The organism is Lentzea nigeriaca, from assembly GCF_016907955.1.
GTDB lineage: Bacteria > Actinomycetota > Actinomycetes > Mycobacteriales > Pseudonocardiaceae > Lentzea > Lentzea nigeriaca.
This window is the reverse complement of sequence record NZ_JAFBCX010000011.1, coordinates 169,576-225,530: the sequence shown is the minus strand read 5'-3', so window position 1 is coordinate 225,530 and position 55,955 is coordinate 169,576. Positions and strand designations below refer to the sequence as shown.

Below are 55,955 nucleotides of genomic sequence, written 5' to 3'. Positions count from 1 at the left end.
GGCCACCTTGTCGCCGGAGCCGGTGCGCAGGATCGCCCTGTGCGTGGACGGGTCCGCGGCCAGGGCCAGTGCCTGGTTCAGCTCGTTGGTGCGGGCCTGGGAGGCCGCTACCTCGCTCGAGAGCTGGTTCACGCGCACGCCGAGGTAACCGCCGCCGGCCAGGACGGCCAGGGCCGCCGCGGCTGCCAGCAGCACGCGGCCGGTGCGGCGGCGGTGTTGCGGGCGCAGGGGGACAGGGGCCGCGTGGCGCGGGTGGTGCTGGGTGGGCGCCTCCTGCGGGATGTGCTCGATCTGTTCCATCAGCCTCGCGCGCAGGCGGGGCGGTGGCTGTTCCTGGCGGACCGAGCCGCCGATGCCCGCGAGGACTTCCTGCGTCGACCGCACCGTGCGCTGGCACGTGGCGCAGTTCGGCAGGTGGTCGCGGACCACTGCTTCTTCGTCCGGCTCCAAGGAGTGCATCGCCCAGCCGACCGCGAGCTCCTCGTGAGGGCACAACTCGCCGTTCACCGGTTTGCTCCTGTCGTCTCGCCGGTCTCGCCGGCCCACAAGTTCCCCAACGTGCCTCTCAGGCGTCTGATCGCCGCGAACGTGCGCGATTTCACAGTCCCGAGTGGCACGCCGGTCAGCTTCGCCACCTCGCACTGGGTGTAGCCGCCGAGGTAGGCCAGTGCGATGACCTGGCGCTGCTCTTCGGGCAACGTCCGCAGTGCCGCCCTGACCTCGGCACTCACCACGCTCACCAACGCCTCGTGGTCGGAGCCTTCTGCCGGCGGTGAGACGTCGTCGGTGAGGGGAACAGTCCGACGACGTTGCGTGTTCTCCTTGCGTACCGCATCCACTGCGCGGTGGTGGACCAAGGTCATCAGCCAGGTGCCGAAACTTCCGCGCGTGGGGTCGAACCTGGCCGGATGCCGCCAGAGTGCGAGGAAAGCTTCCTGGACGACGTCCTCGGCTAGCTCGGGGTCGACGCAGATGCGTCGGGCCAGCGAATATGCTGGTGTGCCGTACCTGTCGTACAGCGCACCGAACGCTGACCGATCGCCCTGTGCGAGCCTTTGGACGAGCTCGAAATCGGTCGGGCGGCCGTCGCGTGACGCGACGGGTGGACCGGGCGAGTCAGCCACCAGAGATGTCCTCACGTCCAACATTCGCGCAACAGCCGGTACCGGGTTCAGGTTAGACCCAGCAAGATGGGAGCCGCTGAACACAGGCTAACGAGCGAGGAGGACACGGAACGCGTGTAAACGGTCGCCGTGCGCAGTCAACCTGACCCGATGGGGTGATCTGCGTCCGAATCGCGAGCGTTCCTCGCCACATGCACGTCACAACTGAGGTGCTCGGTCGTTTCATTGACCGGGAAGGGAGAAGAGGGTAACGACGATGCGCAACGACCACGTGACGCTCCGCTCGACAGCGGTCTTCGACCTGCTGGCGCCGAGGACCCCCGCGGTTCCGGTCCAGGTGGAGCTGCGATACGACACGAAGGACCCGTACGCGGTCGTGGCCGCGTTCCGCACCGGCCGTGCCGGTTGGGTCGAGTGGGTGTTCGCCCGCGACCTGCTCGCCGACGGCCTCATCGCCGACGCCGGCGACGGCGATGTCCGGATCCGCCCTGCCGCCGACGACCCCGAGGTCGTCGTGATCGAGCTGAGCTCGCCGTCCGGGCACGCCATGTTCGAGGCGTCCGCGCAGGAACTCGCCGACTTCCTCGACCGGACCTACGACGTCGTCGTTCCGGGCAACGAGCACCTGTGGGTCAACGTCGACGAGGCGCTCACGCACCTCATCTCGAACGACCTGAGCTGAAAACCCGAGGTAGGGGGCCCGTGAAGGCGGTGCGGGTACCCCCGGTGAAACCCGGTTGAACCCCTCGTATAAGGTTTGTTTCAACATCACGAAGTCAGTGATGTACGCGGATGTAGCGCAGTTGGTAGCGCATCACCTTGCCAAGGTGAGGGTCGCGAGTTCGAGTCTCGTCATCCGCTCTGTGAGTCTCCAGTGGACAACCACTGTGGGCTCATGCTCCTGGCGGAGTGGCCGAGTGGCTTAGGCAAGGGCCTGCAAAGCCCTGTACACGGGTTCGATTCCCGTCTCCGCCTCGGACGATTAGCTCAGCGGGAGAGCACTACCTTGACACGGTAGGGGTCACTGGTTCAATCCCAGTATCGTCCACTTCGGATCACCAGTGGGGCCAGGCGCACATCGCGCCTGGCCCCACTGCCGTTTCGGCGGCTGGTGGCGGTCTTCCAGGCTCAAGATCAGCCGATTTGGAACTTCGGGGGACCGTCGGATAAAGTTCTCCTCGCACCACGGGAAACCCGCCAGGGAAACCCACGGCGCACGCGGATGTAGCGCAGTTGGTAGCGCATCACCTTGCCAAGGTGAGGGTCGCGAGTTCGAGTCTCGTCATCCGCTCGGACGATTAGCTCAGCGGGAGAGCACTACCTTGACACGGTAGGGGTCACTGGTTCAATCCCAGTATCGTCCACTCACCGGAGAAGCCCTCGATCGAACATGATCGGGGGCTTCTTGCTGTTCGCGGTCCGCCGCCGCAGCCTCCAACTTTTGTCCAGTTTTTGGACAGAACGCTCGAAAGCGACCACTTTTTTGTCTTTTATCGCGGGGTGACCGCATCTACGGTTGGTCGCTGTGTCCGGCTACAAGTACGATTTCTTCATCAGCTACAGCCGTAAAGGCAGCGTGCAGAAATGGTTGATCAACCACTTCCACGGAAAGCTGGTTGAGTACCTCGCTGACGAGTGTGCACCCACTCCCAAGGTGTACATGGACAAGGTGATGCCCCGAGCCGTGCAGTGGGCGCACAACTTGGAAAACGCGCTGCGTCACAGCAAGATCATGATCCAGCTGCTCACGCCGCACTACTTCGAGTCGAGTTGGTGCATGGCCGAGTTGGAGAGCATGCGAGCACGGGAGGCCATGCTCGGGCTGGCCGGCGCCGACATCTCGCAGGGGCTGATCTACCCGATCCTGTACTCGGACTCCGAGAACTTCCCGCTCGAGGAGCGGATGCGTTCCTGGCAGGACTTCAAGGACTACGCGTATTCAGAGCCGGTTTATCAGGACTCCGTTGACTACATCGCCTTTTGTCGGCAAGTCAGGGTTCTGGCGCGTGATCTGGTCCAACTGGTGAAGCAAGTGCCTGAATGGAGTCCGGATTGGCCGATTGTTGAGCGGCCCGACCCGGTGCTCATCCCGCCTCCTCCATTACCGAGGTTCGAGTGATGTCTGGAACCGTGATCACGTTCTACTCGTACAAGGGCGGCGTCGGACGCAGCTTCACCCTGGCGAACACCGCCGTGCTGCTCGCGCGCTGGGGGTACCGAGTGCTCGCGGTTGACTGGGATCTGGAGGCGCCGGGACTTCACCTCTACTTCGAGCCGCATCTCGCGCAGGAGCCGGAGAGCGGTGTGGTCGACATCGCACATGAATACCTCGCTGGAGTGAGGTCACCCGCTTCTCACGAGATACGAGTCCACGTCGATGGTGGCGTGCTCGACCTGATTGCGGCGGGCCGGGTGGAGGACGGGAAGCTCGAGTCGTCCTATTCACGTCGCATGCAGACGATCAACTGGGAGGACCTGTACAAGCGGGGGTTCGCCGCGCATCTCGAGGAGTACCGCGACCAGTGGACCGCCAAATACGACTTCGTGCTGATCGACAGCCGTACCGGCGTCTCGGACATCGCGGGTATCTGCACTGCTCAGCTACCAGACCGGCTGGTGGTGGTGTTCACGGCCAACGACCAGAACCTCAACGACGTCGTGGACATCGCCCACCTCGCGGACAAGGCGAGAGACCGCCTTCCGTACGACCGGCCGCGACACCAGGTGTTGCCGGTGTTGTCCCGGCTGGACAACCGCGTGGAGTACGAGCGCGCCGAGAACTGGCAGAAGAAGTGCGCCAAGGTCGTCGCACCGCTGTTCCGCAACTGGCTGGTCAAGAGCGTCACTCCCGAGCTGATGCTGCGGCATCTGACCGTGCCCTACGTCTCCTACTGGAGCTTCGGTGAGCAGCTGCCCGTTGTGGAGGAGCGCTTCCCGTCGCCGGACCAGATCTCGTTCGCGCTGGAGACAGTCGCCGCGGTGATCGCGCAGCAGTTCGACAGGACCGACCTGCTGGCCGACAACCGAGACGCCTACGTGTCGGCGGGACGCGCCCGCCGTCGCAAGTTCGACCAGGACCTGCTGGTGTCCAGTCCTCGATCGCTCTGGCGCACCGCGACGGAGCTGATCACGGAACTGCGACTGCTCGGCGTAAGCGTGGAGAGGTCGGTGTCAGGAGACCCCGAGATTCTCGACACGGCCAGCGATCCCGCAGAACACCTCTGCCTGGTGGTGGATGGCCAGCTCAGTCGATGGCAGCACACCGAGGCAGAGCGTTTCCTGCGGCGCACGTTGGCGCCTGACGGCGATCAGCGGCAGGTGTTCTGTCTGCTGGCCCCCGGTACTGACCGCGAGTTGCTGCCCGGCTTCTTGCGCAATCTCCGGCACTTGGAGTTCGAGCCGGGCGTGCGACCGGTGTGGGTGGCACGGGAACTGCACGACCTCATCAAGGCGACGCCCAGGGCGGAGACCGAGCCGGATCAGGAAGCACTAACGAGTGCCGAGGCGGCGCTGCGCGAACTGCCGGAGCAGCTGCCATATGCCGAAAGGATCGTCCTCGTTGAGGAAACGGTGCGCGGCATGGCCGGAGCCCTCGACGACGGCGACATGGATCTGCTGCGGGACCGGTCCGCTGATCTCCTGCTCCTCAACAGGCCGCACCGCAAGGGGACCGGGGTGGCCGTGCCATCACAAGTGCGCACCGAGGTGAGTGCACTACTCGCCCGGATCGAGCGACGAATCAACGCGTTCACAGACTGAAAGGGCGGCGTGATGCCGGAGACGTACGCACCCAGAGCGAGAGCCGCACTCATCCAGCTGTGGCTGGAGGGCCGTGCGATTCCCAACGTGGAGCTGACCGACCAGTACAAGATCTCGCTGTCCAAGGACGAGCGCATCGCCTTGAACAAGGATGGCCTGCTGGAAACGTCGAAGGAAGGCAGGAGGCTGGTTCATCAGATCACAGACAAGGGCATCGCCTGGTGTGCAGGCGATCTCATGGATGGCGAGGCGCCGTCGCGGATCGGCCCACTGGCTCGAGTGCATGCCTTGGTCCTGAGCAGGCTCGCGCGTTTCGCTTACCAACGGGGTGCCCTCGCTGAGGCGATCCAGTCCGGCGACCTGGAGGAGCTGATCCGGCAGGTGTACCTAGAGCTGGGCGACGGCTATCAGGATTGGGTCCGGCTGGCCAAGATCCGTCCGCGGCTCGGCGGTGCTGACCGCGATGAGGTGGACGAGACACTGCTGAGGATGGTGAAAGCCGGTACCACCCACCTGGTTCCCGACTCGAACCGCAAGGTGCTCACCGAGGACGACCACGCTGCCGCGATCCGTGTCGGCGGCGAGGACAAGCACCTCATGGCGATCGAGGAATCATGACCGAGCAACTGCGCGAGGCGCTGGCGGTCGTGCGCTTCAACTCCGCCGAGACCCCCGACGACGTCTGGCACGCCTCGCCGTTCCACATCGAAGGTCTGCACACCAGGGCCGAACATCGTCTTCGGGCGGGCATCGCGGACGCACGGGCCAGCGTCGGACCGAGCATCGGCGGTCTGGTGCTGCAGGGGGAGAAGGGTGTCGGCAAGACGCACCTGCTGGGTTCGGTTCGCCGCACGGTGCAGGGACAGGGTGGCTACTTCTTCCTCGTCGAGGTCACGTCGGGCAAGGCGTTCTGGGACGACGTCGCCGACGCCATGCGCAGTGAGCTGCGCCGGGCCAACGACGAGGGTGACATCCAGCTCACGGTGTTGCTGCGTCAGCTGTGCATGGGAGCTGACGTGCCCGATGACGTCGGCCGCGCCGTGGTGGGTGGGGCACCGCTCACACCGGAGCACCTGCAGACCTTCCTCGGCGGGCTCCGCACTGTGGACAGCAGGATCGCTGTGGAATGCGGCGACACGATCCGTGCACTCGTGCTGTACGCCTCGGAGCACTCGGACGTCGGCAAGTCCTACCTGAAGGGCGTGGACGAGTCGAGCGAGGAACGGCGTCGCTGGGGCCTTCCCGCCGAGGCCAACCCGTCACGGACGCTCGTTCGCGACATCTCCCGCGTGCTCGCGATGACCGGGCCGTGCGTCATCGCCGTCGACCAGCTCGACACGCTGGTCAACAAGGGACGGGACGTGACCGGCGAGGCGGTGACGAATCCCGAGCTGGTGCAGGAGATCGCCGACATCTCGGACGGCCTCATGCAGCTGCGCGAGACGACGCGCCGCACGATCACGGTGGTGGCCTGCCTGCCCAACACGTGGAAGATGCTGAAGTCGATCGCGAGCGACACCGTGGAGGACCGTTTCACCACGACCCCGATCCTCGCCTCGATCGCCGACCCCGCTCTCGGCAGGAAACTCGTCGAGAAGTGGCTCGGCGTGATGTACCAGCGCCACGGGATCGTGCCGCCGCACTCGACCTGGCCGGTGGCGCCGAGCGCGTTCGATCCGGCGAACTGGTCGGCTCGCACGCCACGCCAGCTGCTCAAGCGGGTGCATCAGCACGCGGAAGGCTGCTTGTACGGCGAGATCAGGGAATTGGCCTCGTTCGACGCGGCACCGCCGACCGAGATCGTGGCCCCGCCGGTCGTCACGGCACCTGAACCGGACTACATGGCGGAGTTCGACGCCAGGTTCGCGCACCTGAAGGAGACGGCCGCGGTCACCGCGATGGAGGTCAAGCCGGCCAACGAGGACGAGGTGCTGCCCGCGTTGCTTCTGGCCGGGCTGAAGTCCTGGATCACAGAGGTCGGCAACGACGACCTGAAGTGGCATCCGGAGCCGCACACGGACGACATGCGGCTGCACGCCGGGCTGCGCCTGACCGTCAACGAGGAACTGGACACTCAGGAGCGCTGGGGTTTTCGATTCATCGCGAGTAGCCACGGCAACCGGGTGCTGCGCAAGCTGCGCGATGCGCGCGACGCGGCAGAAGGAACCCGCGGAGCGCGAGGCAGGCATCTGATCATCATTCGCAACGGGTCCAAGGGCTGGACCGGTGCGGTGACCCGGCGGCTGGTCGCCGAGCTGGAGACCGCGGGCGGGCGGTGCGTCGACATCACGGACGACGACCTGAGGACGTTCAGCGCGCTCAAGGAGATCTGCTCGGTGCAGACCCACCAGCTGCTGGGGTGGCTGGTGGCCAGGAAACCCGCCAGCAGCACCATGTTCCTGCGGTCGGTGTTGCCGGATCAGGAGCGGACGGCGGCAAGCCACCAGGAGACCCGTCCTCCGCCGCAGCCGCAGCGACCGGATAGTCCTGACGAGATCGTGCTCGGGATGGACGGGGAGATCCGGATCGAGCTGGAGTCGTTGCGCAAGCACGCCATCGTCTTCGCCGGGTCCGGCAGTGGGAAGACGGTGCTGTTGCGCAGGATCGTCGAGGAGTGCGCGCTGCGCGGGGTCTCGGCGATCGTGCTGGACCCCAACAACGACCTGGCGCGGCTCGGGGACGCTTGGCCCGAGGTGCCTGCGGAGTGGCGGCCGGGGGACGAGGCGAAGGCTGCCGAGTACCTGGCCGGCACCGAGGTTGTGGTGTGGACGCCGGGGCGGGTCGGCGGCCGGCCGTTGAGTTTTCATCCGTTGCCCGACTTCGCCGAGGTGCGGGACGACGAGGACGAGTTCGCCGCGGCCGTGGAGGCTGCGGTGGCGCGGTTGGTGCCGCACGCGCGGATTGCCAACGACACCAAGTTCGCCGTTCGAGGCAGGGCTGTGCTCCGAGAGGCGCTCAGGCGTTATGCGCGGGGGGATCGGCGGGACTTGAACGGGCTCGTCGAGTTGCTGGCGGAGCTGCCGGAGGGTGTCAGCAAGTTGCACTCGGCGGCGGCTACGGCGGCTGATCTCGCGGAGACGTTGCGGGCCGCGATGGTCAACGATCCGTTGCTCGGTGGTGCGGGAGAGCCGACTGATCCCGGGGTGCTGCTCCAGCCGTCAGGCGGTAAGCGGGCTCGGGTTTCGGTGATCAGCTTTGTCGGGTTGCCGTCCGAGGAGCAGCGACAGGGGTTCATCAGTCAGCTGCAGCTCGAGGTGTTCGCGTGGATCAAGCGCAATCCGGCGGTGGACCGGCCGCTCGGCGGACTGATGGTGATGGACGAGGCACAGACGATCGCGCCTTCCGGTGGGGCCACTGCCAGCCTGCAGACCACGATCCTGCTGGCCTCGCAGGCTCGCAAGTACGGGCTCGGGCTGATGCTCGCCACGCAGGCGCCCAAGGGTGTGCACAACCAGGTGACGGGTAACGCCACCACGCAGTTCTTCGGGCGGTTGAACAGTCCTGCGCAGATCGCCGCGGCGACGGACATGGCGCGGGCCAAAGGGAGTTCGATCGCGGACATCTCGCGGTTGGAACGCGGGCAGTTCTACGTCACCGGGGACACGTTCGGGTTCCGGCGGATGCGGGCGCCGCTGTGCCTCAGCCATCACCCGCCCAGTCCGTTGCGGCTCGAGGAAGTGGTCGAGCGGGCCAGGAAGCAGTGAGAAAGGGCGGTGTCTCTGAACCGCTCCCCGGAAGTTGGACTGGGAATCCAGTTCCGACTCTCCGGGGAGCGGTTCGTTGCATCCACGAAGTTCGTTGTCTGAGCGGCAGCGGGAGACTGCTGTCGCCTTGTTCGAGGCCGGGTATGGCGAGAAGGCCGTGTCGACCCGGCTGGGGGTGTCGGAGACCGCGGTGCGACGCTTGCGTGAGCGTTGGAGTCTGCGAGGCGCGGGAGCGCTGATGATGAAACCGGGCAAGCGGTCGTTCACGTTCGAGTTCAAGCTCGAGGTCGTGCGCCGGTTCGTCGACGGTGAGGTGTCCGCGCTCGAGCTGGCGCGCGAGTACGACCTGTCCTCGCCCAAGCTGGTCGAGGGCTGAGCCCGGTCGAATACCGAGCCCAGGCCCTCCCGGCCTAACCTTCAGTTAGCCAGTCCAACTTCCGGGGACCAGTTCACTCCCGTGGAGGCACCGCCCTTTTCGCGTTACGCGGTCAGCATTTCCTCGATCCGCTGGTACAGCGTGGAGAGCGGCTCGGTCGAACCGCCGAGGACGACGAAGTTCACGGTCTCGCCGCGGACCTCCAAGGCGTAGACGGTGTCATCGGAACGTTCGACGCGCACGGCGATCGTGGTGTCGCCCAGGTGCATGGTGCCAGCGAGGTCGCGTCTGGACGATGCGGCGAGCTGCTCGGCCAGGGAACGCAGCGCGGACTTCTCGGGTCGCGGCGCCTTGACCGCTGCCGCCACGTCGGCGACTGACACCCGGTTCCTGCCCGCGGTTTCGGCCGCCTCGACCCGGCTCACCAGCGCGTCCACGAGGCCTTCGTCCGCGCGCAGGAACGGTGCCGGCGCGTGGGTGTCGCCGGTCAGCACCGGCAGCACGTGTTCGTCGCCGTCCAACATCAGATCGTCCACAGTGGACACGAACGGCACGAAGAAGCGCACCTGCGCCTGCGGCAGATCATTGCCCTCCAACACGGTCAGGCCACGCTGCCGACACGCTTCAACCACCTCGTCGACCAGGGTGCGCTGTTCCTCGGCGAACGACACGGCGATGTCGTAGGTCGCGGATTCGATCACTCCAACCTCCTCCTGCAGGACCGGCCTGCTGCCGGTTGCCCGCAGCATCCACGCCGGGTGTTGACCAGAAGTGGATGAGGAGTGGACGTGTTGACCACCCCGGTGGGCAACGGGCAACACCTGTTTTCATGGTTTCTGGAGATGAATCCTCGAAGTAGCCCGCAGAACGGCGGGCGAAATCCCGGAATCAATCGCGATTTCCTTCGGAGGATTCGTCATGTCCAAAATCGTGTCCACTTTCGTTGCCGGTGCGACCACGCTGGTGACCACGCTCGCCGTCGCCGCCGCTGTTTCCGGTGGTGCCACGGCCAACGCGGACGACAACCCGCCGCCTCCCGCCCCGACCACCACGACGACCACGGAAACCCAGGACGGCGGCGGCAACCCGTGGCACGGATGAGGTAACCGCCAATGCGCCCTGGCCATTTTTTGTCATGGCCAGGGTGATTGCGGCGAACAGATTCGGATGATGTACTCGGCTGACGGAGCGGGGAGGCAATCGTGGCCGGAACCTTCGGTGAGCTGCTGCGCGAACATCGCATCGCCGCGGGGTTGTCGATGGGGCAGCTGGCGAAGCTGATTCACTACAGCAAGGGTTATCTCAGCAAAATCGAGAACGACATCAAACCCCCGACGCCCACAGTCGCCCGCCTGTGCGACGGTGTGCTCGACGTCGGTGGCCGGCTGATCGAGGCCGCGCTGCGCGACGCTCCAGGGCTCGGCCGCCGTCAGGTACTCGTGGCCGGCACGATGCTCGGCGTCGGCGCGCTCGCGGGCAGCGGGCCGCGGCCGGTGCCGGACGAAGAGGTGATCGCGGGGATGCGCACCTCGTTCGAGAACCTGCGCGGCCTGGGCTTGCGCACCAGTCCGATGGTGCTCATCGAACCGCTGAAAGCCTTGCAGCACACGGTGCACGGGATGGCACGCGAGAACACCGGACCGGTCGGCACGGGGTTGCTGCGGCTCGCCGCGCGCATCGCCGAGTACACGGGCTGGATGAGCCAGGAGGCCGGTGACGAGCAGAGCGCGCTGTGGTGGACCCGGCAGGCGTCGGAACTGTCACGCGCGGCGGCGGATCCGGACATCGCGAGCTACTCGTTCGTGCGGGAGGCCGGGATCGCGTTCTACCGGCAGGACGCCAGGAGCACGATCAGCCTCGCCCAGCAGGCGCAGTGGATCGGCAGCGCCGGGTCACGCGTCCTCGCGCTCGCCGCACGACGTGAGGCGCAGGGGCACGCGCTGGCTGGAGACCGTTACGCCGCGGAGAGCGCGTTCGACCGCGCCGTGAGGCTGATGGACTCCGCGTCAGCGGACGATCCGTACCCGGCGCTCGGCCCCAGCGCACCCGATCCCCTGGAACTGGCCAGGGGATGGGCGTTGAGCGATCTCGGCCTCAACGCCGAAGCCGCGGTCGTGCTGGACCGTCAGCTCGCACTGGTGCCTGCGACATCACGCCGCACCAGGGCCCGCTTCGGCACCAGACGATCGCTTGCCCACGCGTTGTCCGGCGACGTCGACCAGAGTTGCCGGACGCTCGCTGACACGATCGATGACGCGGCGCACGTCGACTCGGCCACCGTGCGGACCGATCTGCGGCAACTGGCGAGGACCCTGGGCAGATGGCACAACCACAGCGCGGTCAGGGAGATCTACCCCGGCCTGAAACGACTTCTGACTCACCGCTGACCGCACGCACAGGTCAACTCGGCGCGCTCGGCCCGCACGTCGTCCGCTTCCGGCTGGTCCAGCTCCGCGAAGATCGCTTCCGCCGCGTCCCAGTGCGCCACCGCGTCGGAGTGCCTGCCCAACGCGTGCATCGTCCGTGCCACACCGATTTCGCCGTGGGACTGGTGGGTGCGGTTGCCCGTGCCGGTGGCCACGTCCAGCAGCGTGAGGAACAGGTGCAGCGCCTTGGCCAGGTCGCCGCCGTCACGTGCCGTCAGTGCCCGGTCGCGCAACAACCGCGCACGCAGGTCGGCGTCGTCGATCTTCTCGGCGCACCTGGCGGCGAGTTCGTGGTGGTGCAGCGCCTCACCGAGCCGGCCCAGCAGCCGGTGTGCGTCGGCGATGTTGGTCAACGCGTAGGCGGCCACGCAGTCGTCACCGAGCTCCACCGCGATCTCGTGCGCCTCCAGGTGATCCGGGATGGCCTCCTCCAGCATGCCGAGGTGCTGCCGGTTCGCGCCGCGGTTGTTCAACGCGTGCGCCAGCCCCTGCAGATGCCCGATCTCCCGCAACATCTCCACGGCGTCGGAATGTTGCCGCAGCGCGACCTCATACCTGCGGTGCTGCTCGTTGATGTAGCCGAGCATGCTCAACGCGTGTGCCCGGCCGCGGAGGTCCCCGCACTGCTCGTACTTCGCCAGCGCGGCCTCGAAATGCCGCATCGCCTGGTCGTGGGCTCCGAGCTGCATCGCCGAGATGGCGAGCGCGCACAGCGTCGCGGCCTCACCGGCCACGTCGCCGAGACGAGCCCACCTCTCCAGTGCCTGGCCGGCGAGGTCCAGCGCCACGGCGTGATGACCGAGGCGATCGTTCGCAGTGGAGAGGCGCAGAAATACGTGCGCCTGACCGTAGTCGTCGTGCGCGCGCACGGACTTGATGGCGTCGATCCAGTCTGCGAACCGGTTCGCGGTGTTGAAGTGCCGCCAGATCAGCGCGGCCAGCCGCCACGCGTGGTCTTGACCTGAGTGCCGGATGGCAGCCATCAGGTTGTCGCGCTCGGCAGTGATCCACGCCAACGCGTCGTCCTTGTGCGTGAACCGCAGGCCGAGTGGGCTTTCGCGATCCACCGACGGCTGGACGGTGCGGTCGAACGGGTGGGCCGTGCCCACGGCGTTGGCCAGTGTGACGAGGTAGAAGTCGAGCAGTCGTGCCAACGCGTCCGAGGGCGGAGGTTCGAGAGCGGCGAACTGCTTGACGGCGTCGAGCATCTGGTACCGGTCCGGAGCGATTTCCTCCAACAGACAGACCTCGTGCAGGTCGTCCAGGAGCTTGCGGGTATCGGCGATGTCGCGGCCGATGAACGCCGCGGCGCCGATGAGATCGACATCGGGTCCCGGGAGGTGCCCGAACAGCCGGAAGACCTGCTGCAACTGGTCGTTGAGCTGGTGGTAGGAGGCGTGGACCGCGGCGCCGTCTTCTTGCCACGGCCCGCTTTCGTTCATGAGCCCGAGCAGGTGGTCGAGTGACCACCGGTCGTGCCGGCGGAACAGCGCGGCCGCGATGTTGATCGGCATCGGCAGGTAGCCGCAGCGTTTGACCAGGCCAGCCACATCGGCCGAGCGGCCGCGGATCCGGAAGGGGTCGGTCAGCGCCTGGAACATGGCCACCGCGTCGTCGCGAGGCAGCGGGGACAGGCGCACGTGGGTGCTGATGTCAGGTTCCCCCATGTGCCTGCTCGTCACGATCGCGAAGCAGCCCTCCGCCTCGGGCAGCAACCGCTCGACCTGGTCCGGGGACGCGGCGTTGTCCAGCACCACCAGTGTTCTGGTGCCGTAGAGCCGGGATTGGAAGAGCGTGGCCTTGCGGCCCACCGTGTCCGGGATCTGCTCGACTGGCACGCCTTGCTCGACGAGCAGCTGAGTGAGTGCGTCCGACACCGGCATCGTGGCCACGTTCGGTGTGAATCCGTTGAGCCGCAACAAGATCTGCCCGTCGGGGAACCGGCTGCGGAGCCTGTGCGCGGCTTCGACGGCGAGAGCGGACTTGCCGATGCCGGGTGCACCGCTGATCCAGACCGCGCGACGTTCGCCCGGTGCCGCCGCCGCTGCTTCGATCTCGTGGAGTTCCGCCTCCCGGCCGGTGAACGCGCGGGGCCGGGAGGGCAGCGAGCTGACCGGCTCACCTCGCCGGGCACGCTCCGCGAGGTTGCGCAGCACTGTTCCCGGCTCGACACCGAGATCGGCGAGAGCACCCGTCGCGGCTTCGAAAACACGGATGGCGCCGACGCGGTCGCCGCACGCGATCAACGCGCGCATCAGGAGTTCGGAGTACTTCTGGTGGTCCGGTGCGGTGTGCACCGCGCGGCGCATCCGATCTCTGGCCGATCGGTGATCGCCGATGATGAGCTCCAGCTCGGCCAGATCGCCGAGCGCGTCGTGGTAGCTCTCGTCCGGCAGGATCACCTCGGCTCCGCCCACCCGGTCGATGTCGATGTCCTCCAGGAACCTGCCGCGCCACAAAGCGACCGCGGCACGCAGCAGTTCGACCGCCCTGCGTTGGTCGTTGTCCTGCGAGGCTCGTGCGGCTTCCACCCGCAGGCGATCGAAGCGGACAGCGTCGATCTGGTTCTCGTCGACCCGCAGCACGTAGCCGGTCGGCGTCGTGTCGATCGACGTGTCCGTGGGCTCGAACGCCTTGCGCAGCTTGTTGATGTAGCCGCGCACCAGCGTCCTGCGCTCCGGGTTGTCGGGCCACACGGTCTCGGTGAGCCGTTCGGCTGACACCGGCTTGTTGGCGTGCAGCAGAAGCACTACGAGGATGAAGCGTTGCTGCTGGTCTCCCAAGGACACAGAGGTGTGCTCGTGCCACGCCTCCAGCGGACCCAGCATCCGGAACTCCACGCCGTCCTCCTCGGTGTCCGAGCTTCTGTCTGAGAGGACTGTCGTGCAAGAGGCCTTTGGCGTGTCAACGAATCATCTTTTTGTCCACGTTTGATCAACGCGATCGGGTAACGGTGGTCCGTGTCACGCCCTGTGCTGAGGGGGAAGCGAATGGTGCTCGATGTTTTGCCGTGCTACGTGGTGTGCGACGTGTCGTTCTCGATGGCCGATCACCTCGACGAGGTGAACGCCGGCGTGCGGGAGTTCCGCGGTGTGATGCACGCGGATCGCCGTGCGACCACCCAGGTCCGGCTCTGCGTGGTGGTTTTCGCGGAGAACCCGCTGGTGGTGCAGCCTCTGCGGGCAGCCCTCGATCCCGCGGAAGCTATTACACCGCGCCAGGAATCAGGTTCCGACTTCGGTTCGGCCTTCACCCTGCTGCGCGCCACCATCGAGCATGATGTGCAGAGTCTCAAAGCACGGCGAATGCGCGTGCGTCGCCCGATGTTGTTCTTCATCTCCGACGGCAGGGCGACTGATCCGGCCTGGCCCACGGCGTTGTCACAGCTGACGGCGGCGCCGTGGTGCCCAGAGGTGATCGCGTTCGGGCTCGGTGCTGTCGACACGCCGACCCTGGACCGCATCGGTACCTCGCGGGTCTTCCTCGGCCGTGACGGTGTCCGGATCGGGATCGCGCTCGCCTCATCGGTGGCACGGACCGTCCTGCGACCAGACCACGTCTGACCGATCCACGGCCTGTCCACTTCTCGTCCACACGCTCGCCGCAACCTGCCTCCGCCGCACGTGTGTGCACAAGGGGAGGAAAACGAAGATGCCGTCGACATACGCGAAGCTGGTCCGTGAGCTGAAGACCCTCCGAAAGGGAAGGGGTGTGCACGGGCGGATAGCGGACCGGGTCGGAACAGACCTGGCGGCCGCCTGCGGGATCACCAGGGCCGACGGGCCGTCCGCCGCCCGTCAGAAGCTGGTCACCAGGCTGACCGAGCTGGTCGAGCAGCTCCCGGACGACCTCCAGCTCGCGGCGCGGGCGGCGTTCGGGCTCATTCCAGAGGTCCGGCATCCGCTTTACCAGGAGCGGGTCAACTGGGTCGCAGCTGAGATCGAACGCGACGCCCGCACCGTGCGGCGGCGTGTCGACGAGGCCGTCGAGCAGCTGGCTGAGCTCGCCGCCACGACCACCCGCCGCGACACCGGGGGCTGGCACACCACCGAGCTGGCCGTCGCAGTGGCACTCGACCAGCGGCAGCCCGAGGTGATCGAGCGCTACCAGGTCGTCGTCGAGCAGGACGGGGTGGATCAGCTGGAGTTCGCCGCCGTGTTCCCGGTACGCAGACGGGACGTGGAGGTGCATCTGCTCTACGGCGGCACGTTGCAGGACCGCTCCGCGACGCACGATCGCCCCGGCTTCACACTCGTGCCGGCAGAACCGCTGGTGCGAGGCACGATCCACGACTTCGCGGTCCGGTATCGGCTGCAGAGCCGGGACGTCATGCACCCGTGCGTGCTGCACGTTCCCGACCGGCCGTGCGAAGTGTTCGACCTGCGTGTGCGGTTCGAGCACGACCGCAAACGGCTGGTGCGGACGTTCGACGGCGTGTTGCAGCGTGCCGACGCCGAGCCGGACGGGGGCCAGCAGGCGGTGGATCGCGCCGGGGAGATCCACCTGAGGTTCAGTCGTCTGCTGCCGGGGCTCTTGTACGGCGTTCGGTGGGGCGGGTCGGTGGTGTGCTCGGCTCGGCGTGCCTCCTGATCATGCCCTTCGGCTACTTGGCGTCGCTGTCGAAGGTGAAGAGGCTCCAGCCGTCGGACTCCTATGCGGAGGGTGGAGGTCCGGCGGGCGGCCGGCCTGGGTGGTGCGGCTGTCGGGCCTTGCGCCGGTCGGAGCGGCGCACCAGCATCACGATGAGGATGATCACCCCCGCGACGAGCAGCAGGACCACCACCGCGCCGACTATCAGCCAGGTGATGACCGACTTCATCACGTCGGTGTCGTCGTCGGGCTTCTCGGTGACCTGGCGTTCGCCGAACGCGCTGCGCAGGTCGGCCTCGGAGTAATCCTTCTGGGTGCCGTTGAGCGTGATCGACACGTGGTCCAGGTGCTCGGGGTAGGTGTCCCAGACGATCTCCGCCACCTTGTCGGGGTCGGAGCCGGACGCGGTGATCTCGAGGAAGTCGGTGCCGTTGTGGGAGCGGTGGTGCAGCGAGACGTTCTTGTAGCCGGCGTCCTGGATGTGGCTCTGCAGCGTCGCCAGGTCGGCGATCGCGGCGCAGCCCACGAGGGTGGCGCACAGCAGCACGAGCAGGGCCATGCGTCTCATGCCTCCGGAGGTTAGGGGCGCTGGGCGCCTCGTGCCTGGGTAACGGCAGTCTTGACCTCGTGAAGCCACTCGTCGTGATCGACGTCGACGGTCCGCTCAACCCGTGGGCGGCGAAGCACAAGCCGCCGAACTACCGGCCGTTCGACATCAAGGTCGGCTGGAGGCGGAAGCTGCGGATCTGGCTCGACCCGGACCACGGCGACCAGTTGAGACGGCTGGCCGTCGAAACCGGCGCCGAGCTCGCGTGGGCCACGAGCTGGCTGCACCGGGCGAACATCGAGATCGGGCCGCGGCTCGGACTGCCAGCGCTCAAGGTGATCGAGTTCCACGACGAGCACGGCTGGAAGTACCCCGCTGTGGCGCGGTACGCCTACGAGCGGCCGCTCGTCTGGTTCGACGACGACTTCGGGCTGCACGCCGCCCGCAGAGCGGAGTTCGTCCACAAGCGACGGCATCTGACGACCGCGCTCGTCCACGTCGACCCAGGCACCGGGATCACCGCGCAACACCTGAGTGAAGCTCGGAAAGCATTCAGTGGCAACCCCAGGGGTACCGAGAATTCACCGTAGGAGTCGAGAAGGTCTCAACCGGCGCGGCTGGCTTGACAACGAAAGCTGTCCGCGCGAATCCTCCGCCTGTGCTGAAGCGAGGGAACGTCACCACGAAACTCATTGGTGTCGGCGCGTTGGTGCTGGCGGTGGCCGCCTGTGGTGCCCCGCCCGCCAAGGAGACGCCGGCCGGTGCCGCCAACACCGCCAAGTCGGCGAGCGAGCTCGGTGGCATGGACAAGCTGGTCGAGGCCGCCAAGAAGGAGGGCAAGCTCAACGTCATCGCGCTGCCCCCGGACTGGGCGAACTACGGCGAGATCATCAAGGCGTTCGAGGCCAAGTACGGCCTCAAGGTCGACTCGGCGCAGCCGGACGCGTCCAGCCAGGAGGAGATCAACGCCGCCAAACAGCTCAAGGGCAACGACCGCGCGCCGGACGTGTTCGACCTCGGGCTGAACGTGGCACTGGCCAACAAGGACCTGTTCGCGCCGTACAAGGTCAGCACCTGGGACGACATCCCCGCTGAGCTCAAGGACGCGGACGGCCTCTACTACGGCGACTACGGCGGCTTCATGTCGATCGGGTTCGACGCAGCGAAGGTGCCGGCTCCGACGAGCGTCAAGGACCTGCTCAAGCCCGAGTACAAGGGCAAGGTGGCGCTCAACGGCGACCCGACGCAGGCCGGTGCCGCGTTCTCCGGCGTCATGATGGCGGCGCTGGGCAACGGCGGTTCCGCCGACGACATCGCTCCCGGTGTCGGCTTCTTCAAGCAGCTCAAGCAGGCCGGCAACTTCCAGCCGGTCGACCCGTCGCCCGCGACGATCGAGTCCGGGCAGACACCGGTCGTCATCGACTGGGACTACACCAACGCCGCCCAGACCGAGAAGCTCAAGGGCAAGATGGACTGGAAGGTCGTCGTCCCGGCCGAGGCGCAGATCGGTGCCTACTACAACCAGGCCATCAGCAAGGACGCGCCGCACCCGGCGGCCGCGCGCCTGTGGCAGGAGTTCCTCTACTCCGACGAGGGCCAGAACCTCTACCTGAAGGGCATGTCCCGCCCGGTGCGCCTGGACAAGATGGGCGACAAGGCGGACAAGGCGGCGAAGGACAAGCTGCCGAAGACCGACGGCAAGCAGGTGTTCCAGACGCAGGCGCAGGCCGACAAGGCCAAGGCCGTCCTGACCGCGACCTGGGCGCAGGCCATCGGATGACGAGTGTCGCTCCCGTAGCGGCAGCCCCCGGCGGTTCCACCTCAAAGGATTCAATCCCGAAAGGTGGGGCCGCCGGTCGGCCATCTGTGGCCGCTTGGCTCGTCGCGGTGCCGTTCCTCGCGTTCGTCGGCACCTTCCTCGTCTACCCCACCGTCCTCGTTCTTCTCGGCGCCTTCCAGGACTCCAACGGCGCGTTCACGCTCGACAACCTCACGACCCTGTTCAAGGGCGTGTACTTCGACTCGTTCGTGCGCAGCATCGAGCTGTCCGCACTCACCGCGCTGATCGGCGCGATCTTCGGCGCGCTGCTCACGTGGGCGATCTCGGTCGGCAACCCGGACGGGATGCTGCGCCGGGTCGTCGTCGCCGGATCCGGTGTGCTCGCCCAGTTCGGTGGTGTGCCGCTGGCGTTCGCCTTTCTCGCGACGGTCGGCTTCGAGGGTCTCGTCACGAAGTTCCTGCGTGACAACGTTGGCATCGACCTGTTCGCGGGCAGCGCGTGGCTGTTCGAACTGCCCGGGCTGACCCTGGTCTACACGTTCTTCCAGATCCCGTTGATGGTCATCGTGTTCCTGCCCGCGCTGGACGGGCTGCGTCCACAGTGGCGTGAGGCCAACGCGAGCCTGGGCGGCACGAGCTGGACGTACTGGCGGCACGTCGGCGGCCCGATCCTCACGCCGCCGTTCCTCGGTGCGCTGCTCCTGTTGTTCGCCAACGCTTTCAGCGCCTACGCCACGGCTGCCGCGCTGGTCTCGCAGGGTAGCCCGATCGTGCCGCTGCAGATCCGCGGGTTCCTCACCGGCGAGGTCGTGCTCGGCCAGGAGAACCTGGGCAAGGCGCTCGGCCTCGGCATGGTGATCGTCGTCAGCATCGCGATGGGCGTGAACGTGCTGCTGCAGCGGAGGGTGGCCAAGTGGGTTCGCTAGTGAAGCAGCGCGTTCTGCGCACGGTCATCCTGCTGATCCTCGGCGTCTACTTCATCCTGCCGCTGATCGCGATGGCGGAGTTCTCCACACGGGGCAAGAACAACACCCGCAGCCTCGAGTCGTGGACGGCGATCGTCGACGACGACGGGCTGATGGAAGCGCTTACCAACTCGTTGCTGCTGTCGGTCACGAGTGCGGTGCTCATGCTGGTCCTGCTCGTGCCGACGATGGCGTGGATCCGGCTGCGGCTCCCGCAGTTGCAGCGGCTCGTGGAGTTCCTGTGCCTGCTGCCGCTCGCGATTCCCGCGATCGTGCTGGTGGTCGGCATGGCGCCGCTCTACGCGTGGGTGAACTACTTCCTCGGCGACTCGCCGCTGACGCTCACGTTCGCGTACACGATCCTGGTGCTGCCGTTCGCCTACCGCGCGGTCGACGCCGGTCTCGCCGCGATCGACCTGAAGACGCTCGCGGAAGCCGCGCGCAGCCTCGGCGCGTCGTGGTTCACGGTGCTGTGGAAGGTCGTCGTGCCGAACATCCGAGTCGCGCTGATCGGTGCGTCGCTGCTGTCCGTGGCACTGGTGCTCGGCGAGTTCACCATCGCGTCGCTGCTCAACTTCGACACGCTGCAGGTGCAGGTCAACCTGCTCGGCAAGCGCAACGCGGGTGTGTCCATCGCGGTGTCGTTGCTCAGCCTGCTCTTCGCGTTCGTCCTCCTGTTCGCACTCTCTTATGTCGGCCAGCGGCGCCGTCAGACCGTTGCCGAAGAAGAAATTCCGCTGGGGAGTAACTGAGACAATGGGCCACCTGGAACTCAAGGGACTGCGCAAGTCCTTCGGCGGCAACACCGCGCTGGACGGTCTCGACCTCGACCTGGCGGAAGGCGAACTCGTGTCGCTGCTCGGCCCGTCCGGCTGCGGCAAGACGACGGCGCTGCGGATCGTGGCGGGTTTCGAGACCGCCGACTCCGGCACGGTCACGGTGGGCGGCAAGGACATCACGAAGGTGCCGGCCAACAAGCGGGACATGGGCATGGTCTTCCAGGCCTACAGCCTCTTCCCGAACATGACGGCGGCGCAGAACGTCGCGTTCGGCCTCAAGATGCGCAAGGCCGACACCAAGCGGACCGGTGAACTGCTCGAACTGGTCGGCCTCGCGCACCTCGGTGGCCGCTACCCGCACCAGATGTCGGGTGGTCAGCAGCAACGGGTCGCGCTGGCGCGCGCTCTCGCGATCCAGCCGCGCGTGCTGCTGCTGGATGAGCCGCTGTCCGCATTGGACGCCAAGGTCCGCGTGAACCTGCGGGACGAGATCCGTCGCATCCAGACGGAGCTCGGCATGACGACGTTGTTCGTCACGCACGACCAGGAGGAGGCGCTCGCCGTCTCCGACCGGGTCGGTGTCATGTCGCACGGCCGGTTGGAGCAGCTGGACACGCCGTCGGTCGTCTACCGGGAACCGAAGACGGCGTTCGTGGCGCAGTTCGTCGGCGTCACGAACTCGGTGGAGGGCAAGGCAGAGGGGCAGACCGTCGTCATCAACGGTGTCACGGTCCCGGCGGAGCACGACCAGCCGTCCGGCAGCGACGTGCGGATCATCGTGCGTCCGGAGGACATCGGCGTTTCCGCGCACGAGGGCGACGCGAATGGCAGGATCGTGGGTGATGTGCTGACCCAGTCGTTCCTCGGGCCGGTCACGCGGATCTCGGTCAAGGTCGGCGAGCAGGTGCTGCGCGTGGATCAGCCGTCCAACGCCGCGGCCGCCTACCAGCCGGGAACGCGGGTCGCGCTCGACCTCAGCGAGTCACGGATCATGGTGGTGCCTGGATGATCAGAAAGCTCCTCGCGCGCGACACGGCGGAGGCCCACCGGGTCGCGACGCCGTTGGAGCTGTTGTTCGACCTGAGCTTCGTGGTGGCGGTCGCCCAGGCCGCCGCCGGGCTCCACCACGCCGTCGTCGAGAACCACGCCGGGGCCGGTCTGCTGGCCTTCTGCATGGCGTTCTTCGCGTTGTGGTTGCCGTGGCTCAACTTCACCTGGTTCGCCAGCGCGTTCGACAACGACGACACGCTGTACCGGATCATCACGATGTTCCAGATCGCCGGAGTGCTCGTCATCGCGGCGGGCATTCCGGCGGTGTTCGAGCGCCAGGACTACCGGATCGTGGTGAGCGGCTACGTCGTCATCCGGCTCGCCATGGTCGCGCACTGGTTGCGGGCGTCGCTGGACAACCCCGCGCACAAGACGTGTGCCCGCCGCTACGCCGCCGGTATAGCCGGGATGCAGGTGCTCTGGGTGCTGTGGGTCGTCCTCGCGCCGCCGAGCCTGCAGCTGCCGCTGTGGGTCCTCGGCATGATCGGCGAGCTGCTCGTGCCGGTGTGGGCTGAGCGTGCCGAGGCCACGAGCTGGCACCCGCACCACATCGCGGAACGGCACGGGCTCTTCACGCTGATCGTGCTCGGCGAGTCCATCCTGTCGACCACGATGGCGTTCCAGAAGGGCTTCGACAGCGGCGTCAACCTGATCTCGCTCGCCGCGGCGTCGTTGATCATCGTGTTCTCGGTGTGGTGGATCTACTTCGAGGCGCCGACCCACCTGCACAACCAGAAGAAGGCGTTCCTGTGGGGGTACGCGCACCTGCTCATCCTCGGCTCGATCGCGGCACTGGGCGCGGGTCTCGCGTCGAGCGTCGACTACGACCTGCACCTCTCGCACGCACCGGGTACGACGGTCGCCGCGTTCACGACGGTGCCGCTCGCGATCTTCTTCCTGTGCGTCTGGTACGTGCAGGACTGCCCTGGCCAGGCCGGGCTGCGCAAGTACCTGCTGCCGCTGGGCTCCGTCGCCGTGCTCGCCGCGACGTTCGGACCGGCGCCGATCCACGTGACGGCGGGGATCGCGGCGGTGGTCGTGGTGCTGACCCGGCTGGTCGGGGAACCCGCTCAGGTCGCCGTGGCGCAGTCCACCTGATCAAGTCCGTTCGGCACGGACGCCATCCTGGCCCAGCGGGCACTTTTCCGGGCTCTCCTCCTTCTCACACGGGTGGTGCGATGATCAGCGCATGACCGGTGTTCGTGAACTTCGCCTCGTCGTCACCGCCGCCGACTACGAAGAGGCCCTGCACTTCTACCGCGACGTGCTCGGCCTCGAACAACGGGCGGCATTCGCCTCCGACGGCGGCAGGGTCACGATCCTGGAGGCGGGCCGGGCCACGCTGGAGATCACCGACCCGCCGCACGCCGAGTTCATCGACGACGTCGAGGTGGGCAAGCGGGTCGCCGGGCACATCCGGGTCGCGTTCGAGGTCGACGACTCCGCCGCGACGACACGGAAGCTGGAAGCCGCGGGGGCCGAGGTGATCGCGGAACCCACGCGCACGCCGTGGAACTCGCTCAACGCCAGGCTGTCTGCCCCCGCCGGGCTGCAGCTGACCCTGTTCCAGGAGCTGGGCGAGTAGAGATGACGATCTCCGCAGCCGGCTACCGCGATCTCGCCAACCGGGACGTGCTGGCCTGCGCCGTCGTGACCGTGGCGGCGAAGTTACCCATGTCCATGACGCCGCTGATGATGGTGTTCCTGACCAGGAACCTGCCGGGTGGCTACGTGCTCGCGGCGTCGTTGACCGCCGTCTACGTGCTGGGCGAGATCCTCGGCGCGGCACTGCTCGGCCTCCTGCTCGACCCGTCCCGGATGCGCGGCCAGCTCGCCGCCGGGCTCGTCGTCGGCGCCGGGGCGTTCACGACGCTGGCGTTGACGACCGACGTGACGGTGCTGGTGGTCGCGGCGTTCGTCGCGGGTGCCGGGCCGTCGACGACACCGGGCGGGCTGCGGGCGATGCTGCTCGGGCTGGTTCCGGACGCGTTGGTGCCCAAGGCGATGGGCTTCGACGCCATGATCACGCAGGTGGTGTGGGCGGTCGCGCCCGCGCTCGTCACGGTGCTGGCGTTGAGCGTCGACCGCCGGGCGCCCGTCGTGGTGTCGGTGTCCCTGATCGTCGTGGCGGCCTGGCTGGTGTTCATCCTGCCGCGCGGGCACGTGACCACTCGCGTCAACTCGGCGAAGGTGCGCGTGGTGGCGTCGGCGTGGCCGATCTACCTGGTGAGCGCGGCCGCGCTGGCGCAGCTCGCGGTCGCGGAACTGGTGCTGCCGGCGTTGCTGGAACATCGGGGGATCGGCATCGGCTGGACCGGACCGCTGCTCACGGGGTTCGCGGCGTGCAGTGCGCTGGGCGCGGTGTTGTACGGGCTGCGGCCGTGGCCGGGATCGTTGCGCACCCAGGGACTCGTGCTCCTGGTGATCACCGCGACCTGCGTCGGCGCGGTAGCGTTGTTCCCGAACCTGCCGGGCATCGCGGGCGCGTTGCTCGCAGCCGGGTTGTTCCAGTCCGGCGTGCTGGTGACGCGGAGTCTGGCGTTGCGCGAACGGCTTCCGGTCGGCGCGCACGCGGCCGGGTTCTCGATGATGTACGCGGTGACCGGCGCCGGATATGGCCTGACCGCTGTCGTCGCCGCGTGGGCGATGGACGTCGGCTCGCCGATCTGGGCGGCTTTCGGTGGTGTGGCGGTGACTTTGGTCCTGACAGCAGTCAGCGCGGCTGCCGAACGCCGGCAGCCGCGCTGATCAAGGCTTCTGGCTACCCGCGGTAGAAGTTGCCCTGGGTCTGCACGTTCAGCTCGTCCGTGCGGAAGAACTTCGCCACGAACGTGCGCGGGTCGCGCATGTCGATGACGTCGAAGCCGCGGCCCATCTCGGAGGAGTAGATGTAGCCGTTGTACCAGTACGTCGACCACGTACCGCCGCCCGCGCCGCCGGACATCGGGCCGTACTCGAAGAAGCCGATCTCACGCGGCTTGCTCGAGTTCGTGAAGTCCCACACCGAGACGCCGCCCTGGTACCAGGACTGGACCATGATGTCCTTGCCGGGCACCGGGATCAGCGAACCGTTGTGCGCGACGCAGTTCTCCGTGTCGGCCTGCATGCGCGGGATCTTGTAGTAGGACTTGAAGACCAGCTTGCGGTCCTTGCCCTTGCCCACGATGTCGTAGATGCCGTTGGCACCACGCGTCGGGCCGATCTTCTCGTTGCAGGTCGCGGCGCCACCGCCACCGAGCTCGTCGGTGAAGATGACCTTGGTGCCGCTGTTGTTGAACGTCGCCGAGTGCCAGAACGCGAAGTGCGCGTCGTCCTGCACCCGGTTGATCTCCACCAGGTTCTCCCGGTCGGAGATGTCCCACAGCACGCCGTCACCCATGCACGCGCCTGCCGCGAGGTCGAGCTGCGGGTAGACGGTGATGTCGTGGCAACCGCTGGTGGCGGAGGTGTAGCCGGTCTCGATCGTGCCGGAGCGGCCGGGGTTGCCGCCGTCCGGGAACAGCACCGGCGCCTTGAGCAGCGACGCCTGGGCCGGAGCCTTCAGCGGCACCTTGACGATCGAGATCTTGTCGTGCGGCGGCTGGCAGTCCGGGAACGTGGCGTTCGGCGAGTAGGACGAGACGTAGAGGTAGACGCTCTTGCGGTCCTTGGCCGGCACCAGAGTGTGGGTGTGCGAACCGCAGTCGGTCTCGACGGCCGCGACGTACTTCGGCGCGGTCTTGTCGCTGATGTCGAAGACCTTGATGCCCTCCCACGACTCCTTGATCGAGGCGGGCTGCGACACGCTGTTGCAGGAGTTGTCGCTGCGGGACGAGTCGGTCGACAGGAACAGCAGGTTCCCGTACACCGAGACGTCGTTCTGCGAGCCGGGGCAGAGGACCTGGCTCTTGACGGTCGGCTTCCTCGGGTTGCGGATGTCGTAGATCGTGAAGCCGTTGTAGTTGCCGACGAACGCGTAGTTGTCCTGGAACGCGATGTCGGTCTGCGTCGCGTCGAGCGGAGCCTGCTTGTCCAGGTGGCCGACCCGGACCATGTTGCGGCTACGGCTGATCTCGTTCTCGCCGGGAATGCCGCTGACACCTTCGGCCTGCGCTTCGAGCTGAGCCTCGGTCAGACCCGCGCCGTCGGCGGGAAGGTCGGGCTCGGCGAACGCGGGTGCCGTCAACGTTGACAGCGTCAGCGCGAGCGCCCCCAGAATTGCCAGCGGCGCTCTGCGTCGCTGGGCCGTTGCGCGTGCAGTCACAGCTTGTACCCCCTCAGTTACGGGTTGGTGAGGGGGAGTATGACCCTTTCGCCTTGCTAAGGGCCAGCACCTTTCGAAGGGTATTGTGCGCTTCATGCGTTCTGGGGTCGCGGTGATTGCGCTGGTAGTGGCTTTGGCAGGCTGCACGTCCCAACCGAAGGCGGCACCGATCATCGCGCCGGACACCCCCGGCGGCTCGGCGCCGACGATGTCGCCCTCCGACGCCTCCAGGGCCGTCCCGGCGCCGCCGAACGACGCTGACCGCCAGTACGTCGCGATGATGATCGTTCACCACGAACAGGCGCTCGCGATGACCCGGTTCGCGCCCGACCGCGCGGAGAACGCGACGGTGAAAGGCCTGGCAGACCGCATCCGGTACAGCCAGGAACCCGAGATCGGCGCCATGAAGCAGTGGCAGCGCACCTTCAACGCCATCGGCACGCACGGTGATCACGGGTCTATGCCCGGCATGGCGACGCAGGACCAGCTGAACGCGCTGGGCGCCGCGCGCGGCAAGGACTTCGACCGCATGTTCGTCGATCTGATGATCAAACACCACGAGGGCGCGATCAAGATGGCCACCGACGTGAAGAGTGCCGGGGTCAACGTTCAGGTCGAGGAGATGGCGGACGACGTGATCGCCGTGCAGGCCGACGAGATCAACCGGATGAAGGCCCTGCTGCCCACTCTGTGAGACGGCTGCGCGCCTTCGCGACATCGGCGTGGCGAAACCCGTACCGGCGGCCACCCCCGCTCAACGCGATCATCACGTCGATCTCGACGGCGAACCACCTGCTGCTCGCGTCGAAGCCGTGCAGTGGATGTCTTCGAACGCGTTGCCACGCCACAACGTGAGTGCCTCGGCGTTCCTGCCCTGGTCGCGCAGGGCACGGAAGTCCGGCAGGTCCGAGCTGGTGACGTGCGCGAGGTAGCCGCGGGTCGCGGCTCCGTCCGACGGCAGCGCGATCGGCTCCCCGCCGACCTTGACCACGAGAGCAGGAACCGGTCGTCCCCCATGCGGGGGAGCATCGCCTACTCGGTGCGCTGCTGGGGCAGCACCATGTCCTCGGCGTGCTGGAACGTCTCGACGGCGTTACCCGTGACGTGCCTGGCGATGCCGCGGTTGCGCTGGTGCGCCTCGCGGAACGAGTCGGAGGCGACCCAGGCGCGGAAGTGCTCCTCCGACTCGAACTCGTTGACCGACACGTACGGCTGGTCGTCGCGGGTCGGCTTGAGCAGCGTGCTGCGCAGCAGGCCGGGAACGCCGGGCAGGAACGTGCGCATGTTGCTGCGGAAGTGGGCCTCGAACTCCTCTGCCCGCTCGGCGGGGACGAAGAGGCGGTTCGTCGCGATGAACATGGGCCCTCCTTGATTCCGACGCTCTGTCGGGAACTATTCCAACACGCCGTCGGGAAATCAAGCGCGATACGATCCGGGTGTGCCGAGGATCAGCGCAGACACCGTGGCCGAGCACCGCGCCAACCGGTTGCGCGCCCTGCTGGACGCCGGGCGGGAGATCGTGGCGACCGAGGGAGCGGAGGCGCTGACGCTCGCGTCGCTCGCCAGACGGGTGGGACTGTCCCGGCCGAGCCTCTACGAGTACTTCCGGTCGCGTGAGGAACTGGTCGCCGCGATCGTGTCGGACGCGCTGCCGGAGTGGGCGGACAAGCTCGAGGACGCCGTCGACAGCGCCTCGTCCGTGCCCGAGAAGATCGAGGCCTACCTGCGCACCGAGCTGGCGATCATCACGGACGGCAGCCACGGAGCCGTGGTCGCGCTCTCCGCGCACACGTTGCCTGACGCGTCGCGCGAGCAGATCCGGGCCGAGCACGAACGGTTGCTGGCGCCGTTGGTCGGCGTCTTCAAGACCGCAGGGGTGCAGCACGCGCAGCTGCGGGCGATGCTCGTGCACGCCATGGTCGAGGCGACGTCGCGGATGATCACGCCGGGTCGCAACGAGCACAACGAGGCGGTCATCCAGACGTTGCTCGACCAGGTCGTGCACGGGCTGGATCAGCGCATCAGCTGAACGGGATCACCTCTCCGTGGCGGATCAGCTCGCCGTACTGCTCGGGTTTCACCGGATCGAGTGCGAGGTCCAGCACCGCGGTCGCGGCCTGTGCCGGTGTGGGGGCGGTGCTGACGTCCCACCACAGGGCGGACGTGGGGGTGTTGATCATTCCTGGGCACACGGAGGCGATCAGGATGCCGCGCTGTGCGTCCTCCTCGCGGCGTTGGTGTGCGAGCACGCGCACGGCGGCTACCTGGCCGACCTTCGACGGGATGTTGACGAACGCGGGCCACGCGCCGAAACGGCGGTCTTTCACGGCGTCGCGCCAGCGGGTGATCTGCTCGTCGATCTCGTCCAGTGTGGACGGTGTGGTGAACCCCTCGTGCAGGACCGGCGCCAGGTGGTGGAGGGTGCCGAGCGAGCTGGCGACGACGAGGAGCCTCCCGTTGTCCCGCAACAGGGGTGCGAACGCTCGCAGCAGTCTCGTCGTGCCGAAGTTGTTCACCTGGGTGTAGTGGTCGATGATCTCGCGCGGCTCGTCGTCGGGGCCTACGCGCATGACGGCGTTGCCGATGACGATGTCGATGCCGCCGTGGCGTTCCTTGATCTGGTCGGCAAGTCGTTGCGCCGCATGGGGGTCTGCGACGTCGAACAGTTCGCCGCGGACTCGCGCGCCGCCGCCGGGCATGGACTGGACGGCGGTCATGACGCGGTTCACGTCGCGACCGGTGAGGTAGACGGTGTCGGTGGGCTCGAGGTGCTGCGCAAGCCCTTCCGCCAGAGCGAGGCCGAGGCCCTGGGTGGCGCCGGTGATGAGTGCGACTGTCATGCCTCGACGTTATGCCGCTCCGAGGCATGCGAGTAGCGCAAGAACATCAGAGGGGGTATGCGTTGGTGTCATGGCTTTCACCGACGCGTCGCTGGTCGCTCTGCGGGTGTTTCGAGAAGTGGCCGAGCGTGGGACGTTGACAGCGGCGGCCACGGTGCTGGGCTACACGCAGTCCGCCGTGTCGCGGCAGATCGCGGCGCTGGAACGGGCGGCAGGGGCCGTGTTGCTGGAGCGGCGGCACGACGGGGTGCGGCTCACCGCGGCCGGGCGGCTCGTGTTGCGGCACGCGGCCGTCGTGGTCGATCAGGTGGATGCCGCGGCGCGGGAGTTGGCCGGGCTGCCTTCGGAGAACGAGAGCACGGTTCGGCTCGGGTGGTTCGCCACGGCCGGGGCGTGGCTGGTGCCTCGCGCGTTGGTGTCGTTGGGACGCTCTCATCCGTCTATCACCGTTGTCACGCGCGAGAGCAGTACGCCGGCGTTGGTACGTGCGCTGCGGGCGGGCACGTTGGACGTTGCGTTGATCGCTTCGTCGCCGCCGTTTCGTGCGCCTGACGATGAGACGCCCGCGTTGGAGGCGGAGGTTCTCGTCGAACGCAGTTTGCGGGTTGCGCTTCATGCCACGCACCCGTTGGCGCGCAACGACTTCATTGACATCGTCGATCTGCGGGGGCAACGGTGGATCGCCGGTACCGGTGACCAACTGGTGATGGGCGTGTGGCCGGGGCTCGACGAACGGCCTCGGGTCGCGCACACCGCCCGTGACTGGCTGGCGAAGCTGCAGTTCGTCGCCGCGGGGCTGGGGATCACGACGGTTCCCGCCTCACTCGAAGGGGTGGTGCCTGCCGGGGTGCGGGTGCTGCCCGTGCGGGGTGGGCCCTCCGAGCAGCGTCGCGTGCTGCTCGCGCGGCTGCCTGGGCCGATGTCGGAGCCGGTGGCGCGGCTGGCGGAGGCGTTGCGCGCCGCGGTGGTGGAGGGGTGGCATCAGCCGATCGGTTGATGGGGGTCCCGCTGCCCGATCGATGATCTTCGGCCCGCGTTCTCCGAGGCTGGACGCATGGCAATCATCGAAGTGCGCGACCTCGGCAAGAGGTACGGGCCTCGCGTCGCGGTGAACTCGGTGTCGTTCGACGTCGCCGAGGGGGAGATCTTCGGCATCCTGGGGCCGAACGGGGCGGGCAAGACGACGACCGTCGAGTGCGTGGCAGGGCTGCGGAAACCGGACCAGGGCAGTGTGTCCGTGCTCGGGCGGCCTCCCGCGTCGGTGCGGTCGGCGATCGGCGTGCAGCTGCAGGCGTCCGAGCTGCCGGAACGGATGCGGGTGGGGGAGGCGCTGTCGCTGTTCTCGTCGTTCTACCCGTCGCCCGCCGACTGGTCCGAGCGGCTCGGGCTCACGCCGCACCTGCGGGCGGAGTTCGGACGGCTGTCCGGAGGGTTGAAGCAGCGGTTGTCGATCGCGCTGGCGTTGATCGGGTCGCCGCGGGTGGCGATCCTCGACGAGCTGACGACGGGACTGGATCCGCAGGCGCGGCGGGACACGTGGTCGGTGGTCGAGCAGGTGCGGTCGGCGGGCGTGACGATTCTGCTGGTCACGCACTTCATGGAGGAGGCGGAGCGGCTCTGCGACCGGGTGGCGGTGTTCCGCGACGGACGCATCGCCGCGCTGGACACGCCGTCCGGGCTGGTGTCGCGTGTGGACGGTTCCTGTCGCGTCCGGTTCGTGCCTTCCGCTTTCTTGGACGTCGCGCTGCTGCAGGCGCTGCCGGAGGTCGCCGAGGTCTCTCAGGTGGGGGAGCAGATCGTCGTCAGCGGGGCGGAGAACCTGCTGCACGCGGTGACTTCTTTGCTGGCGCGCAAGCAGATCGTGGCGCGTGGGTTGCGCGTCGACCAGGTTTCGCTGGACGACGCCTACGTCGAGCTGACCGGGGGTCGTGATGTTGCGGATCATTGAGGTGGAAGCGCGGCTGTTCGTTCGTGATCGGCTGAACTCGTTGTTCGCCGTGGTGTTCCCCTGCCTGTTGCTGCTGGTGCTGGGGGCGGTTCCGGGCTTGCGGACGCCCTTGCCGGAGTTCGGCGGGCTGCGGTTCATCGACAGCTACCTGTCGTCGTTGGTGGTGTTCACCTTGGCGTTCATCGGGTTGCAGCGGGTGCCGACGGTCGTGGCGACGTATCGGGAGAAGGGTGTGCTGCGCCGGCTGGCCACGACACCCATGCACCCGGCGCGTCTGCTCGCGGGACAGATGGTGGTCAACTTCTGCGCGGCGATCTTGTCGGTGCTCCTCACTATCGTGGTGGCATACGTCGTTTTCGGCGTCGATCTGCCTCACCATCCACTCGGCCTGGCGTGTGCCGTGGTGCTGGGAGGGGCTGGGACGTTCGCGCTGGGTCTGGTGATAGCCGCACTGGCCCCGACCGCGCGGGCGGCCGGTGGCTGGGCGACGGCGGTGTTCATGCTGCTGATGTTCTTCGGCGGCGTGTACCTGCCGCGGTTCATGCTGCCCTCGGTGGTTCAGAAGATCGGCTCATACTCGCCTCCCGGTGTGGAGGCGGTGCAGCAGGCGTGGCTCGGCAGCACGCCGGATTGGAGGCATCTTGCGATCATGGGGCTGGTGAGCCTCGTGGCGGGTACCGTCGCGGCCAAAGCGTTCCGCTGGGAGTAGCTCGTGGACATGGCCGCGTTGGACAGGTGGGAGCGCAGACTCGCTTTCATCGCACACGTGATCCCGTACTTCGTGCTGACCGTGACGACGGTGATGTACTCGATCTTCACGGCGCACTCCGGTTCGGAGCGTCTGATCACGTACGGCGTTGTGGCGTTCGGCTACGCGTGGATGGCGTGGTGGTTCACGCTGCACCCCGCGTGGCGCGGCCGCGTGGAGCTCATGGCCGTGTTCGTCGGTGGCATGGTCGTCTTCTACGCGGTGCTGGGTATGCGCGAGCACTGGTTCGGCGCGGTGTCGTACGCGGTCTACATCTACGCGAGCGAACTCCTGCGCGGCCGCTGGATGTTCTTCGTGGTGGCGCTGACGGCCGCGCTGGCGACGCTGTCGCTGTTCGGCGGCTACCCACCCGCGGGCGAATCACCGGCCTTCTGGCTGCTGCTGATGGTGTTCGTCGTCGTGGCGTGCACCTTCACGTTCGTCGGCCACGTGACAACTGAACAAGCCCGGCTGCGCAAGGAGCTGCTGGAGGAGAACGAGGGCCTCCACGCCCAGCTGCTCGTGCAGGCGCACGAGGCGGGCGTGCAGGACGAGCGCCACCGTCTGGCCGGCGAGATCCACGACACGCTGGCCCAGGGCCTGACAGGCATCATCACGCAACTGTCGGCGGCGTCGGCCTCCGACTGGGAACGCCGCGTGTCGGTGGCCGCCGACCTGGCGCGCTCGAACCTGGCCGAGGCCCGCCGGTCGGTGCACGCGTTGCGCCCGCCCGCGCTCGACTCCGCGGCCCTGCCCGAGGCGCTCGACGAGGTGGCCTCGGGGTGGTCCACGGTGTACGGCGTGCCGGTGTCGGTCACGCTGACCGGCGCCGTGCGCGTGATGCACCCGGAGGTGGAGGTCGCGTTGCTGCGCACCGCCCAGGAAGCGCTTGCCAACGTGGCGAAGCACGCCTCGGCGTCCCGCGTGGGCCTGACCCTGTCGTACATGGAGGACGTGGTGACGCTGGACGTGCGCGACGACGGAGTGGGCTTCGACCTGACGCACCCGTCGTCGGGCTTCGGCCTGCCCGCGATGCGCCACCGGGTGCATCGCTTGTCCGGCGCGCTCTTCGTGGAGTCGGAGCCCGGTGCGGGAACGGCGATCTCGGCACGGGTGCCCGCGTGATCCGGCTGGTGATCGTCGACGACCACCCGGTCGTCCGCGACGGCCTGCGCGGCATGCTCGCGGCGCCGGACTTCGAGGTCGTGGGCGAAGCGGCGTCCGGCGACGAGGCGGTCGCCGTCGTCACGGCGTTGTCGCCCGACGTCGTGTTGATGGACCTGCGCATGCCGGGCTCCGACGGGCTGTCCGCGATCGAACGACTGCGCGGCCACCCGTGCCGCGTCCTGGTGCTCACGACCTACGACACCGATCGCGACGTGCTGCCCGCGATCAAGGCGGGCGCGACCGGCTATCTGTTGAAGGACACGCCGCGCGACCAGTTGCAGCGCGCCATCCGCGCCGCGCACGCGGGAGAGGCCGTGTTGTCGCCGGCGGTGGTGACGCGACTGCTGGGTCAGGTGCGGGAGCCCGTGCTGGAGCCGTTGTCGGCGCGGGAGGTGGAGGTGCTGGCGCTGGTCGCCAGGGGTTCCACCAACCGCGCGGTGGCGGCGGCGTTGTTCATCAGTGAGGCCACGGTGAAAACCCACCTGCTGCACGTCTACGCGAAGCTGGGCGTCTCGGACCGGGCGGCCGCAGTGGCGGTGGCGTACGAGCGCGGGCTGCTGCGCAGCCGGGAACGATGAATGCCGGGCCTGGTGGTGATCAGGCCCGGTGAGAGGCGGGTCCCCCGCGGCGGGGCCACTTCGGTCGGCCCCGCCGCCTGCGGCAACTCCCCCTTGCCACTCCCTCACCCCTCGTGAAGAAGGAGTAGGGTCTGGCGCCTGGGATACGAGATCTCCGCGGTATCACTCGTTCGGAGTAGTCCAGAGCTCGTCGACCAGGGTTTTCGCCAAGTCGGTGAGCTGCTGGCCGCCGAACCGCCCGATGCGCGTCCACGCGCCGAGGCTCACCTCGTAGACAGGGGTGTCCCATGCCTCGGGGTAGGTGAGGTAGCCGAGGAAATCGTTGGCGTACCCGACTGGCAGCACCGTGCGGTCGCCGCCCGACATCGCCTTCAGCTGGAAGCCCAGTTCCACGAACGGTTCGCCGGGAAGGCCGGCGAGGGCCAGTTCGCCGATGCGCAGCACCTGCACCTCGGCGTCGATGGGGTCGCTGCCGCGGTCGATGGCGACGAGGCTTTCCTCGGTTTCCTGCACCAGCTCCATGAGCTGGACGATCTCGGCCTTCGGGGCGCCGCGGTCGATGGCGTCGGCGAGCGCCTGCTGCCGTTCGACCAGCTCGGCCGCGAAGGGTGCCCGGTCAGGCAGCTCGCGGGAGTCGACCTGGATGGTGCGCTGGGCGGCGGTCACCGGTCCGGTGAGCTCGGTCTCTCCAGGGATAGCGAGCGCGGTCTCGGCGAGGTACATGCCCATGCGTTCGGTGTGGGCGAAAAGGTTGCGGATGACCTCGAAGTTCGGGTTGTTCTCCGCGTCGAACGTGTTCCCGTCCGTCAGCGGGTCGGGCGGCGGCGCCTGGTTGCCGGCCGCACCCTGCAGGAACAGCGCGGCTTCGCAGTTCGGTTCGTTGAGCTCAAGCAGCGCCGACGTGACGCCGGGGTAGTCGGCCGACGCGAACGGCTGCACCTGCACGTACACCGGGTGCGAGGTGAAGTGGTAGAAGACGGTGCTCCACTCGTCGCCCTGGAACCGCACGACGGTGACCTCGGGATCCTCCGGCGGGACGCCGGGGTAGACGTGGCCGTTGCGGTTGACGGCCAGCGTGCCGGGCGCCACCGCGCCTTTGCCGATCGTGGCGGTGACCGGTCGCCGGCTCTCGAACGCCTCACGCGCGGCCTGGACGATCCGGTCCCGGTACGTCTCCAGATAGGCCTGGTCGGGAAACGGCCGGGTGGCGGCCGTCTCCGCACTCGAGTGCGTGTGCGAGCTGGCGATCATCACGTGCGTGGGCGGCACACCGGTCTGCTGCTCGATGTGCTCGCGGACCTCCGCCGTGAAGTCGCGGCCGGGCCCGAGGATGTCGTTGTTGATGCCGAGCGCGTCGACGGCGATCACGATCACGGTTTCCCCGTTGGTGATCGCCGTGGCGCGCGCGTACAGCGGGTCGTGCACCCCGAGGAAGAAGGAATGCCGCGGCAGACCTCCCACGTACGGCGCCGTCGGCGGCGGCGTCACGTCTACTTTCGCCGAGCCGGCTTGGAATGGCATGGCCTCACCCCCGTGTGCGATTCACCCCTGCAAGTACCGGTTCCAGTCGCCCAGATGTGAGATGTCCGTGAGATCGCTCGAATGGAGGAACTCGTTCCTGAGTACGGTGGCGAGCGCGGCGCCGCCGTCCTCGAGCTCGATGACCCCGATCTCCAGCTCCGCCGGCTCGGCGGGAACCAGATGATCACGCAACACCGTGAGCGGCAGGTCGTACAGCTCGCCGACAACCTGCGCCGCGCCGGACGCGTGCATGGCGGGAAACTCGTCGCGCACGGAGAAGTAGCGGTACTTCGGCGCGCTCTTCACCCGGCCGAGCATCGGTGTGCCTTGGAGCTGGCCGTGAAGGGGCCCGCCCTGCATGCCGCCGCCGTTGAGGAAAATCAGTGCCATTTTCGTCCTGACCTCGGCTTTCGATAGGGCTCTTCGCTGCTGACTGTGCTCTGGCCTGCGGTTTCTCCTCGGGTGAACGGTCCGTTCACGCACCTCACGAAAATTCGCAGGAACCGATCGGGAGAGAATTTCGTTGCGCCAGAAGGAAGCGCGCGGGGGTGCGGCGCATCGCAGCCGCGGACGTGCGATGGATCGGAGAGGCGAGGTCGCTGAGCGGCAGCCCGCTCCCACCGTGCCGCAGTGCCACGAGCTCGGCCGCGATCGACACGGCCGTCTCCGCAGCCGTCCGCCCCCCGAGGTCAAGCCCGACAGGCGACCGCAGCCGCCCCAACGCCGCCTCGCCCACCCCGGCCTCCCGAAGCCGTTCGAGCCGCTCGGCATGCGTGCGCCGCGACCCCATCGCCCCCACAAAGGCGAGCGGCCGCCCCAGAGCCTCGACCAGCACGGGGATGTCGAACTTCGGATCGTGCGTCAGCACCACCACCGCGGTCCGAGCATCGGTGTAGGTGGCCGCGAGGTAGCGATGTGGCCAGTCGACGACAACGTCGTGCGCCGCGGGAAACCGCTCCGGCGTGGCAAAGATCGGCCGCGCGTCGCACACCGTGACGTGGTACCCGAGGAACCGCCCGATCTCGGCCACCGCGGCGGCGTGGTCGATGGCGCCGAACACCAACAACCGCGGCGCAGGCAACCAGCTCTCCGTGAACACCCGGCCCTCAGCCTCGAAGCGCACCGACACTGGGAGTCCGTCCACAGTGGCCCGCAGGGCGGCGCGCAAACCCGGGCTGTCGCGCTGCACCAGGACATCCACCGTGCCGCCACAGGTCAGCCCGACCGCGAAGGCCGTGTCGTCGGAGTACCCGAACGTCGCGAGCGCCGGCCGAGACGTCGCGAGCACCGTGCAGGCGAGGTCGTAGACCTCGGCCTCCACGCACCCGCCGGACACGCTGCCGATCACCTGGCCCGAGGGTCCGACGGCCATCGCGGCGCCGACGGGCCGCGGCGCGCTGCCGCGCACGGCCACCACCGAGGCGACCGCGAAGCGGTCCCAGGACAGCAGCGTCTCAGCCAGGTCGCGCATGAGGGGACCTCCGTTCGTGTGGGGACGTGATCAGCGGCCGCCGGCCGGGTCGGCGCCGAGGTGCATGGTGTGCCGGTCGGGTGGGTGCCGAGGTGCATGGTGTGCCGGTCGGGTGGGGGCCGAAGTGCACCGTGAGCCTCAGAGAAGCGGTCCGCGATCAAGTGACCGCTGATCGCGTCCGCGCCGAGGTGTTCGGTGTGCGGGTGGGTTGGGGTTCGTGCTCGGTGGCCGCTGATCGGGGGTCACAATGATCGGGGGCCACACCGAATACATGGTGAGTGCCAGCCTGTGGCTCGCGATCAGTGGCAGCTGACCGGTTCCGACGCGGACCGTGAGCATCGGGGCGAGGCCGTGATCAGTGGCCGCTGATCACGCCTACCCCGAGCTACACGTCGAGCCTCGAGGCGAGGTCCGTATCCGGTGGCCGCCGAGAACGGACCGCGCCGAGCTGCACCGCGAGCATCAGGACGACGTCAGCGACCGCTGATCAGGTCCACCCCGAAGTACACGGTGAACATCAGAGCGAGCCCCGTCATCAGCCAGCCCGGCCACCGCCCCTTGCAGATGCGCAGCACCACATAGGACACCAGGCCGGCACCGATGCCGTTGGTGATCGAGTAGGTGAACGGGATGATCGCCACGGTGAGGAACACCGGGATGGTGAAGTCGGTGTCCTGCCAGGGGATCCGGCGGATCTGGGTCATCATCAGGCCGCCGATCACCACCAGGGCCGGGGCCGCTGCCTGCGCGGGCACCACGGTGGCCAGCGGAGTGAACAGCAGTGCCACCAGGAACAGACCGCCGGTGACCACGGAGGCCAGGCCGGTTCGGGCGCCTTCGCCAACGCCCGCGGCCGACTCCAGGAACACCGTGTTCGGGGCTGAGCCCGTTACGCCACCGGCGATGGCGCCCGCGCCGTCGACCATGAGGATTTTGCCCATGCCCTCCACGCGGCCGTCGTGGGAGAGGCCTGCCTCGTCGGCTACCGAGGTGATGGTGCCCATGGCGTCGAAGAAGCCGGAGAGGACCAGGGTGAACAGGAAGATCGTCGCGGCGATCACGCCTGCCGAGACGAAGCCGCCGAACAGGTCCACGCGGCCGAACAGGCCGAAGTCGGGGGAGCCGACCACGGACGAAGGCAGTGACGGCGTTACGAGGCCCCAGCCCTTGATCGTGAACAGCGAGTTCACCGTGATCGCGACCACGGTGGCCACGACGATGCTGATCAGCACGGCGCCGGGGACGCCGCGGGCCAGCAGGACGATCATCAACAACAGGCCCAGGCAGAAGATCACGATCGGCCAGCCGCTGAGGTGGCCGTCCACGCCCATGCGCACCGGGACCGTGGAGCCGACGGCGTCGGGAGTGCGCGTCACGAAGCCGGCGGAGACCAGTCCCACCAGGGCGATGTAGAGGCCGATGCCCACGGTGATCGCGATCTTCAACGGTGTGGGGATCGCGTTGATGATGCGTTCGCGGACGCCGGAGACGGCCATCACCACGATGCACAGGCCCTCGAGCACCACCAGGCCGAATGCCTGCGCCCACGTCATGGCCGGCGCCATCTGGAAGGCCACCACGCCGTTGACGCCCAGGCCGGCGGCGAGCGCGAGGGGCGCGTTGCCCACCAGTCCCATCAGGACGGTCATCACGCCTGCGGCCAGTGCGGTCGCGGTGGTGATCTCGGCGATGGTGAGCTTGGCGCCGGTGATGTCGGCGGACGCGCCCAGGATCAACGGGTTCAGGAGCACGATGTAGGACATCGCGACGAACGTCGTGATGCCGCCGCGCACTTCGCGGCCCAGGGTGCTGCCGCGTTCGGTGATGCGGAAGAACTGGTCGAGGGCAGACGACTGCCGGGTTCGTAACTGGGTCATGGACGGCCTTTCCCATGCCGGTGGGCGCGTTCCTACGCCGGAACGCGTTTAAGCAATGCAGGCTCCGGTCAGCGATTCAGGCTTTTGGCCGTCAGTAGTCGATACGGGTCGCGAGCGACAACCACGCGGTGAACGGGGCGTTGTCCTCGCCGGTGGAGATCTGGTGCACGGGCAGGTCCCAGTCGATGCGGGGCTTGCTGAACAGGTCGTAGAACTCGCGGTCGTCGAAGCCGGCAGCGGCCGCGTCGTGGCGGTCGGCGGCGTAGACGACCCTGTCCACCCGCGCCCAGAGCGCGGCCGACAGGCACAGCGGGCACGGCTCGCACGAGGAGATCAGCGTGCAGCCGGTCAGCCGGAAGTCGCCGAGGGCCTGGCAGGCCGCGCGGATGGCGACCACCTCGGCGTGGGCGGTGGGGTCCAGGGTGGGTGTCACCTGGTTGACGCCGGTGGCGATGACCGCGCCGTCGCGGACGATCATCGCGCCGAACGGGCCGCCGCCGGAGGCCACGTTGCGGGTGGCCAGGTCGATGGTGGCGAGCAGATGTGCGTTCACAGCAGGAAACTCCAGAAACTCAGGTACCGGTGAGGTGTTCCGGGCGGACCGGGACGCGGGTGAGCGCCAGGCCGGTCGCCGCGCGGATCGCCGCCACGATCGCCGGGGTGGACGAGATGGTGGGCGGTTCGCCTACGCCGCGGATGCCGTACGGGGCGTGGGGATCGGCCAGCTCGAGCACGTCGATGCTCATCGGCGGCATGTCGAGCACGGTGGGGATGAGGTAGTCGGTGAACGACGGGTTGCGCACCTTGCCGCCGGAGGTCTGGATCTCCTCCATCACCGCGAGGCCCAGGCCCTGGGCGGAACCGCCCTGGATCTGGCCCACCACGGCCTGCGGGTTCAGCGCGCGGCCGACGTCCTGCGCGCAGTCCAGGGCGACGACGCGCACCAGACCCAGTTCGACGTCCACGTCGACGACGGCGCGGTGTGCGGCGAAGCCGTACTGGACGTGCGCGTTGCCTTGGCCTGTAACGGGATCCAACGCCTCGGTCGCGCGGTGGCGCCACTCGACGGTCTCGTCGATCACTTCGGAACCGATGTCGACTCGACCGTCCAAACGCGACCGAACCGCCGCGCACGCTGCCTTCACGGCACCGCCGGTCACGTACGTCTGGCGCGACGCGGAGGTGGAGCCGCCGTTGCCGATCGTGGTGTCCATGGGCAGCACGGTCACGCGCTCGATGCCGAGCTCGGTCCGCACGATCTGCTGCATGATCGTCACCAGGCCCTGTCCGACCTCGCACGCGGCGGTGTGGACCGCGGCGGCCAGCGAGCCGTTGACCATCGACACCCGCACGCGGGCGGTCGAGTAGTCGTCGTAGCCCTCGGAGAAGCAGATGTTCTTGATGCCGACGGCATAGCCGACGCCGCGCACGACGCCTTCGCCGTGGGTCGTGTTGGACACGCCACCCGGCAGTTCGCGGATGTCCGACGACGTTCCGGCGGGCAACGGCTTGTCCTGCACCAGCTTCAGCAGCTGGGCGACGGGAGCGGCCGAGTCGACCACCTGGCCGGTCGGCATCACGGAACCCTCGGTCATCGCGTTGCGGACCCGCACGTCGACCGGTGACATGCCGAGCGCATCGGCCAGCTTGTCCATTTGGGACTCGTAGGCGAAACCCGCCTGCACAGCACCGAATCCGCGCATCGCACCGCACGGTGGGTTGTTCGTGTAGAGGCCGTAACAGTCGATCGTCACGTTGTCGACCTCGTACGGGCCGACGCCCAGAGTCGCCGCGTTGGCCACGACGGCGGGGGTCGAGGAGGCGTAAGCACCCCCGTCCAGGTAGATCCGCGCCTTGACGTACACCAGCTTGCCGGTGTGGTCGGCGCCGTGCTCGTAGTACAGCACGGCCGGGTGCCGGTGGACGTGCCCGTAGAACGACTCTTCGCGGTTGTAGACCATCTTCACCGGCTTGCCGGTGTGCAGCGCCAGCAGGCACGCGTGCACCTGCATCGACAGGTCCTCACGGCCGCCGAACGCACCACCGACGCCGGACAGCGTCAGCCGTACCTTCTCCTCCGGCAGACCCAGCGCGGAGGCCACCTGCGCGCGGTCGACGTGCAGCCACTGCGTCGCGATGTACAGGTCGACCGAACCGTCGGCAGCCGGCACCGCGAGCCCGGACTCCGGGCCGAGGAACGCCTGGTCCTGCATGCCGACCTCGTACCGGCCGGAGACCACGACGTCGGCCTGGAGGTCCTGCGCGCCACGCCGGATCGGTACGTGCCGCACCAGGTTCCCGCCGGGGTGCAACGGAGCGGAGTCCGCCGCGGTCTCCATGTCCACCACGGGTTCCAGCACGTCGTAGGCCACGACGATCTTCTTCATGGCCCGCAGCGCGGTCTCCGGGTGGTCGGCACCGACCAGCGCGACCGGTTCACCCTGGTAGCGCACGACGTCGACGGCCAGCACCGGCTGATCCTTGTGCTCCAGCCCGTACTGGTTGCGGCCCGGCACGTCCGAGTGCGTCAGCACCGCGTACACCCCCGGCACCTTCAACGCCTCGGTCAGGTCGACCGACACGATCCGCGCGTAGGGGTGCGGCGAGCGCAGGGTCGCGCCCCAGATCATGTCCTCGTGCCACAGGTCCGACGCGTAGGCGAACTCGCCGCGCACCTTCAGGTTGCCGTCTGGGCGTTGCGGCGACGTCCCGATGCCACCCGACACCGCGGAGGTCAGTTCGGCGGGAGTGAGGGTCATCGCGCATCCTCCTGAAGCTTCCGACTGGCGGCCGAGAGATCACGCGCCAGTTCGTCGGTCGACGCCGTCAGCAGGACCCCGTCCCGCACGACGACCTCGCCGCCCACGATCAACAGTTTCAGCGGTGGCGGAGTGCCGAGCACCAGTGCGGCCACCGGGTCCGCGATCCCCGCGTAGTCCATTCCGGACAGGTCCCACACCGCGAGGTCCGCCACCTTGCCCGGCTCGATCGAGCCCAGGGAGTCCGCACGGCCCAGGCACTGAGCGCCGCCCATCGTCGCCATCCACAATGCCTGCCGGACGTTCAGGGAACGCGGCCCGCCCCGCTGACGCGCCTGGTGAAGGGCCGCCCGCAGCTCGACGACCAGCCCACCGTCCTCATTGGACGCGGCACCGTCGACGCCGAGACCCACCGGCGCTCCCGCGTCCAGCAGGTCGCGCACCGGCGCGGTCCCGGTGCCCAACCGACCGTTGGACGTCGGGCAGTGCGCGGACCCCGTCGAGGTCGCTCCGAGCCGCTTCACCGCGTCGGACGACAGGTGCACGGTGTGCGCGAGCCACACGTCCGAACCCAGCCAGCCGAGCTGCTCGGCGTACTCGGTCGGCGTGCAGCCGTTCTCCGCCAGGCACTGCTCTTCCTCGTCGAGTGTCTCGGCGAGATGCGTGTGCAGCCGAACACCGTGGCGGCGCGCCAAAGAGGCGGCCCCGGTCATCAGCTCACGCGACACCGAGAACGGCGAACAAGGCCCGACGGCCACGCGCACGAGAGCATCAGGGTCGGTCGAGTGGTGGTCGCCGATCGCCTGCTCGGTCGCGATCAACGCGGCCTCGGTGTCCTCGACCAGGTTGTCCGGCGGCAACCCGCCGTGCGACTGCCCCCGGTCCATCGACCCGCGGATCGCCTCCAGCCGGATCCCGATCCGCCGCCCCGCCGACACCAGCGCGTTGAACACGTCACCGCCACCGGACGGGAAGACGTAGTGGTGGTCAGCGGCCAAGGTGCAGCCGGTCAACGCCAACCGAGCCAGACCGGCCGACGCCGCGGCGTGCGTGACCGTGTCGTCCAGCCCGCGCCACACCGGGTACAGCGTGGTCAGCCACTCGAAGAGCGTCGCGTCCTGCGCCAGCCCCCGTGTCGCCCACTGGTAGAGGTGGTGATGCGTGTTGATCAGCCCCGGCGTGACCAGGCACGACGACGCGTCGACGTAGGTGTGCGACTCGTGGGGCCGAGGCGCGGGACCCGAACCGACCGACGCGATCCGGCCGTCGGCGGACACCACCACGTGCCCGGACGCGTGCTCGGTACCGGCCTGATCCACAGTGGACACCGCACAGCGGTCAAGAACGATCATCGGCGCGACGCCGCCAATCGCACGGCGTCCAGGATCTTCTCGTACCCCGTGCACCGGCACAGGTTCCCGGCGAGCGCCTCGCGGATCTCCGGGTCGGACGGCGACGGCACGCGGTTCAGCAGGTCGTGCGCCGCGACGACGAGACCGGGCGTGCAGAACCCGCACTGCACCGCGCCCGCCTCGACGAACGCCTCCTGCACCGGGTCCAGCCGATCACCGTCGGCGAGCCCCTCGACCGTCCGCACGGAACGGTCGTGCGCCTGCCCGGCCGCGACCAGGCACGCGCACACCGGCACGTCGTCCAGGTAGACCGTGCAGGACCCGCACTCGCCCTGCTCGCAGGCGTTCTTCGAACCGGGCAGCCCGAGCCGCTCGCGCAGCATGAACAGCAGCGACTCGCCTTCCCACACGTCGTCGGCCTGGCGCTGCTCGCCGTTGACCGTCACGTTCACGCGCATGCGTGCTCACCGCCACCATTCTTTTGGCCAAGGAGTTCCTGCCAGGCCCAGCCCAGAGTCCTGCGAGCCATCACTGCCAGAGCGTGCTTGCGGTACGCCGCCGACCCGCGCACGTCGTCGATCGGTGACGCGGCGCGCGACACCAGTTCGCCGAACTCGCGCTTCACCGAGTCCAGCAACGGCTTCGGCGACGCGAAGTCCAGCGTGGAAGCCAGGAACTCCTCGGCATCCACAGCCCTGCGCGGCGTCGGCGCGGCGGATCCGACGGCGGCGCCGGCCCGGTTCTCCTCGGGGAACAGCGAGATCGCGAACGAGCAGACCGCGATCACCATCGCGTTGCGCGTGCCGACCTTGGAGAACTGTTGTGGCCCCTTGGCAGGCGCCAGGTGCACCGCCACGATCAGTTCGTCCGGTTCCAGGGCGTTGCGCTTGACGCCGACGTAGAACTCGTCAGCCGGGATCATGCGAGTCCCGCGCACGGAGGCCACCTCGATGACCGCGTCGGACGCCAGCAGCACCGGGTGCGTGTCTCCTGCGGGGGAGGCCGCGCCGAGGTTGCCGCCGACGGTGCCCCGGTTGCGGATCTGCGGCGACCCGACGGTGCGCGAGGCCATCGCGAGGCCGGGGAGCTGTGCGCCCAGCTCGTCGATGATCCGCACGTACGGCACGCCCGACCCGATCCGCAGCCCGTCGGACCACTCGCGGAGCTCGGGAATGCGGGTGAGGTCGAGCAGCGCGGCGGGGCGGCGGTGGTCGAAGTTCAGCTCCACCATGACGTCCGTGCCACCGGCGATCGGCACGGCGTCCGGCCGGGCGGCCTTCAGCTCCAACGCCTCCGCAAGCGTTTCCGGTCGAAGGAAGTCCATCGTCAGCTACCTCGGTAGGTGGAGTAGGCGAACGGCGACAGCAGCAACGGCACGTGGTAGTGCTGTGCCGGATCGGAGTAGTCGAACGTGAGCACGACCTCGGGGAAGAAGGGCGCTGCCTCGGAGGTGTCGAAGACCAGCCGGTAGACGCCCGCCGGCAGGCCATCACCCCATCCGGTGATCCGTCCGTCGGCGTTCGTCTCGGCGGAACTCACCTCGGTCCCGTCGCGGCGCTGCAGCGACACGCTGATGCCCGCGAACGGCCTGCCGCGCGCCGCGTCCAGCACGTGCGTGGAGATCGTCACTCGCCCTCCCATCTGGTTGTGAGCCAGTACACATAGCTACAGGTCCGCACCTCTACGGCCGGGACACATGAATCAGCAGGGTCCTACACGTAACGAATTTGTGCTTTCCTACAAATGTCACCCTTTTCGGCGACGAACGGACGAAAGTGACCTCCCATGTTGCTGCGGACGTTGCTGCAGATGCCGGAACTGCGCCTGAGCCTGCACACCGGTGAGGATCATCTCGACCGCATGGTCACCCGCGTGTACGGAACGGAGCTGCCCGACCCCAGCCGGTACCTGTCCGGCGGGGAGCTCGTGCTGTCCGGCCTGCTCTGGCACCACGGCCCGCAGGACTCCGAGACGTTCGTCCGCTCCCTGGCGTCGGCACGCGTCGCCGGCCTGGCCGCGTCCGAGACCGAGAACCGCGCGCTGCCCGTCGACCTGGTCGCCGCCTGCGAACGCCACCACGTGCCGCTGCTGGAGGTGCCGATCGACCTGTCCTTCGCGACCATCACCGAGCGCGTGTCGATGGAGCTGGTCGGCCTGTCCAGGCACCGTCGCCTGCTGGGTGTCGTGGCGGAGGGTTCCGGGCTGCCGGCGTTGCTCCTGGCGGGCGGCAACGAGCTGAACGCGCCGTGCTGGGTGCTCTCCACGACCGGCCGGGTCGTGGCCGGTGGCGAGCTGCCGGAGCGCGTGTCGCTGGTGAAGGAGTTCCTGCAGGCCGATCGGCTGCCGAAGACCGTCAGGGGCCTGACGCTCGTGCCCGTCTCCGAACGTGGTGGCACCCGGCTCACCAGCTGGATCCTCGTCGTGGGCGGGGAACCCCAGCAAGAGGCCGCTGCCGAGCTCGCCTCGCTGGTCGCGCTGGAACGCCTCCGTCAGGCGCAGGGCAGGCAGATCGAGAACCGGACCGCCGGGCCGCTGGTCGCCGCGGTGCTGAGCGGCTCCGCCGACGTCGAGTCGAGGCTGGCGGCGGCCGGGCTGGAGAACACCCGGCTGCGGGTGATCAGCGCCGTGACGTCCGACCAGCGGACCGACCTCGCGGCCGCGGTGCTGGAGGAGGTCGTGCCGCAGGCGCTCGTCACACCCGTCGGCGACACGGTCTACGCCGTCGCCAGGGCCGGCGACTCGGTGCCGGACGACGTCCGCGAGGCGATGCGCGTGATGGAACCGGGCCTCGGGTCGTCGCGGGTGCTGGTCGGGATCAGCTCGCCGGTCGAGTCGCGCGGGTTGCGTGGCGCCGCGGAGGAAGCCACGCACGCGCGCAGGCTCGGCGAACGACGCAGCGGCCGCACGTGTGTGGTGGCGGGCGAGGAGATCGCGCTGCACCAGCTGCTGCTCGCGGGCGTGCCGGAGGAGCTGCGTTCGTCGTTGCGGCGGAGGCTGCTGGGACCGGTGCTGGACTACGACGCCGAGCACGGGTCGGATCTCACCGGGACGCTGAAGGTGTTCCTGGACTGCTCCGGTTCCTGGACCGCCGCCGCGGCCAAGCTGCACGTCCACGTGAACACGTTGCGGTACCGGGTGGGGCGCGTGGAGGAACTGCTCGGCGTCGACCTCGCCGAGTTCGAGGCGCGTGTGGACCTCTTCCTGGCGCTGCAGGCGGGGTAACGTGGACGCATGCCCCAATCCGTTGCGGGCAACGTGGTTTTGTTCGCCATCGCCGCGGTAGCGCCCAGTGCGTTGTTCTGGGCGGTGGTCAACGTGCCGCGCGCCCTGCGCAAGCTGCGCCGCCCGGCTCTCGTGTCCGAGCACCAGCCGATCGAATGCATCGCGGCCGACCTTCGTCGCGTCCGCCGCGTGTTGTCGTGCTTCCAGCCGGGGACGCCGGCCATCAAACGGATCGGGGCTCGTCAGGCGTACGACGAGCTGCTGATGCAGGCCTGTTCGGCGTTGGACGTCCCGCACCGGCTCGGCACGGTGCCGGAAGGCGTGGACCGCGATATCGAACGGATGCGGCTGGAAGAGTGTTTGCGGAATCTCGGGTTGTCAGTCTGATGGCTGATAGCGCTTGAGCCTTCAGGCTGATGCACGCGCACCTCTCGGTTTCCTACCGTTTCGGCCATGAAGACCGCCGCCTTACTCGTGGGCCTGTTGCTCGCCGGGAGCACCGGTTGCGCGACAGCGCCCGACATCCGCGTGGTGGTGGAGGGAACGGGCACGACGGACCGCCTGACCTACTCGTTTCCAGGTGAGGAGGAACGAACCCTGCGCAACCCGGACATGCCGTTCGAACGCATGGGGGCGCGCAAGGGGCGGGTCGTGATCAGGCTCGAGGGCGTGCACGGCGAGCTCACGTGCAAGATCATCATCAACGGGCGCCAGGTGAAGACCGCCACGTCCAACACGGGTGCCGCACTCGCGTGCGATCACTCTATGGCCGTCTGACGTAAGAAGAGGAAAGCCCGTAACTTCAACATGTTGGGGAGGTACGGGTATGAGTGATGTTTTGACCGGCACCACAGGGGCTGTTCGTTTCCGGGGATGTGGCGGGGTTCCGCCGCAGTTCCGGCTGCCGGCACCGCCGCGGCATTTCGTCGGCAGGCAGGAGGAACTGGCGCGCATCAGGGCCGGCGGGGTGACGGTGCTGAGCGGGCCCGGCGGGGTGGGGAAGACCGCACTGGCGCTGAAGTGGTTGCAGGACAGGGGATGTGGGCTCTACGTCGACCTGGCCGTGCGCGAGCCGGTGGGGGATCTGCTGACGGCGTTCGGGCTGAGCGACGTGGCCGCCGACGAGAGAGCCGCGGTGTTCCGCAGTCTCGTCACGCGCAGGCAGTTCACCCTGTTGCTGGACAACGCGGGCTCGGCCGAGCAGGTGACGCCGCTGCTGCCCGTGTCCGGCACGGTCGTCGTGACCAGTCGCGAGAGGCTGAACCTCAAGCAGGCGCAGGAGATCGGCGTCGAGCCGCTCACCGACGACGGACGCATCCGGCAACTCCTCGATCTGTCCTATGTGGAGCTACCGGAACGACAGGCGCGGCTCTACCGGTTGTGCGCGTGGCAGCCCGCCCCGTTCGACGTGCAGGCGGCGGCCGCGATCGCGGGCGAGCACGAGTGCGACGTCGAGGACGCGCTGGACGACCTGGTCGAGAAGTCGTTGCTGACCGAGGTGGGCGACTCCTTCGGGTTCCATGAGCTCGTGCGTGCCCATGCGCGCACGAAACGCTAACAATGCAATTAGCGTGTTTAACGCCATAGGCGCCTGATAAACGGGAGAAGTTGGCGTTAAAGGGTTGTCCACAGCGGGTGGTCCCATTCGGTAATCCGAATTGGTCATATCCTTCGCGTCATGCCGAAGGATTTCCGGGCCACGACGCTCGAACGCGCCATCGGGCGGCAGCTGGCCGGGTGGCGCAACGAGCGGGAGCTGAGTCTCACCGAGGCGGGTCAGCGCGTGGGTTTCAGCAGCGCCAAGCTGTCCATGATGGAGAACGCGGTGCAGCCGTCGGCGGCCGTGGACATCATGGCGCTCGGTTATGTCTACAAGGTGCCTACGGCGGAATGGCAGGCCGTGGTGGCGCGCGCGCAGTACGCGGAACGAGTTCGTGCGCGCGCGTTCAAGCGTTCGGTGGACTTCGATCCGGCGGCGGACTTCGCGAATCTGGTGTTCGAGTCGACGTTGCTGCGGGTGTTCACGACGGATCTGGTGCCGGCGGTGTTCCAGCTGTCCGGGTACACGCAGGCGGTGCTGCAGTCGGATGATCCGGTGCGTTCGGCGCGGCTGGCGATGGCGCGGGAGGCGTGGTCGACGCGGCTGGAGGGCAGGGATCCGCTGGTGGTGCAGGCGGTGTTTCCGGAGGCGGTGCTGCGGCAGGTGGTGGGTGGACCGCGGGTGATGAAGGCTCAGTTGTTGCATCTGATGGAGGTCAGTGAGCATCCGACGGTGAGCGTGCAGGTGGTGCCGCGGGGTGCCGGGGCGTATCCGGCGATGGGGTCGCCGTTCACGTTGCTGAGTTTTCCGCATCGGCAGCACAACGACGTGGTGTATCTGGAGACGTTCATGAAGGGGGAGTACGTGGAGGAGCCCGGGTTGACGGAGCTGTGTGCGCAGCGGTTCGCGGAACTGCGGCGGATCGCTCTCGGCACCGGGGAGTCGTTGGAGCTGATCGCGGAGGCCGCCGCCGAGCTGTAGGAGGTGGCTCTGCGCGTTCGGATGCTGCGAAACCCGTAACCGGGGACGTCCCTTGGTCGATGATGAAACGAACGGGTCGACGAGCAGGGGGAGCCTCGAGTTGCAGAAGCGCCGGATCGTGGCTGGTGTCGCGCTCGCCGCGGCCGCGGTGTCATTGGTCGTCTTCCTCGTCGTGCAGGGGCTCGACCGCGCGGACAAGCTCGGCAGTGTCATCAGCGCGCTCGTCGCCGTGACCAGTCTCTGGTTCGTGTTGCCGCGGCCCGGCATCGATCCGATAAGACTCCTCGACGAGCTGAACATCGAACCGCTGCATCGCCACGACCCGCGAAAGATCGGCGAGTACACCCTGCTCGGACGGTTGGGCCCCGGTGCCACGGGCATCGTCTACCTCGGTGTCGACCGGCGGCAGAGCCGGCTCGTGGCCGTCAAGGTGATGGGGGCCGGGCTCGCCCGCAATCCGGTCAGCCGCGAACGGTTCCGGCGGGAGATCCGGTCCGTCGACGAGGTCGGCAAGGCGGCGGCCGGCGAGTTCCCGACGCTGCTCGACGCCAACGCCGACGCGGAACAGCCGTGGTTCGCCACGGAGTACCTGCCCAGCGAGACGTTGCAGGAGCTGGTCTCCCAAGCCAGCCCGTGGCGTCCGGCGGCGGTGGCGTGGCTGGCGCGCGTGATCGCGGCGAAGCTGCGGCTCGTCCACGACAAGGGGCTGGTGCACCGCGACCTGAAGCCCGCGAACGTGCTGCTGGGCGTCGACGACCTGTGGATCATCGACCTCGGCATCGCGAAGAACTCCGAAGATCTCGACCTCACCCGGCACGATGCCATCGGGACAGTCGCGTTCATGTCGCCGGAACAGGCCCGTGGCACCGAGGAGATCACCGCGGCGAGCGACGTGTTCTCGTTGGGCGCTCTGCTGGTGTACGCGGGGACGGGCGCGCCGCCGTTCGGCAACGACGACAACACCAGGCGCCGGATTCTCGTCGACGAACCGGACCTGAGCGGGCTCGCGGGCTGGGACAGCGCGCTGACCGGGCTGATCCGCAGGTGTCTCGACAAGGACCCGGCACAGCGCCCGTCGCTCACCGAGATCATCGACGTGTGCAAGCCGTTCACCGGCTCCGCACCGGAATGGGTGCGCGAGCAGGCTGCGCGGCGCAGGGCCGCGCAGCAGCAGGAGGTCTCCTCCGCGGTTCCGTTCTGGCGTCAGGCCAGGACCCGGTGGACCGCGCTCGCGACGGTCATCGCCTTGCTCGTGTTCGTCGTCGTGCCGATCTTCTCCTGGCCGTCGGGTGGCGGCGCGGCGGCGACGTTGCCCACGTGCGCGACGACGCCGGACACGACCCTGAACGTCGGTGTGTCCGCTGACAAGAGCGAGCTGTTCAAGGAGATGGCCGCCGACTACGGCACGCGCTCCGCCGACGGGCACTGCACCCGCCTCCTGATCACCGAGCTGAACTCCGGCTCCGCCGCGAACACGCTGGCGCGCGGGTGGACGGAGTCGGACGGTCCGCGTCCCGACGTCTGGTCGCCGGCTTCCAGCGAGTGGCTGGACATCGCCCGTGACCGCGCAGCGGGCAACACGAACGCCATCGGGGCGTTGCCGACGGAGACCCGCGGGCCGGTCGTCACGACTCCGGTGGTGATCGCCATGCCGAAGCCCATGGCGGAGGTGCTCGGCTGGCCGAGCACGAAGGAGGTCAGCTGGCGGACGCTCGCGGACCTCGCCACCGACGCACAGGGCTGGGGCCGGTACCAGAAGGACTGGGGACCTTTCCGGCTCGGCAAGACGAACCCCAACTACTCGACGTCGGGCCTCAACGCGACCATCGGTGCTTTCCACGCGTTCCGAGCCAACACCGACGCGAGTGGACCGCTCAAGGACAGCGACGTCGACGACCCGGCCGCGCGCAAGTTCGTCCAGGACATCGAGCAGTCGATCGTGCACTACGGCGAGACGAGCCTGCACTTCATGCGCAACCTGCGTACCGCGGAACGCAGGGGACAGGTGCTCTCCTACATCTCGGCGCTCACCATCGACGAGAGCTCCATGCTGGCCTACAACGCCGGTTACCCGAGCGGCGCACTGTCCACTGAGGACCCGAAGGAGGCGGAGCCCGCCACCAAGCTGGTCGCGATGTACCCGAAAGAGGGGACGATCTTCCACGACCACCCGTACATCGAGCTCACCTGGCCGGACATGACGAAGGCGAAGCGGGAGGTGAGCGCGGACTTCCTCCGGTACCTGCGGTCCCCGCAGGCGCAGAAGCGGTTCGGGGAGCTCGGTTTCCGCGATCCCTCGCACGCGTCGGGCGAGCTCGCCGACGACGGCAACGGCGTCTCGCCCGGTTTCGGGGTCAAGGAGCTGCCGAAGCCGTCCGCGCGCACGCTGGACAAGGTGCTGACCGCGTGGAGTGCCGTGCGCAAACCGGCGAACGTCCTGTTCGTCGTCGACACGTCCGGCTCGATGAAGTTCGGTGTGACCGCCACCGAGGTCCAGAAGCAGAGCTGTGAGCTCGAGGTGAGGCAGCGCGACCCGGCCACCCAGTTCTGCCCGTCCAAGATCGAGCTGATCCAGAAGTACCGCGGCGAGATCGTCAGCGGCTTCACCGACTCCGACCGGCTGGGCCTGTGGAACTTCTCCACCGCGGGTTCCGCCGGAACGGGCCCCGGCTGTCGCGGCGACCACTGCGAGCTGTCGGCGATCAGCCCGCTGAACGAGGTCAAGCGCCAGGAGATCGCGGACAAGATCAGGGCGTTGCCGGCCGAAGGCGGGACCGGGTTGTTCGACACGGTCGACCAGGCCGTCGCCGTCATGCGGCAGCAGATCGACAGGAAGGCCATCAACGCCGTCGTGCTGCTCACCGACGGCCGCAACGACAAGAGCACCGGACTGAACCTCGACCAGTTGCTCGACCGCATCAAGGTCACGGCGGGTGCGGAACCGGTCAGGGTCTTCACGATCGCCTATGGTTTCGCCTCCGACGAGGACGCCAGGGGACGCGACGAGCTGAAGAAGATCGCCGAGGCGACCGCGGCCGGCGCGTACGAGGCCAAGGACCCCGGGACGATCGCCGACGATCTCGTCGCGGCGATCACGTCGAACTTCTGAGCAGTGCAGATGTCGGCTTCCTGAGAAAACTCCTGTTCGCCCGCCTCGGACGGAAGGATCGGGGACGCACCCCAATCCGATTGGAGACGGCATGTACCGCAGATTCGGTGTCCTGCTCGCGGCGGTCCTGGGCGTCACGCTCACCGCGGCTGCGCCGGCCACCGCAGACGCGTCCCTGCTTGGTTCGGCACAGCAGTTCCCCACCGAGTTCTCCCTGCCGAACAGGTGGCAACCGGAAGGCATCGCGATCAGCGGCACCACGGCCTACTTCGGGTCGCGGGCCGACGGGTCGATCTACGCGGCGGACCTCCGCACCGGCAAGGGCGCGGTGCTGGCGAAGGGACCCGGCACGCCGTCGCTCGGCATGAAGGTCGACCGCGAGCACCGGCTGTGGGTGGCCGGTGGCACCGGTGGCGACGCACGCGTCTACGACATCCGTACTGGCGCGTTGCTGGCCAAGTTCCAGTTCGCGACCACGGACACGTTCGTCAACGATGTCGTGTTGACGGACAGGTCGGCGTGGTTCACCGACTCGCGCAAGGCGGTGCTTTACGAGGTGCCGCTCAGCCTGAAACCGCACCGCACTCTGCAACTCACCGGCGATCTCGTGATCACTCCCGGCGCGGTCAACCTCAACGGTATCGTCACCGGGCCTGGCGGCGAGTTGATCGCCGTGCAGAGCAACACCGGCATGCTGTTCCGGATCGATCCGGCGAGCGGCAAATCGATCACCATCAATTTGAGCGGTCAAACACTCACGAATGGCGACGGGCTGTTGCGTGAGGGACGGCAGTTGTACGTGGTGCAAAACAGACTGAACAAAGTCGCGCGCTACACGCTCAGTCGTGAGGGAGCCTCACTAGCCGCGGAACGCACGGACATCCGGTTCGACGTTCCCACGACGGTGGCCGCGTTCGGCAAGCGTCTCTACCTGCCGAATGCCCGCTTCAACACGCCGCCGACGCCGGAGACGCCCTACAACGTCGTCGCTGTCGAACGCCCGTAGAACAGGCCCGCGAACTAGCCCGTCCGGGGGTTCCTGCACACCAAGAACCCCCGGACCGGGGTGTTGCACCGCTCACTCGACTGGGTAGCCTGCCACCGCGTAGTGCGTGTGATCGCTGTCATTGGGTAACGATGATCTCTACTTGTTACCTTATTGCAGCCGAAGGAGTGACTCGGTTACCCGCAGCGCTAGCCGTGGGACACAGGAGACCGTGAGAGCGCTGTGAACGAGAAGAGCGGTTACACACCGACCAACTACCGGACCATTCGGTCCCGGTTGGCGGGCGTAGTCGTTGTACCAAGCGTTGTCTTGCTCGTCATGTGGGCTGTTTTCTCCTCTTACACCGTTTTCGACGGTTTCTCCATGCGGTCGATCGCGTCGAACGTGCGCGAAGCCGCGACCCCCTCGGCGGACGCCTTCGCAGGACTGCAGAAGGAACGGCAGCTGAGCCTCGTTCTGCTGAGCAGGGCACCCGGCGTCGACGCCACGACGCTCACCCGGCAGCAGGCGCAGACCGACGAGTCGCTGCGCCGGATGAAGGAGGTCCTCGCCGACCTCTCCGGCAACTCCCCGCAGGACGTCGTCGACCGGATCAACGCGCTGAACTCGATGCTCGACGAGCTGCCGCAGCAACGCGCGCAGGTCAAGACCGGCACCGCGAACCCACAGGCGGTCTACGACTACTACAACGGCCTCATGGACGCCGGTGTGTCGCTCTTCGGCCATCAGGCCCGGCTCGTACCGGACGCGGAGGCCGGTCAGGCCGACATCCAGGCCGTGACGATCTTCCAGGCGGCCGACTGGATGTCCCGCGCCGCCACCGTCGGCTCGCGCGGGCTGCTCAACGGCAAGTTCACCCCGGCGGAACGCACCGAGTTCGTCCGGCTCGTCGGTGCCTACCACTCGAGCGTCGACACCACGATCCCGTTCGCGTTGCAGCAGCCGCGCAGTCAGTACGACTCGCTGCGGACCAGTCCTGAGTACCGGACGCTGCTCGACCTCGAGGGCCGGATCATCAACGGCGACACCGGTGTCACCGACGGGCAGTGGCGAGCGGCCGCCGGTCCGGTGCACGAGAAGCTCGTGCAGATCGCGGCCAGACAGGCGGAGGACGCCGCCGACCTCGGCCTCGACCAGGCCAACAGCAGGCTCACGGCCGTCCTGGTCGGCAGCCTGATCGCGTTGCTCGCGGTCGTCGTCGGCATCGTGCTCGCGCTGCGTATCTCGAACCGCCTGGTCAGCCGGGCGCTGGTGACGCGGCTCGCGTCGCTGCGGGAGGACACGCTGCGGCTCGCGCAGGAACGGCTGCCGCACATCGTGGCGCGGCTGCGCGGCGGCGAGCAGGTCGACGTCCACCGCGACATGCCGCCGCTCGACTACGGCAACGACGAGATCGGCCAGGTGGCCGACGCGTTCAACACCGCCCAGTACACGGCCGTCGCGGCCGCGGTGAAGGAGACACAGGCCCGCGAGGGCGTGAACCGCGTCTTCCTCGACATCGCGCACCGCAACCAGGGGCTCGTGCACCGCCAGCTCAAGATCCTCGACAAGCTGGAACGCGAGGAGGAGAACCCCGAGCAGCTCGACTCGCTCTTCCAGCTCGACCACCTGGCGACGCGCGCCCGCCGCAACGCCGAGAACCTGATCATCCTCGCCGGTGAGCAGCCGGGCAGGCAGTGGCGCAAGCCGGTGCGGCTGAGCGACGTCATCCGCGCCGCCGTCGCCGAGACCGAGCAGTACGTCCGGGTCAGGGTCAACCCGGTGCCGGACCGCGCGCTCGTCGGTGTCGCCGTCGCCGACACCATCCACCTGCTCGCGGAGCTCGTCGACAACGCGACGGCGTTCTCGTCGCCGCGGTCCGAGGTCATCGTCCACTCGAGCGCCGTGCCGCACGGCATCGTGATCGAGATCGAGGACCACGGGCTCGGCATGACGCAGGAGGAACGCCTCCAGGCCAACGCGAAGCTCTCCAACCCGCCGGACTTCGAGACGATGGCGTTCCGGGGCGAGTCCCGGCTGGGACTGTTCGTCGTCGCCCGGCTCGCCGCGCGGCGGGGCATCAAGGTGGAGCTGCGCGACTCGCCCTACGGCGGCACGGTCGCGCTGTGCGTGCTGCCGCCGAACATCGTCGCCCCGCACAGCGCCGCAGGCGACATCACCGAGACCACGCAGATGCCGGTGCGGTCGTTCCACGACCAGCGCCACGGCCACCTCGAGGAACACCCGAGCTTCCCCGTGACGCTCGCGCCCGAGGTGCGGGCGGCGCTGAACGCCGGAGCTGTCCCAGCCGTTTCCGCAACTGATGCATCCGTGGACGAAGAGAACCCCGTGGTAGCCCCGCAGGACGGGAAGCCGGCGCTTCCTCGCAGGAAGAAGCGGCAGAACCTCGCGCCGCAGCTCATCCAGCCGGGGGAGTTGCCACACGCCGAACCGGTGACCGGCGAAAGGTCGGCGGAGCGGACCCGTGACGGGCTCGCCGCGTTCCAGCGCGGCACCCGTGACGCCCGCTTGACCGACGACTGGAGATCAGAAGGAGCCCCCTCGTCATGAAGGACAACACCAGCCAGCACGGTGAACTGAACTGGTTGCTGGAGGACCTCATCCAGCGCGTGGTCGGCGCCCGTCACGCGGTCGTGCTGTCGGCGGACGGACTCCTGCTCGGCCGCTCGGCCGGGCTGTCCCGCGACGACTCGGAGCACCTGTCCGCGATGGCGTCGGCGTTCCAGTCGCTCGCCCGCGGCACCGGCCGGCACTTCGGCGGCGGTGCGGTGCGGCAGACCATCGTCGAGATGGAGCACGCTTACCTGTTCGTGACGGCGGCCGGCCACGGCGCGTGCCTCGCCGTTCTGGGTGAAGAGGACGCCGACATGGGCATGATCGCGTACGAGATGAACATGCTGGTCAAGCGAGTGGGCACATACCTCTCGTCGGCACCGCGCGCAGAGACCGCGACAGTCCCGTCGGCGCGTGAGTCGCGCTGATGACCGCGCGGGAGGACTGGTGGTACGACGAGGCCGCGGGGCCGCTGGTGCGGCCCTACGCCATGGTGCGCGGCCGCACCCGGCCGAACGCGCCTGATCTGCACCTGGTGACCCAGGTCCGCGCCTCCTCGTTTGCGTCCGACCAGACGTCGCTGACGGTCGAACATCGCGAGATCATGGCCCTGTGCGCACGCCCCCTCTCGGTAGCCGAGGTCGCCGCCTACCTCGACGTGCCGCTCGTCGTGGTGAAGGTCCTGCTGTCGGACCTCATCGAGCGCGGTGACGTGATCGTGCAGAACTCCTCCCCCCAGATTCCCGACAGGGATCTCCTGCAGGCCGTACTGGATGGTGTTCGTGGGATCTGATGGCCGGCTGACCGTTCCGACAGCGGTCAAGATCGTCATCGCGGGCGGGTTCGGCACCGGCAAGACCACGATGGTCGGGTCGGTGTCCGAGATCCCGCCGTTGAAGACCGAGGAGCTGCTCACCGAGGCCGGTGTGCACGTCGACGACCTGGCGGGCATCGAGGGCAAGGACACCACCACGGTGGCGCTGGACTTCGGGCGCATCACCATCAACACCAAGGTGGTGCTGTACCTGTTCGGCACGCCGGGCCAGAACCGGTTCTGGTTCATGTGGGACGAGCTGGCCACGGGTGCGATCGGGGCGGTCGTGCTGGTCGACACGCGTCGGCTCGACTCGTCGTTCCCTTCGATCGACTTCTTCGAGCACCGCGGGATCCCGTTCGTCGTCGCGGTGAACTGCTTCGACGGCGCGCAGCTGTACACGGTGGACGAGGTGCGGCACGCCCTCGACCTCGACGACGGGATTCCCGTGGTGCTGTGCGATGCGCGCGACCGGGAGTCGTCCAAGTCGGTGCTGGTCGGGCTGATCCAGCACTCGATGAACCGGCTCGAGGCCGCTGTCTAGGTGTTCGTTCTGGTGGGCGGGTGGCCGGGGGCGGGCAAGACCACCCTGGCCACTGCGCTCGGCGGGTGCCTCGGGTTGCCGGTGCTGGCCAAGGACGACGTCAAGGAAGCGCTGGCCGACGAGCTCGGCCTGCCCGCCACGGTGACCGAGTCGCGGCGACTCGGGCGGGCGGCGGTTCTCGCCGTGCTGCGGATCGCGGCTCGCTGTCCGGGCGCGGTGCTGGACAGCACGTGGTTCGACTACACCCGGCCGCTCGTGGCGGCGTTGCCCGGTCCCGTTGTGGAACTGCGGTGCGTCGTACCGGTGGAGGTGGCGCGGTCGCGGTACTACGCCAGAGCTGCCGGGCGCCACGCCGGCCATCTGGACTTCGAGCGCGACGAGGCCGAGCTGTGGGGAGAACCGGTGCGGCCGTTGGGGGTCGGGCCGTTGCTGGAGGTCGACACCACCGGGCCGGTGGACGTCGCCGCGCTCGCCGACCAGGTGCGGCGAGCCGCTGAGCTCAAGGGTTCTTGCGGACGAGGCCGGTGAACCCCGCGACGAACAACGTCGCGAACGCCCAGGCCAGCAGCTGCAGGATCCACA

57 protein-coding genes and 5 tRNA genes (2 of these 62 only partly in view) are annotated in these 55,955 nt (G+C 68.1%); 42 read left to right on the top strand and 20 right to left on the bottom strand.

Annotated features, from left to right (window positions below; genetic code table 11):
- Positions 1-507, bottom strand: the 5' portion of a protein-coding gene (locus tag JOD27_RS32610) for an anti-sigma factor (RefSeq protein WP_204766133.1). The gene continues 276 nt to the left of window position 1, outside the view; only the first 507 of its 783 coding nucleotides appear in the window; its start codon is at positions 505-507; the stop codon falls past the left edge of the window.
- Entirely contained in the window at positions 504-1,124 is a 621-nt protein-coding gene (locus tag JOD27_RS32605; RefSeq protein WP_307830460.1) for a sigma-70 family RNA polymerase sigma factor, read from the bottom strand. The genes JOD27_RS32610 and JOD27_RS32605 overlap by 4 nt, the downstream gene beginning before the upstream one ends.
- 256 nt (positions 1,125-1,380) lie before the next feature.
- Between JOD27_RS32605 and JOD27_RS32600 the strand changes: the two genes are divergently transcribed.
- The 11 genes from JOD27_RS32600 to JOD27_RS32550 all read left to right on the top strand — a co-directional run bounded on the left by JOD27_RS32600 (position 1,381) and on the right by JOD27_RS32550 (position 8,963).
- Positions 1,381-1,806, top strand: a complete 426-nt coding sequence (locus JOD27_RS32600; RefSeq protein WP_030466274.1) for an SsgA family sporulation/cell division regulator — start codon at positions 1,381-1,383, stop codon at positions 1,804-1,806.
- Between the two features lie 106 nt (positions 1,807-1,912).
- Positions 1,913-1,985 (top strand) — tRNA-Gly (locus JOD27_RS32595).
- Positions 1,986-2,027: 42 nt separating this feature from the next.
- Positions 2,028-2,099 (top strand) — tRNA-Cys (locus JOD27_RS32590).
- Between the two features lies 1 nt (position 2,100).
- Positions 2,101-2,172: transfer RNA gene (locus JOD27_RS32585), tRNA-Val, on the top strand.
- A 170-nt stretch (positions 2,173-2,342) separates the two neighbouring features.
- Positions 2,343-2,415 (top strand) — tRNA-Gly (locus JOD27_RS32580).
- 1 nt (position 2,416) lies between these two features.
- Positions 2,417-2,488: transfer RNA gene (locus tag JOD27_RS32575), tRNA-Val, on the top strand.
- A 161-nt stretch (positions 2,489-2,649) separates the two neighbouring features.
- On the top strand, positions 2,650-3,243 hold the full coding sequence (locus tag JOD27_RS32570; protein WP_204766131.1) for a TIR domain-containing protein: 594 nt from the start codon (positions 2,650-2,652) through the stop codon (positions 3,241-3,243).
- The gene (locus JOD27_RS32565; protein ID WP_204766130.1) at positions 3,243-4,883 is read left to right on the top strand and encodes a KGGVGR-motif variant AAA ATPase; all 1,641 of its coding nucleotides are present in this window, start codon (positions 3,243-3,245) and stop codon (positions 4,881-4,883) included. Before JOD27_RS32570 ends, JOD27_RS32565 begins: the two co-directional genes overlap by 1 nt.
- A gap of 87 nt (positions 4,884-4,970) precedes the next feature.
- The gene (locus JOD27_RS32560) at positions 4,971-5,501 is read left to right on the top strand and encodes a hypothetical protein (RefSeq protein ID WP_307830459.1); all 531 of its coding nucleotides are present in this window, start codon (positions 4,971-4,973) and stop codon (positions 5,499-5,501) included.
- Positions 5,498-8,587, top strand: a complete 3,090-nt coding sequence (locus JOD27_RS32555; RefSeq protein ID WP_204766128.1) for an ATP-binding protein — start codon at positions 5,498-5,500, stop codon at positions 8,585-8,587. Before JOD27_RS32560 ends, JOD27_RS32555 begins: the two co-directional genes overlap by 4 nt.
- A gap of 94 nt (positions 8,588-8,681) precedes the next feature.
- The gene (locus tag JOD27_RS32550) at positions 8,682-8,963 is read left to right on the top strand and encodes a helix-turn-helix domain-containing protein (protein ID WP_204766127.1); all 282 of its coding nucleotides are present in this window, start codon (positions 8,682-8,684) and stop codon (positions 8,961-8,963) included.
- A 104-nt stretch (positions 8,964-9,067) separates the two neighbouring features.
- Here the strand turns inward: JOD27_RS32550 and JOD27_RS32545 are convergent, their stop codons facing one another.
- Complete coding sequence (locus JOD27_RS32545; protein ID WP_204766126.1) at positions 9,068-9,664, bottom strand: hypothetical protein; 597 nt, start codon at positions 9,662-9,664, stop codon at positions 9,068-9,070.
- Positions 9,665-9,881: 217 nt separating this feature from the next.
- Here JOD27_RS32545 and JOD27_RS32540 point away from each other — a divergent pair, with 217 nt between their 5' ends.
- Together JOD27_RS32540 and JOD27_RS32535 are read left to right on the top strand one after the other, a co-directional pair.
- On the top strand, positions 9,882-10,064 hold the full coding sequence (locus JOD27_RS32540; RefSeq protein WP_204766125.1) for a hypothetical protein: 183 nt from the start codon (positions 9,882-9,884) through the stop codon (positions 10,062-10,064).
- 101 nt (positions 10,065-10,165) lie between these two features.
- Positions 10,166-11,350, top strand: a complete 1,185-nt coding sequence (locus tag JOD27_RS32535) for a helix-turn-helix domain-containing protein (protein WP_204766124.1) — start codon at positions 10,166-10,168, stop codon at positions 11,348-11,350.
- On the opposite strand, the gene JOD27_RS32530 is transcribed toward JOD27_RS32535, so the two are convergent.
- Positions 11,341-14,229, bottom strand: coding sequence for an AfsR/SARP family transcriptional regulator (locus JOD27_RS32530; RefSeq protein WP_307830458.1), 2,889 nt, complete (start codon positions 14,227-14,229; stop codon positions 11,341-11,343). The two genes, JOD27_RS32535 and JOD27_RS32530, sit on opposite strands and share 10 nt — an antisense overlap.
- Positions 14,230-14,379: 150 nt before the next feature.
- On the opposite strand from JOD27_RS32530, the gene JOD27_RS32525 reads away from it, so the two are divergent.
- Both JOD27_RS32525 and JOD27_RS32520 read left to right on the top strand, forming a co-directional pair.
- Entirely contained in the window at positions 14,380-14,952 is a 573-nt protein-coding gene (locus tag JOD27_RS32525) for a vWA domain-containing protein (RefSeq protein WP_204766123.1), read from the top strand.
- Between the two features lie 88 nt (positions 14,953-15,040).
- Positions 15,041-15,979, top strand: coding sequence for a hypothetical protein (locus JOD27_RS32520; RefSeq protein ID WP_204766122.1), 939 nt, complete (start codon positions 15,041-15,043; stop codon positions 15,977-15,979).
- A 61-nt stretch (positions 15,980-16,040) separates the two neighbouring features.
- Here the strand turns inward: JOD27_RS32520 and JOD27_RS32515 are convergent, their stop codons facing one another.
- Positions 16,041-16,547, bottom strand: a complete 507-nt coding sequence (locus JOD27_RS32515) for a hypothetical protein (protein ID WP_204766121.1) — start codon at positions 16,545-16,547, stop codon at positions 16,041-16,043.
- A 59-nt stretch (positions 16,548-16,606) separates the two neighbouring features.
- On the opposite strand from JOD27_RS32515, the gene JOD27_RS32510 reads away from it, so the two are divergent.
- The 8 genes from JOD27_RS32510 (at position 16,607) to JOD27_RS32475 (ending at position 23,848) form a co-directional block, all read left to right on the top strand.
- Complete coding sequence (locus tag JOD27_RS32510) at positions 16,607-17,116, top strand: HAD domain-containing protein (RefSeq protein ID WP_204766120.1); 510 nt, start codon at positions 16,607-16,609, stop codon at positions 17,114-17,116.
- A gap of 68 nt (positions 17,117-17,184) precedes the next feature.
- Positions 17,185-18,306, top strand: a complete 1,122-nt coding sequence (locus tag JOD27_RS32505; protein WP_307830457.1) for an ABC transporter substrate-binding protein — start codon at positions 17,185-17,187, stop codon at positions 18,304-18,306.
- 86 nt (positions 18,307-18,392) lie between these two features.
- Entirely contained in the window at positions 18,393-19,232 is an 840-nt protein-coding gene (locus JOD27_RS32500) for an ABC transporter permease (RefSeq protein WP_239569838.1), read from the top strand.
- The gene (locus tag JOD27_RS32495) at positions 19,220-20,023 is read left to right on the top strand and encodes an ABC transporter permease (RefSeq protein WP_307830456.1); all 804 of its coding nucleotides are present in this window, start codon (positions 19,220-19,222) and stop codon (positions 20,021-20,023) included. Before JOD27_RS32500 ends, JOD27_RS32495 begins: the two co-directional genes overlap by 13 nt.
- Positions 20,024-20,027: 4 nt before the next feature.
- The gene (locus tag JOD27_RS32490; RefSeq protein WP_204766119.1) at positions 20,028-21,059 is read left to right on the top strand and encodes an ABC transporter ATP-binding protein; all 1,032 of its coding nucleotides are present in this window, start codon (positions 20,028-20,030) and stop codon (positions 21,057-21,059) included.
- Positions 21,056-22,198 (top strand): low temperature requirement protein A, encoded by a 1,143-nt coding sequence (locus JOD27_RS32485; RefSeq protein WP_204766118.1) that lies wholly within the window; start codon positions 21,056-21,058, stop codon positions 22,196-22,198. The genes JOD27_RS32490 and JOD27_RS32485 overlap by 4 nt, the downstream gene beginning before the upstream one ends.
- A 91-nt stretch (positions 22,199-22,289) precedes the next feature.
- Positions 22,290-22,685, top strand: coding sequence for a VOC family protein (locus tag JOD27_RS32480; RefSeq protein ID WP_204766117.1), 396 nt, complete (start codon positions 22,290-22,292; stop codon positions 22,683-22,685).
- A 2-nt stretch (positions 22,686-22,687) separates the two neighbouring features.
- Positions 22,688-23,848 carry an MFS transporter gene (locus tag JOD27_RS32475; protein WP_204766116.1) on the top strand — a complete coding sequence of 387 codons (1,161 nt, stop codon included), beginning with the start codon at positions 22,688-22,690 and terminating at the stop codon, positions 23,846-23,848.
- Between the two features lie 13 nt (positions 23,849-23,861).
- Here the strand turns inward: JOD27_RS32475 and JOD27_RS32470 are convergent, their stop codons facing one another.
- Positions 23,862-25,265, bottom strand: coding sequence for an LVIVD repeat-containing protein (locus JOD27_RS32470; RefSeq protein ID WP_372441766.1), 1,404 nt, complete (start codon positions 25,263-25,265; stop codon positions 23,862-23,864).
- 172 nt (positions 25,266-25,437) lie between these two features.
- On the opposite strand from JOD27_RS32470, the gene JOD27_RS32465 reads away from it, so the two are divergent.
- Positions 25,438-26,037, top strand: coding sequence for a DUF305 domain-containing protein (locus tag JOD27_RS32465; RefSeq protein ID WP_204766114.1), 600 nt, complete (start codon positions 25,438-25,440; stop codon positions 26,035-26,037).
- Between the two features lie 72 nt (positions 26,038-26,109).
- On the opposite strand, the gene JOD27_RS32460 is transcribed toward JOD27_RS32465, so the two are convergent.
- Both JOD27_RS32460 and JOD27_RS32455 read right to left on the bottom strand, forming a co-directional pair.
- Complete coding sequence (locus JOD27_RS32460; RefSeq protein ID WP_204766113.1) at positions 26,110-26,334, bottom strand: hypothetical protein; 225 nt, start codon at positions 26,332-26,334, stop codon at positions 26,110-26,112.
- A gap of 41 nt (positions 26,335-26,375) precedes the next feature.
- Positions 26,376-26,702, bottom strand: a complete 327-nt coding sequence (locus JOD27_RS32455) for an antibiotic biosynthesis monooxygenase family protein (protein ID WP_204766112.1) — start codon at positions 26,700-26,702, stop codon at positions 26,376-26,378.
- Between the two features lie 79 nt (positions 26,703-26,781).
- Here JOD27_RS32455 and JOD27_RS32450 point away from each other — a divergent pair, with 79 nt between their 5' ends.
- Positions 26,782-27,372 (top strand): TetR/AcrR family transcriptional regulator, encoded by a 591-nt coding sequence (locus tag JOD27_RS32450; RefSeq protein WP_204766111.1) that lies wholly within the window; start codon positions 26,782-26,784, stop codon positions 27,370-27,372.
- Here JOD27_RS32450 and JOD27_RS32445 read toward each other — a convergent pair.
- On the bottom strand, positions 27,365-28,183 hold the full coding sequence (locus tag JOD27_RS32445; RefSeq protein ID WP_204766110.1) for an SDR family NAD(P)-dependent oxidoreductase: 819 nt from the start codon (positions 28,181-28,183) through the stop codon (positions 27,365-27,367). The genes JOD27_RS32450 and JOD27_RS32445 overlap by 8 nt on opposite strands.
- A gap of 70 nt (positions 28,184-28,253) precedes the next feature.
- Here JOD27_RS32445 and JOD27_RS32440 point away from each other — a divergent pair, with 70 nt between their 5' ends.
- From JOD27_RS32440 to JOD27_RS32420, 5 genes are read left to right on the top strand one after another with little or no spacing between them, the layout of a single operon-like run.
- Positions 28,254-29,180, top strand: coding sequence for a LysR family transcriptional regulator (locus tag JOD27_RS32440; protein WP_204766109.1), 927 nt, complete (start codon positions 28,254-28,256; stop codon positions 29,178-29,180).
- 57 nt (positions 29,181-29,237) lie between these two features.
- Positions 29,238-30,131: an ABC transporter ATP-binding protein gene (locus JOD27_RS32435; RefSeq protein ID WP_204766108.1), complete on the top strand. Its 894-nt coding sequence runs from the start codon at positions 29,238-29,240 to the stop codon at positions 30,129-30,131.
- Complete coding sequence (locus JOD27_RS32430) at positions 30,115-30,840, top strand: ABC transporter permease (RefSeq protein WP_204766107.1); 726 nt, start codon at positions 30,115-30,117, stop codon at positions 30,838-30,840. Before JOD27_RS32435 ends, JOD27_RS32430 begins: the two co-directional genes overlap by 17 nt.
- 9 nt (positions 30,841-30,849) lie before the next feature.
- On the top strand, positions 30,850-32,004 hold the full coding sequence (locus tag JOD27_RS32425; RefSeq protein ID WP_204766106.1) for a sensor histidine kinase: 1,155 nt from the start codon (positions 30,850-30,852) through the stop codon (positions 32,002-32,004).
- On the top strand, positions 32,001-32,624 hold the full coding sequence (locus JOD27_RS32420; RefSeq protein WP_204766105.1) for a response regulator: 624 nt from the start codon (positions 32,001-32,003) through the stop codon (positions 32,622-32,624). The genes JOD27_RS32425 and JOD27_RS32420 overlap by 4 nt, the downstream gene beginning before the upstream one ends.
- A 162-nt stretch (positions 32,625-32,786) precedes the next feature.
- Here JOD27_RS32420 and JOD27_RS32415 read toward each other — a convergent pair whose 3' ends face one another.
- The 10 genes from JOD27_RS32415 to uraH all read right to left on the bottom strand — a co-directional run bounded on the left by JOD27_RS32415 (position 32,787) and on the right by uraH (position 43,245).
- Positions 32,787-34,145 (bottom strand): hypothetical protein, encoded by a 1,359-nt coding sequence (locus tag JOD27_RS32415; RefSeq protein ID WP_204766104.1) that lies wholly within the window; start codon positions 34,143-34,145, stop codon positions 32,787-32,789.
- A 21-nt stretch (positions 34,146-34,166) separates the two neighbouring features.
- The gene (locus JOD27_RS32410; RefSeq protein WP_204766103.1) at positions 34,167-34,535 is read right to left on the bottom strand and encodes an allophanate hydrolase-related protein; all 369 of its coding nucleotides are present in this window, start codon (positions 34,533-34,535) and stop codon (positions 34,167-34,169) included.
- 94 nt (positions 34,536-34,629) lie between these two features.
- The gene (locus tag JOD27_RS32405) at positions 34,630-35,616 is read right to left on the bottom strand and encodes an XdhC family protein (RefSeq protein WP_204766102.1); all 987 of its coding nucleotides are present in this window, start codon (positions 35,614-35,616) and stop codon (positions 34,630-34,632) included.
- A gap of 473 nt (positions 35,617-36,089) precedes the next feature.
- Positions 36,090-37,493, bottom strand: a complete 1,404-nt coding sequence (locus JOD27_RS32400) for an NCS2 family permease (protein ID WP_204766101.1) — start codon at positions 37,491-37,493, stop codon at positions 36,090-36,092.
- Positions 37,494-37,584: 91 nt separating this feature from the next.
- Positions 37,585-38,046: a nucleoside deaminase gene (locus JOD27_RS32395; RefSeq protein WP_204766100.1), complete on the bottom strand. Its 462-nt coding sequence runs from the start codon at positions 38,044-38,046 to the stop codon at positions 37,585-37,587.
- A gap of 19 nt (positions 38,047-38,065) precedes the next feature.
- Positions 38,066-40,252, bottom strand: a complete 2,187-nt coding sequence (locus JOD27_RS32390) for a molybdopterin cofactor-binding domain-containing protein (protein ID WP_204766099.1) — start codon at positions 40,250-40,252, stop codon at positions 38,066-38,068.
- Positions 40,249-41,604 carry an 8-oxoguanine deaminase gene (locus JOD27_RS32385; RefSeq protein ID WP_204766098.1) on the bottom strand — a complete coding sequence of 452 codons (1,356 nt, stop codon included), beginning with the start codon at positions 41,602-41,604 and terminating at the stop codon, positions 40,249-40,251. The genes JOD27_RS32390 and JOD27_RS32385 overlap by 4 nt, the downstream gene beginning before the upstream one ends.
- Positions 41,601-42,062 (bottom strand): (2Fe-2S)-binding protein, encoded by a 462-nt coding sequence (locus tag JOD27_RS32380; RefSeq protein ID WP_204766097.1) that lies wholly within the window; start codon positions 42,060-42,062, stop codon positions 41,601-41,603. The genes JOD27_RS32385 and JOD27_RS32380 overlap by 4 nt, the downstream gene beginning before the upstream one ends.
- Complete coding sequence (locus JOD27_RS32375; protein ID WP_204766096.1) at positions 42,053-42,928, bottom strand: FAD binding domain-containing protein; 876 nt, start codon at positions 42,926-42,928, stop codon at positions 42,053-42,055. Before JOD27_RS32375 ends, JOD27_RS32380 begins: the two co-directional genes overlap by 10 nt.
- Positions 42,929-42,930: 2 nt before the next feature.
- Positions 42,931-43,245, bottom strand: a complete 315-nt coding sequence (uraH, locus tag JOD27_RS32370) for a hydroxyisourate hydrolase (protein ID WP_204766095.1) — start codon at positions 43,243-43,245, stop codon at positions 42,931-42,933.
- A 144-nt stretch (positions 43,246-43,389) separates the two neighbouring features.
- On the opposite strand from uraH, the gene JOD27_RS32365 reads away from it, so the two are divergent.
- The 12 genes from JOD27_RS32365 to JOD27_RS32310 all read left to right on the top strand — a co-directional run bounded on the left by JOD27_RS32365 (position 43,390) and on the right by JOD27_RS32310 (position 55,901).
- Positions 43,390-44,826 carry a PucR family transcriptional regulator gene (locus tag JOD27_RS32365; protein WP_204766094.1) on the top strand — a complete coding sequence of 479 codons (1,437 nt, stop codon included), beginning with the start codon at positions 43,390-43,392 and terminating at the stop codon, positions 44,824-44,826.
- Positions 44,827-44,835: 9 nt separating this feature from the next.
- Positions 44,836-45,213, top strand: a complete 378-nt coding sequence (locus tag JOD27_RS32360; RefSeq protein ID WP_204766093.1) for a hypothetical protein — start codon at positions 44,836-44,838, stop codon at positions 45,211-45,213.
- Between the two features lie 66 nt (positions 45,214-45,279).
- On the top strand, positions 45,280-45,603 hold the full coding sequence (locus JOD27_RS32355; RefSeq protein ID WP_204766092.1) for a hypothetical protein: 324 nt from the start codon (positions 45,280-45,282) through the stop codon (positions 45,601-45,603).
- 49 nt (positions 45,604-45,652) lie between these two features.
- Positions 45,653-46,384, top strand: a complete 732-nt coding sequence (locus JOD27_RS32350; protein WP_204766091.1) for a hypothetical protein — start codon at positions 45,653-45,655, stop codon at positions 46,382-46,384.
- 120 nt (positions 46,385-46,504) lie between these two features.
- Positions 46,505-47,347: a helix-turn-helix domain-containing protein gene (locus JOD27_RS32345; RefSeq protein WP_204766090.1), complete on the top strand. Its 843-nt coding sequence runs from the start codon at positions 46,505-46,507 to the stop codon at positions 47,345-47,347.
- Positions 47,348-47,447: 100 nt separating this feature from the next.
- Positions 47,448-50,456 (top strand): protein kinase domain-containing protein, encoded by a 3,009-nt coding sequence (locus JOD27_RS32340; protein WP_204766089.1) that lies wholly within the window; start codon positions 47,448-47,450, stop codon positions 50,454-50,456.
- 91 nt (positions 50,457-50,547) lie between these two features.
- A complete protein-coding gene (locus tag JOD27_RS32335) occupies positions 50,548-51,462 on the top strand; it encodes an NHL repeat-containing protein (RefSeq protein ID WP_204766088.1) in 915 nt (304 codons plus the stop codon).
- A 363-nt stretch (positions 51,463-51,825) separates the two neighbouring features.
- Positions 51,826-54,012 carry a sensor histidine kinase gene (locus JOD27_RS32330; RefSeq protein WP_239569835.1) on the top strand — a complete coding sequence of 729 codons (2,187 nt, stop codon included), beginning with the start codon at positions 51,826-51,828 and terminating at the stop codon, positions 54,010-54,012.
- Positions 54,009-54,443: a roadblock/LC7 domain-containing protein gene (locus JOD27_RS32325; RefSeq protein ID WP_089913172.1), complete on the top strand. Its 435-nt coding sequence runs from the start codon at positions 54,009-54,011 to the stop codon at positions 54,441-54,443. Before JOD27_RS32330 ends, JOD27_RS32325 begins: the two co-directional genes overlap by 4 nt.
- Positions 54,443-54,808: a DUF742 domain-containing protein gene (locus JOD27_RS32320; RefSeq protein WP_204766086.1), complete on the top strand. Its 366-nt coding sequence runs from the start codon at positions 54,443-54,445 to the stop codon at positions 54,806-54,808. The genes JOD27_RS32325 and JOD27_RS32320 overlap by 1 nt, the downstream gene beginning before the upstream one ends.
- On the top strand, positions 54,789-55,373 hold the full coding sequence (locus JOD27_RS32315) for a GTP-binding protein (protein ID WP_204766085.1): 585 nt from the start codon (positions 54,789-54,791) through the stop codon (positions 55,371-55,373). Before JOD27_RS32320 ends, JOD27_RS32315 begins: the two co-directional genes overlap by 20 nt.
- Positions 55,374-55,901 carry a P-loop nucleotide/nucleoside kinase family protein gene (locus JOD27_RS32310; protein WP_204766084.1) on the top strand — a complete coding sequence of 176 codons (528 nt, stop codon included), beginning with the start codon at positions 55,374-55,376 and terminating at the stop codon, positions 55,899-55,901.
- Here the strand turns inward: JOD27_RS32310 and JOD27_RS32305 are convergent.
- On the bottom strand, positions 55,873-55,955 hold the 3' end of the coding sequence (locus JOD27_RS32305) for a hypothetical protein (protein WP_204766083.1). The gene runs 1,255 nt beyond the window's last position; only the last 83 of its 1,338 coding nucleotides appear in the window; the start codon falls outside the window, past its right edge; it ends in the stop codon at positions 55,873-55,875. The genes JOD27_RS32310 and JOD27_RS32305 overlap by 29 nt on opposite strands.

Coding starts and splice junctions, on each gene's coding strand:
- JOD27_RS32600 (WP_030466274.1), top strand. CDS start 1,381: ATGCGCAACGACCACGTGACGCTCCGCTCGACAGCGGTCTTCGACCTG.
- JOD27_RS32565 (WP_204766130.1), top strand. CDS start 3,243: ATGTCTGGAACCGTGATCACGTTCTACTCGTACAAGGGCGGCGTCGGA.
- JOD27_RS32555 (WP_204766128.1), top strand. CDS start 5,498: ATGACCGAGCAACTGCGCGAGGCGCTGGCGGTCGTGCGCTTCAACTCC.
- JOD27_RS32540 (WP_204766125.1), top strand. CDS start 9,882: ATGTCCAAAATCGTGTCCACTTTCGTTGCCGGTGCGACCACGCTGGTG.
- JOD27_RS32525 (WP_204766123.1), top strand. CDS start 14,380: ATGGTGCTCGATGTTTTGCCGTGCTACGTGGTGTGCGACGTGTCGTTC.
- JOD27_RS32520 (WP_204766122.1), top strand. CDS start 15,041: ATGCCGTCGACATACGCGAAGCTGGTCCGTGAGCTGAAGACCCTCCGA.
- JOD27_RS32515 (WP_204766121.1), bottom strand. CDS start 16,547: ATGAGACGCATGGCCCTGCTCGTGCTGCTGTGCGCCACCCTCGTGGGC.
- JOD27_RS32490 (WP_204766119.1), top strand. CDS start 20,028: ATGGGCCACCTGGAACTCAAGGGACTGCGCAAGTCCTTCGGCGGCAAC.
- JOD27_RS32485 (WP_204766118.1), top strand. CDS start 21,056: ATGATCAGAAAGCTCCTCGCGCGCGACACGGCGGAGGCCCACCGGGTC.
- JOD27_RS32480 (WP_204766117.1), top strand. CDS start 22,290: ATGACCGGTGTTCGTGAACTTCGCCTCGTCGTCACCGCCGCCGACTAC.
- JOD27_RS32475 (WP_204766116.1), top strand. CDS start 22,688: ATGACGATCTCCGCAGCCGGCTACCGCGATCTCGCCAACCGGGACGTG.
- JOD27_RS32465 (WP_204766114.1), top strand. CDS start 25,438: ATGCGTTCTGGGGTCGCGGTGATTGCGCTGGTAGTGGCTTTGGCAGGC.
- JOD27_RS32455 (WP_204766112.1), bottom strand. CDS start 26,702: ATGTTCATCGCGACGAACCGCCTCTTCGTCCCCGCCGAGCGGGCAGAG.
- JOD27_RS32445 (WP_204766110.1), bottom strand. CDS start 28,183: ATGACAGTCGCACTCATCACCGGCGCCACCCAGGGCCTCGGCCTCGCT.
- JOD27_RS32440 (WP_204766109.1), top strand. CDS start 28,254: ATGGCTTTCACCGACGCGTCGCTGGTCGCTCTGCGGGTGTTTCGAGAA.
- JOD27_RS32435 (WP_204766108.1), top strand. CDS start 29,238: ATGGCAATCATCGAAGTGCGCGACCTCGGCAAGAGGTACGGGCCTCGC.
- JOD27_RS32430 (WP_204766107.1), top strand. CDS start 30,115: ATGTTGCGGATCATTGAGGTGGAAGCGCGGCTGTTCGTTCGTGATCGG.
- JOD27_RS32425 (WP_204766106.1), top strand. CDS start 30,850: ATGGCCGCGTTGGACAGGTGGGAGCGCAGACTCGCTTTCATCGCACAC.
- JOD27_RS32415 (WP_204766104.1), bottom strand. CDS start 34,145: ATGCCATTCCAAGCCGGCTCGGCGAAAGTAGACGTGACGCCGCCGCCG.
- JOD27_RS32410 (WP_204766103.1), bottom strand. CDS start 34,535: ATGGCACTGATTTTCCTCAACGGCGGCGGCATGCAGGGCGGGCCCCTT.
- JOD27_RS32405 (WP_204766102.1), bottom strand. CDS start 35,616: ATGCGCGACCTGGCTGAGACGCTGCTGTCCTGGGACCGCTTCGCGGTC.
- JOD27_RS32400 (WP_204766101.1), bottom strand. CDS start 37,493: ATGACCCAGTTACGAACCCGGCAGTCGTCTGCCCTCGACCAGTTCTTC.
- JOD27_RS32390 (WP_204766099.1), bottom strand. CDS start 40,252: ATGACCCTCACTCCCGCCGAACTGACCTCCGCGGTGTCGGGTGGCATC.
- JOD27_RS32385 (WP_204766098.1), bottom strand. CDS start 41,604: ATGATCGTTCTTGACCGCTGTGCGGTGTCCACTGTGGATCAGGCCGGT.
- JOD27_RS32380 (WP_204766097.1), bottom strand. CDS start 42,062: ATGCGCGTGAACGTGACGGTCAACGGCGAGCAGCGCCAGGCCGACGAC.
- JOD27_RS32375 (WP_204766096.1), bottom strand. CDS start 42,928: ATGGACTTCCTTCGACCGGAAACGCTTGCGGAGGCGTTGGAGCTGAAG.
- uraH (WP_204766095.1), bottom strand. CDS start 43,245: ATGGGAGGGCGAGTGACGATCTCCACGCACGTGCTGGACGCGGCGCGC.
- JOD27_RS32365 (WP_204766094.1), top strand. CDS start 43,390: ATGTTGCTGCGGACGTTGCTGCAGATGCCGGAACTGCGCCTGAGCCTG.
- JOD27_RS32360 (WP_204766093.1), top strand. CDS start 44,836: ATGCCCCAATCCGTTGCGGGCAACGTGGTTTTGTTCGCCATCGCCGCG.
- JOD27_RS32355 (WP_204766092.1), top strand. CDS start 45,280: ATGAAGACCGCCGCCTTACTCGTGGGCCTGTTGCTCGCCGGGAGCACC.
- JOD27_RS32350 (WP_204766091.1), top strand. CDS start 45,653: ATGAGTGATGTTTTGACCGGCACCACAGGGGCTGTTCGTTTCCGGGGA.
- JOD27_RS32345 (WP_204766090.1), top strand. CDS start 46,505: ATGCCGAAGGATTTCCGGGCCACGACGCTCGAACGCGCCATCGGGCGG.
- JOD27_RS32335 (WP_204766088.1), top strand. CDS start 50,548: ATGTACCGCAGATTCGGTGTCCTGCTCGCGGCGGTCCTGGGCGTCACG.
- JOD27_RS32330 (WP_239569835.1), top strand. CDS start 51,826: ATGCGGTCGATCGCGTCGAACGTGCGCGAAGCCGCGACCCCCTCGGCG.
- JOD27_RS32325 (WP_089913172.1), top strand. CDS start 54,009: ATGAAGGACAACACCAGCCAGCACGGTGAACTGAACTGGTTGCTGGAG.
- JOD27_RS32320 (WP_204766086.1), top strand. CDS start 54,443: ATGACCGCGCGGGAGGACTGGTGGTACGACGAGGCCGCGGGGCCGCTG.
- JOD27_RS32315 (WP_204766085.1), top strand. CDS start 54,789: ATGGTGTTCGTGGGATCTGATGGCCGGCTGACCGTTCCGACAGCGGTC.